Annotated in this window: 53 protein-coding genes (2 of these 53 cut by a window edge); 22 read left to right on the plus strand and 31 right to left on the minus strand. The window is 60.4% G+C overall.

Annotation, left to right across the window (positions count from 1 at the left end; genetic code table 11):
* On the plus strand, nt 1-631 hold the final stretch of the coding sequence (locus ACWR1S_RS08170) for an Nramp family divalent metal transporter (protein ID WP_454563117.1). The gene continues 689 nt to the left of window position 1, outside the view; 631 of the gene's 1,320 nt are visible here — the last part of the coding sequence; its start codon lies off the left edge, out of view; it ends in the stop codon at nt 629-631.
* Between the two features lie 130 nt (nt 632-761).
* Here the strand turns inward: ACWR1S_RS08170 and ACWR1S_RS08175 are convergent, their stop codons facing one another.
* Complete coding sequence (locus tag ACWR1S_RS08175) at nt 762-1,865, minus strand: cytochrome P450 (RefSeq protein WP_454563118.1); 1,104 nt, start codon at nt 1,863-1,865, stop codon at nt 762-764.
* A gap of 79 nt (nt 1,866-1,944) precedes the next feature.
* Between ACWR1S_RS08175 and ACWR1S_RS08180 the strand changes: the two genes are divergently transcribed.
* The 3 genes from ACWR1S_RS08180 to ACWR1S_RS08190 all read left to right on the plus strand — a co-directional run bounded on the left by ACWR1S_RS08180 (nt 1,945) and on the right by ACWR1S_RS08190 (nt 4,890).
* The gene (locus ACWR1S_RS08180) at nt 1,945-2,718 is read left to right on the plus strand and encodes an ArsR/SmtB family transcription factor (protein ID WP_454563119.1); all 774 of its coding nucleotides are present in this window, start codon (nt 1,945-1,947) and stop codon (nt 2,716-2,718) included.
* Between the two features lie 121 nt (nt 2,719-2,839).
* Entirely contained in the window at nt 2,840-4,060 is a 1,221-nt protein-coding gene (locus ACWR1S_RS08185) for a putative DNA modification/repair radical SAM protein (protein ID WP_160040869.1), read from the plus strand.
* The gene (locus ACWR1S_RS08190) at nt 4,057-4,890 is read left to right on the plus strand and encodes a TIGR03915 family putative DNA repair protein (protein ID WP_454563120.1); all 834 of its coding nucleotides are present in this window, start codon (nt 4,057-4,059) and stop codon (nt 4,888-4,890) included. Before ACWR1S_RS08185 ends, ACWR1S_RS08190 begins: the two co-directional genes overlap by 4 nt.
* Nucleotides 4,891-5,142: 252 nt before the next feature.
* Here ACWR1S_RS08190 and ACWR1S_RS08195 read toward each other — a convergent pair whose 3' ends face one another.
* From ACWR1S_RS08195 to ACWR1S_RS08215, 5 genes are all read right to left on the minus strand, one after another.
* Entirely contained in the window at nt 5,143-6,162 is a 1,020-nt protein-coding gene (locus tag ACWR1S_RS08195; protein WP_008086978.1) for a branched-chain amino acid aminotransferase, read from the minus strand.
* A gap of 245 nt (nt 6,163-6,407) precedes the next feature.
* Nucleotides 6,408-7,781 (minus strand): dihydrolipoyl dehydrogenase, encoded by a 1,374-nt coding sequence (gene lpdA / locus ACWR1S_RS08200; protein WP_454563121.1) that lies wholly within the window; start codon nt 7,779-7,781, stop codon nt 6,408-6,410.
* A 7-nt stretch (nt 7,782-7,788) separates the two neighbouring features.
* On the minus strand, nt 7,789-9,060 hold the full coding sequence (locus ACWR1S_RS08205; RefSeq protein WP_454563122.1) for a dihydrolipoamide acetyltransferase family protein: 1,272 nt from the start codon (nt 9,058-9,060) through the stop codon (nt 7,789-7,791).
* On the minus strand, nt 9,061-10,119 hold the full coding sequence (locus ACWR1S_RS08210) for an alpha-ketoacid dehydrogenase subunit beta (RefSeq protein ID WP_454563123.1): 1,059 nt from the start codon (nt 10,117-10,119) through the stop codon (nt 9,061-9,063).
* Between the two features lies 1 nt (nt 10,120).
* Nucleotides 10,121-11,356, minus strand: coding sequence for a 3-methyl-2-oxobutanoate dehydrogenase (2-methylpropanoyl-transferring) subunit alpha (locus ACWR1S_RS08215; RefSeq protein WP_221733612.1), 1,236 nt, complete (start codon nt 11,354-11,356; stop codon nt 10,121-10,123).
* Nucleotides 11,357-11,541: 185 nt separating this feature from the next.
* Between ACWR1S_RS08215 and bkdR the strand changes: the two genes are divergently transcribed.
* Nucleotides 11,542-12,030 carry a Bkd operon transcriptional regulator BkdR gene (bkdR, locus tag ACWR1S_RS08220; protein WP_016985245.1) on the plus strand — a complete coding sequence of 163 codons (489 nt, stop codon included), beginning with the start codon at nt 11,542-11,544 and terminating at the stop codon, nt 12,028-12,030.
* A gap of 3 nt (nt 12,031-12,033) precedes the next feature.
* Here the strand turns inward: bkdR and ACWR1S_RS08225 are convergent, their stop codons facing one another.
* Nucleotides 12,034-12,891 (minus strand): tyrosinase family protein, encoded by an 858-nt coding sequence (locus tag ACWR1S_RS08225; RefSeq protein WP_454563124.1) that lies wholly within the window; start codon nt 12,889-12,891, stop codon nt 12,034-12,036.
* 125 nt (nt 12,892-13,016) lie between these two features.
* Nucleotides 13,017-13,880, minus strand: coding sequence for an MBL fold metallo-hydrolase (locus ACWR1S_RS08230; protein ID WP_454563125.1), 864 nt, complete (start codon nt 13,878-13,880; stop codon nt 13,017-13,019).
* Between the two features lie 91 nt (nt 13,881-13,971).
* Here ACWR1S_RS08230 and ACWR1S_RS08235 point away from each other — a divergent pair, with 91 nt between their 5' ends.
* The 3 genes from ACWR1S_RS08235 (at nt 13,972) to ACWR1S_RS08245 (ending at nt 16,537) form a co-directional block, all read left to right on the plus strand.
* Entirely contained in the window at nt 13,972-14,313 is a 342-nt protein-coding gene (locus ACWR1S_RS08235) for an ArsR/SmtB family transcription factor (RefSeq protein ID WP_454563126.1), read from the plus strand.
* 169 nt (nt 14,314-14,482) lie between these two features.
* Nucleotides 14,483-15,727, plus strand: coding sequence for an FAD-dependent oxidoreductase (locus ACWR1S_RS08240; protein WP_454563127.1), 1,245 nt, complete (start codon nt 14,483-14,485; stop codon nt 15,725-15,727).
* 9 nt (nt 15,728-15,736) lie between these two features.
* Nucleotides 15,737-16,537, plus strand: coding sequence for a sulfite exporter TauE/SafE family protein (locus ACWR1S_RS08245; RefSeq protein ID WP_454563128.1), 801 nt, complete (start codon nt 15,737-15,739; stop codon nt 16,535-16,537).
* Between the two features lie 44 nt (nt 16,538-16,581).
* Here the strand turns inward: ACWR1S_RS08245 and ACWR1S_RS08250 are convergent, their stop codons facing one another.
* The 6 genes from ACWR1S_RS08250 to ACWR1S_RS08275 form a co-directional block, all read right to left on the minus strand.
* Complete coding sequence (locus ACWR1S_RS08250) at nt 16,582-17,862, minus strand: TRAP transporter large permease (RefSeq protein ID WP_454563129.1); 1,281 nt, start codon at nt 17,860-17,862, stop codon at nt 16,582-16,584.
* On the minus strand, nt 17,862-18,389 hold the full coding sequence (locus tag ACWR1S_RS08255; RefSeq protein ID WP_116030074.1) for a TRAP transporter small permease: 528 nt from the start codon (nt 18,387-18,389) through the stop codon (nt 17,862-17,864). Before ACWR1S_RS08255 ends, ACWR1S_RS08250 begins: the two co-directional genes overlap by 1 nt.
* A gap of 76 nt (nt 18,390-18,465) precedes the next feature.
* Nucleotides 18,466-19,437: a TRAP transporter substrate-binding protein gene (locus tag ACWR1S_RS08260; protein ID WP_454563130.1), complete on the minus strand. Its 972-nt coding sequence runs from the start codon at nt 19,435-19,437 to the stop codon at nt 18,466-18,468.
* A gap of 62 nt (nt 19,438-19,499) precedes the next feature.
* The gene (locus ACWR1S_RS08265; RefSeq protein ID WP_454563131.1) at nt 19,500-20,393 is read right to left on the minus strand and encodes an SMP-30/gluconolactonase/LRE family protein; all 894 of its coding nucleotides are present in this window, start codon (nt 20,391-20,393) and stop codon (nt 19,500-19,502) included.
* Nucleotides 20,394-20,423: 30 nt separating this feature from the next.
* Nucleotides 20,424-21,248 carry an NAD-dependent epimerase/dehydratase family protein gene (locus tag ACWR1S_RS08270; protein WP_454563132.1) on the minus strand — a complete coding sequence of 275 codons (825 nt, stop codon included), beginning with the start codon at nt 21,246-21,248 and terminating at the stop codon, nt 20,424-20,426.
* A gap of 276 nt (nt 21,249-21,524) precedes the next feature.
* The gene (locus ACWR1S_RS08275; RefSeq protein WP_454563133.1) at nt 21,525-22,811 is read right to left on the minus strand and encodes an OprD family porin; all 1,287 of its coding nucleotides are present in this window, start codon (nt 22,809-22,811) and stop codon (nt 21,525-21,527) included.
* Nucleotides 22,812-23,119: 308 nt separating this feature from the next.
* Here ACWR1S_RS08275 and ACWR1S_RS08280 point away from each other — a divergent pair, with 308 nt between their 5' ends.
* Together ACWR1S_RS08280 and ACWR1S_RS08285 are read left to right on the plus strand one after the other, a co-directional pair.
* A complete protein-coding gene (locus tag ACWR1S_RS08280; RefSeq protein ID WP_454563134.1) occupies nt 23,120-24,769 on the plus strand; it encodes an MFS transporter in 1,650 nt (549 codons plus the stop codon).
* The gene (locus ACWR1S_RS08285) at nt 24,766-25,908 is read left to right on the plus strand and encodes an HlyD family secretion protein (RefSeq protein ID WP_454563135.1); all 1,143 of its coding nucleotides are present in this window, start codon (nt 24,766-24,768) and stop codon (nt 25,906-25,908) included. The genes ACWR1S_RS08280 and ACWR1S_RS08285 overlap by 4 nt, the downstream gene beginning before the upstream one ends.
* Before the next feature lie 120 nt (nt 25,909-26,028).
* On the opposite strand, the gene copD is transcribed toward ACWR1S_RS08285, so the two are convergent.
* Nucleotides 26,029-26,886, minus strand: coding sequence for a copper homeostasis membrane protein CopD (gene copD, locus ACWR1S_RS08290; RefSeq protein WP_454563136.1), 858 nt, complete (start codon nt 26,884-26,886; stop codon nt 26,029-26,031).
* A 3-nt stretch (nt 26,887-26,889) separates the two neighbouring features.
* Entirely contained in the window at nt 26,890-27,252 is a 363-nt protein-coding gene (gene copC / locus ACWR1S_RS08295; protein WP_064120874.1) for a copper homeostasis periplasmic binding protein CopC, read from the minus strand.
* 139 nt (nt 27,253-27,391) lie between these two features.
* On the opposite strand from copC, the gene ACWR1S_RS08300 reads away from it, so the two are divergent.
* Nucleotides 27,392-28,012, plus strand: a complete 621-nt coding sequence (locus ACWR1S_RS08300) for a TetR/AcrR family transcriptional regulator (protein ID WP_007919317.1) — start codon at nt 27,392-27,394, stop codon at nt 28,010-28,012.
* A gap of 141 nt (nt 28,013-28,153) precedes the next feature.
* Here the strand turns inward: ACWR1S_RS08300 and preA are convergent, their stop codons facing one another.
* From preA to hydA, 3 genes are all read right to left on the minus strand, one after another.
* A complete protein-coding gene (gene preA / locus ACWR1S_RS08305) occupies nt 28,154-29,428 on the minus strand; it encodes an NAD-dependent dihydropyrimidine dehydrogenase subunit PreA (RefSeq protein ID WP_454563137.1) in 1,275 nt (424 codons plus the stop codon).
* Entirely contained in the window at nt 29,429-30,796 is a 1,368-nt protein-coding gene (locus ACWR1S_RS08310; protein ID WP_454563138.1) for an NAD(P)-dependent oxidoreductase, read from the minus strand.
* Nucleotides 30,797-30,975: 179 nt separating this feature from the next.
* Nucleotides 30,976-32,415 (minus strand): dihydropyrimidinase, encoded by a 1,440-nt coding sequence (gene hydA / locus ACWR1S_RS08315; protein WP_454563139.1) that lies wholly within the window; start codon nt 32,413-32,415, stop codon nt 30,976-30,978.
* 625 nt (nt 32,416-33,040) lie between these two features.
* On the opposite strand from hydA, the gene ACWR1S_RS08320 reads away from it, so the two are divergent.
* The 3 genes from ACWR1S_RS08320 (at nt 33,041) to ACWR1S_RS08330 (ending at nt 37,014) form a co-directional block, all read left to right on the plus strand.
* A complete protein-coding gene (locus tag ACWR1S_RS08320; protein WP_454563140.1) occupies nt 33,041-34,525 on the plus strand; it encodes an NCS1 family nucleobase:cation symporter-1 in 1,485 nt (494 codons plus the stop codon).
* Between the two features lie 136 nt (nt 34,526-34,661).
* Nucleotides 34,662-35,945, plus strand: coding sequence for a Zn-dependent hydrolase (locus ACWR1S_RS08325; protein WP_454563141.1), 1,284 nt, complete (start codon nt 34,662-34,664; stop codon nt 35,943-35,945).
* Between the two features lie 127 nt (nt 35,946-36,072).
* Nucleotides 36,073-37,014 (plus strand): DHH family phosphoesterase, encoded by a 942-nt coding sequence (locus ACWR1S_RS08330; RefSeq protein ID WP_454563142.1) that lies wholly within the window; start codon nt 36,073-36,075, stop codon nt 37,012-37,014.
* On the opposite strand, the gene ACWR1S_RS08335 is transcribed toward ACWR1S_RS08330, so the two are convergent.
* Together ACWR1S_RS08335 and ACWR1S_RS08340 are read right to left on the minus strand one after the other, a co-directional pair.
* A complete protein-coding gene (locus ACWR1S_RS08335; protein WP_454563143.1) occupies nt 36,984-37,850 on the minus strand; it encodes a CAP domain-containing protein in 867 nt (288 codons plus the stop codon). The genes ACWR1S_RS08330 and ACWR1S_RS08335 overlap by 31 nt on opposite strands.
* 275 nt (nt 37,851-38,125) lie before the next feature.
* On the minus strand, nt 38,126-38,896 hold the full coding sequence (locus tag ACWR1S_RS08340; RefSeq protein WP_454563144.1) for an alpha/beta hydrolase: 771 nt from the start codon (nt 38,894-38,896) through the stop codon (nt 38,126-38,128).
* A gap of 109 nt (nt 38,897-39,005) precedes the next feature.
* On the opposite strand from ACWR1S_RS08340, the gene ACWR1S_RS08345 reads away from it, so the two are divergent.
* Complete coding sequence (locus tag ACWR1S_RS08345; RefSeq protein ID WP_454563145.1) at nt 39,006-39,950, plus strand: aldo/keto reductase; 945 nt, start codon at nt 39,006-39,008, stop codon at nt 39,948-39,950.
* On the opposite strand, the gene ACWR1S_RS08350 is transcribed toward ACWR1S_RS08345, so the two are convergent.
* A complete protein-coding gene (locus ACWR1S_RS08350; RefSeq protein WP_077573430.1) occupies nt 39,947-40,861 on the minus strand; it encodes a LysR family transcriptional regulator in 915 nt (304 codons plus the stop codon). The two genes, ACWR1S_RS08345 and ACWR1S_RS08350, sit on opposite strands and share 4 nt — an antisense overlap.
* A gap of 137 nt (nt 40,862-40,998) precedes the next feature.
* On the opposite strand from ACWR1S_RS08350, the gene ACWR1S_RS08355 reads away from it, so the two are divergent.
* Nucleotides 40,999-42,054, plus strand: a complete 1,056-nt coding sequence (locus ACWR1S_RS08355) for a tartrate dehydrogenase (RefSeq protein WP_016987671.1) — start codon at nt 40,999-41,001, stop codon at nt 42,052-42,054.
* 89 nt (nt 42,055-42,143) lie between these two features.
* A complete protein-coding gene (locus ACWR1S_RS08360) occupies nt 42,144-43,487 on the plus strand; it encodes a dicarboxylate/amino acid:cation symporter (protein ID WP_454563146.1) in 1,344 nt (447 codons plus the stop codon).
* A 57-nt stretch (nt 43,488-43,544) separates the two neighbouring features.
* Here ACWR1S_RS08360 and ACWR1S_RS08365 read toward each other — a convergent pair whose 3' ends face one another.
* On the minus strand, nt 43,545-44,438 hold the full coding sequence (locus tag ACWR1S_RS08365; RefSeq protein WP_454563147.1) for a LysR family transcriptional regulator: 894 nt from the start codon (nt 44,436-44,438) through the stop codon (nt 43,545-43,547).
* Nucleotides 44,439-44,535: 97 nt separating this feature from the next.
* On the opposite strand from ACWR1S_RS08365, the gene ACWR1S_RS08370 reads away from it, so the two are divergent.
* The gene (locus ACWR1S_RS08370; protein WP_454563148.1) at nt 44,536-45,012 is read left to right on the plus strand and encodes a (R)-mandelonitrile lyase; all 477 of its coding nucleotides are present in this window, start codon (nt 44,536-44,538) and stop codon (nt 45,010-45,012) included.
* 239 nt (nt 45,013-45,251) lie between these two features.
* Here ACWR1S_RS08370 and paoC read toward each other — a convergent pair whose 3' ends face one another.
* The 4 genes from paoC to ACWR1S_RS08390 all read right to left on the minus strand — a co-directional run bounded on the left by paoC (nt 45,252) and on the right by ACWR1S_RS08390 (nt 51,067).
* Complete coding sequence (paoC, locus tag ACWR1S_RS08375) at nt 45,252-47,450, minus strand: aldehyde oxidoreductase molybdenum-binding subunit PaoC (RefSeq protein ID WP_454563149.1); 2,199 nt, start codon at nt 47,448-47,450, stop codon at nt 45,252-45,254.
* The gene (locus ACWR1S_RS08380) at nt 47,447-48,403 is read right to left on the minus strand and encodes an FAD binding domain-containing protein (protein ID WP_454563150.1); all 957 of its coding nucleotides are present in this window, start codon (nt 48,401-48,403) and stop codon (nt 47,447-47,449) included. Before ACWR1S_RS08380 ends, paoC begins: the two co-directional genes overlap by 4 nt.
* Nucleotides 48,400-49,095, minus strand: a complete 696-nt coding sequence (gene paoA, locus ACWR1S_RS08385; protein ID WP_454563151.1) for an aldehyde dehydrogenase iron-sulfur subunit PaoA — start codon at nt 49,093-49,095, stop codon at nt 48,400-48,402. Before paoA ends, ACWR1S_RS08380 begins: the two co-directional genes overlap by 4 nt.
* Before the next feature lie 217 nt (nt 49,096-49,312).
* The gene (locus tag ACWR1S_RS08390; RefSeq protein WP_454563152.1) at nt 49,313-51,067 is read right to left on the minus strand and encodes an L-lactate permease; all 1,755 of its coding nucleotides are present in this window, start codon (nt 51,065-51,067) and stop codon (nt 49,313-49,315) included.
* Between the two features lie 243 nt (nt 51,068-51,310).
* Between ACWR1S_RS08390 and ACWR1S_RS08395 the strand changes: the two genes are divergently transcribed.
* Nucleotides 51,311-51,514: a hypothetical protein gene (locus ACWR1S_RS08395; RefSeq protein WP_007918829.1), complete on the plus strand. Its 204-nt coding sequence runs from the start codon at nt 51,311-51,313 to the stop codon at nt 51,512-51,514.
* Nucleotides 51,515-51,569: 55 nt separating this feature from the next.
* Here the strand turns inward: ACWR1S_RS08395 and ACWR1S_RS08400 are convergent, their stop codons facing one another.
* Nucleotides 51,570-51,848, minus strand: coding sequence for a hypothetical protein (locus ACWR1S_RS08400; protein WP_454563153.1), 279 nt, complete (start codon nt 51,846-51,848; stop codon nt 51,570-51,572).
* Nucleotides 51,849-52,148: 300 nt separating this feature from the next.
* Between ACWR1S_RS08400 and ACWR1S_RS08405 the strand changes: the two genes are divergently transcribed.
* Together ACWR1S_RS08405 and ACWR1S_RS08410 are read left to right on the plus strand one after the other, a co-directional pair.
* The gene (locus ACWR1S_RS08405) at nt 52,149-53,231 is read left to right on the plus strand and encodes a hypothetical protein (RefSeq protein ID WP_454563154.1); all 1,083 of its coding nucleotides are present in this window, start codon (nt 52,149-52,151) and stop codon (nt 53,229-53,231) included.
* Nucleotides 53,232-53,233: 2 nt separating this feature from the next.
* Nucleotides 53,234-53,587 (plus strand): DUF1428 domain-containing protein, encoded by a 354-nt coding sequence (locus ACWR1S_RS08410; protein WP_454563155.1) that lies wholly within the window; start codon nt 53,234-53,236, stop codon nt 53,585-53,587.
* A 116-nt stretch (nt 53,588-53,703) separates the two neighbouring features.
* Here the strand turns inward: ACWR1S_RS08410 and ACWR1S_RS08415 are convergent, their stop codons facing one another.
* Nucleotides 53,704-53,895 (minus strand): hypothetical protein, encoded by a 192-nt coding sequence (locus tag ACWR1S_RS08415; RefSeq protein WP_454563156.1) that lies wholly within the window; start codon nt 53,893-53,895, stop codon nt 53,704-53,706.
* 107 nt (nt 53,896-54,002) lie between these two features.
* Between ACWR1S_RS08415 and thpR the strand changes: the two genes are divergently transcribed.
* Nucleotides 54,003-54,524 carry an RNA 2',3'-cyclic phosphodiesterase gene (gene thpR, locus ACWR1S_RS08420; RefSeq protein WP_454563157.1) on the plus strand — a complete coding sequence of 174 codons (522 nt, stop codon included), beginning with the start codon at nt 54,003-54,005 and terminating at the stop codon, nt 54,522-54,524.
* Between the two features lie 236 nt (nt 54,525-54,760).
* Here the strand turns inward: thpR and ACWR1S_RS08425 are convergent, their stop codons facing one another.
* On the minus strand, nt 54,761-55,858 hold the full coding sequence (locus ACWR1S_RS08425; RefSeq protein WP_122594386.1) for a polyamine ABC transporter substrate-binding protein: 1,098 nt from the start codon (nt 55,856-55,858) through the stop codon (nt 54,761-54,763).
* Nucleotides 55,859-56,047: 189 nt separating this feature from the next.
* Nucleotides 56,048-56,122, minus strand: partial view of an ABC transporter permease subunit gene (locus ACWR1S_RS08430; RefSeq protein WP_034155531.1) — the 3' end only. It continues 801 nt past the right edge of the window; only the last 75 of its 876 coding nucleotides appear in the window; its start codon lies off the right edge, out of view — the gene reads right to left on this strand; the stop codon is at nt 56,048-56,050.

The following is a 56,122-nucleotide window of genomic DNA, read 5'->3' on the forward strand; positions in this document are numbered from 1 at the left end:
CCTCTACCTGCACACCTCGATCGTGCAGACGCGGATGATCGGCAAGGACCTCGCCAGCAAGCAGGACGCGGTGAAACTGGCGCGCATCGACACCATCGGTTCGCTGGCCCTGGCGTTGCTGGTCAACGCGGCGATCCTGATCCTGGCTGCGGCGGCGTTTCACCAGTCCGGGCACACCGACGTGGTGGACATTCAGGACGCCTACCACTTGCTCGACCCACTGGTCGGCGGCGCGCTGGCCAGCGTGTTGTTTGGCGTCGCGCTGCTGGCGTCGGGGCAGAGTTCGACCTTCACCGGCACCATCGCTGGCCAGGTGATCATGGAGGGTTACCTGAACCTGCGGATTCCGTGCTGGCAGCGACGCTTGATTACTCGCGGACTGGCGTTGATTCCGGCGTTTATCGGCGTGTGGCTGATGGGCGATAACGCGATTGGCAAGTTGCTGGTGTTGAGCCAAGTGGTGTTGAGTCTGCAATTGCCGTTTGCCTTGTATCCATTGATCCGCATGACTAATGACAAGCTACTCATGGGGCCGTTTGTGAACCGCTGGCCAACCCGGGTGTTGGCGTGGGGCTTGTTTGTGGTGATCAGCGGCGCTAACAGCTGGTTGATTTTGCAGTGGGCGGTTTGAGCCAGCCTTTGCAGTGACTGGGCTGGCCTCTTCGCGAGCAAGCTCGCTCCCACAGGGGTATTGGGTGTGCACAATGTTGTGACCACCCGATAACTCATGTGGGAGCGAGCTTGCTCGCGAAGACGGACTGTCAGGCGCCCGAGTCGCTGAACACAGGAATGCGCCCGTTGAGCGAAGGTCTGTAGTGCCAGTTCAGGCAATTCAGATCGATGCCCTTTGCGAGTATTTCCCGCACCGTCGCCCCGGCAATACTCATCGCCAACGCTTGCCCCGGACACTGATGTCGACCACTGCCAAAACTGAAACTGCGGCGGTTCTCGCGCTTCGGCAGAAACTCCTCCGGCCGTTCGTTGAGTGCCGGATCACGATTGGCCGAGGCCAGCAGCACCAGAATGACATCGCCCATTTCGACACGTACTCCAGCAATCTCACAGGACGCGGCGACAAAGCGCCGGGTGTTCTGCACCGGCGGATCGAAGCGCTGCACTTCGCTAAGCAGTGCTTCGATGGATTCGCCGCGCAACGCTGGCTGACGACGTAGTGCCAACAGGGTATTGCCGATCAGCCCGGCGCAGGCTTCGAACGTCTGCGAACAGAGGCCGATCAGGTTGGCGATCAGGATTTCCTCATCGCCGGCAAAGCGCTGCTGGATCGCGCTGAGGAAGTCGCTGGCAGGTTCAGCGAGCAACTCGATGAAGTAGCCGCGCAGGTGTTCGGCCGCTGAATCTGCCGCGGCCAATTGCAGGTCATTGCTCAACGGCGACAGGCAGGCGACGAAATCCGCCGTCAGCTCGCTGACTGCCCGGGCTTGCGCTGGCGTGAATCCCAGCAGCGCCGCGACCACAGACACCGGGCCACGAAACATGGCCTTGTACACTCCGTCGGCGTCCGCTGAGATCAGTCGTGCGGAGACCAACGTGTTGATGGCTTCAAGGTCGAGTGAGGCCAGCTCAGGCTCGATCGCAGAGCGCGGGCAGCGCTGGCGTTCACCGTCATTCATGCGCATCAGTTGGCCAAAGACTTTGCCGGCCATGCTTCCGGCAATCGCCTTGGGCACTGGCTCTTGCGCCGGACGCACGCAGCAATCAGCGTGGGCCAACACCGCACACACCGCACGGGCGCTGCTGGCGACCCACAGTTTCAGCTCCGGATGAAACGTCAGTCCACCGTCTGCGCGCAGTTCGGCGTAGTAGGGATAAGGATCGACATGCGTTGCGGCGCTGATCGGGTTCATGGTGTGCATCCTTGTCGGCGGGGAAAGTGTTGCTACTATCTCCACTGCGCAACGACGATGATTCGTCCGGGAGCGAACTATGCACGCAGAACATCAAGACATCGGCGTTTCCCAAGTGGCCGCCGCCATCGCCGAGCCGGCGCGGACGAAAATCCTCTGTTCGCTGATGGACGGCCACGCCCGCACCAGCACGGAGCTAGCGACGATCGCCGAAGTCAGCGCCTCCACCGCCAGTGCGCACCTGGCGAAACTCAAGGACCTGGCCTTGGTGCGCCTGCACGTGCAGGGCCGTCATCGCTATTACAGCCTCGCCGATCAGCGCGTGGCGCAGGCGCTGGAAGCGCTGATGGTGATTGGCCAGAACGCCGCGCCGACGTTCAAGGCGCATACGCCGGATCGCCTGCAATTTGCGCGCACCTGCTATGACCACATGGCCGGGACGCTGGCGGTGTTGCTGCATGACCGTTTGATCGAGGGCGGTTGGTTGGTGGTAACCGACGAGCAGGCGTATCGCTTGAGTGAGACGGGCGAGGCGTTGTTTCTTGGGCTGGGCATCGAAGTGCAGGATTTGACGACGCTGCGCCGTAAATTTGCCTGCCCGTGTCTGGACTGGAGCATGCGCCGGCCGCATCTCGGGGGTTCACTGGGCGCGGCGCTGTTGCAGACCGCGTTGAAGCGCAAGTGGGTGACGCAGGATCTGGACAGTCGGGCGCTGGCGTTGACGGCGGCGGGGCGCAAGGAGATCGGTGCGCGGTTTGGTGTTGAATTGCCGGTAGACGGGCAGATCAAAAGATCGCAGCCTGCGGCAAAGCGTGCACACCCGATCAATACCGACCGTACCGAATCCCTGTAGGAGCTGCCGAAGGCTGCGATCTTTTGATTTTGCGCACCTGACCGACGAGGGGCGCATTTGCCTCCTTGTGTCACCGCAGTCGACTCTATACTGTATATGCAAACAGTATAGAGCCCGCGCCATGCAAATCATCGACAAGCTGAGCATTCTCGCCGACGCCGCCAAGTACGACGCCTCCTGTGCGAGCAGCGGCGCGCCCAAGCGCAGCTCCGAGGGCAAGAGCGGGCTGGGCTCGACCGATGGCATGGGCATCTGCCACAGCTACACGCCGGACGGGCGCTGCGTGTCGTTGTTGAAGATTCTGCTGACCAATTTCTGCCTTTACGATTGCCAATATTGTGTCAACCGCCGCTCCAGCGATGTTCCGCGCGCTCGTTTCACCCCCGAGGAAGTCGTGGCGCTGACCATGGATTTCTACCGGCGTAACTGCGTCAGCGGGCTGTTTCTCAGTTCCGGCATCATTCGCTCGGCGGACTACACCATGGAGCAACTGGTGCGGGTGGCGAAGCTGCTGCGTGAAGAGCATGAGTTTCGCGGGTACATCCATCTCAAGACCATTCCCGAAGCCGATCCGGCATTGATCGAAGAAGCAGGGCGCTACGCCGATCGCCTGAGCGTCAACATCGAGCTGCCGACCGATGCCAGCCTGCAAGTGCTGGCGCCGGAGAAGGACATCACTTCGATCAAGCAGGCGATGAACACCATCTACACCGGCGTGCAGACCGTGTTGAACGAACCGCGCTCCGCCAAGTTCGCCCCGGCCGGGCAGAGCACACAGTTGATTGTCGGCGCCGACGACACCGATGACAGCACCATCCTCCACAGCGCCCAGGCCTTGTACGGCAATTTCCGTCTGCGCCGGGTCTACTATTCGGCTTTCAGCCCGATTCCCGACAGCCCGAAAAGCGTGCCACTGGCCGCGCCGCCACTGATGCGCGAACACCGTTTATATCAGGCCGATTTTCTCCTGCGCAGCTACGGCTACAGTGCTGATGAATTGCTCAAGGGACCGGGTAATCTGGCGCTGGACATCGACCCGAAACTGGCCTGGGCGTTGCAGAATCGCGAGGTATTCCCGCTCGATCTGAACCGTGCCGAAGCCTCCCTGATTGCGCGTATTCCCGGTATCGGCCTGCGTACCACCGAACGTCTGGTCGAGCTGCGCCGCCAGCGGCGCATTCGTTACGAAGACGTCGCGCGTATGCGTTGTGTGCTGGCCAAGGCCAAGCCGTTCATCATTACCAGCGACTACCACCCGCAGCAGGCCGAGGTCACCAGCCATCTGCTCTATCAGCAATTGCGCGACCGGCCGATGCCGCAGCAGATGGGGCTGTGGGGATGATCAATCTCGATTGCGATGATCTGTTCGACACCTGGCGCCAACAGGCGCGCTGGTTGCTGAGCCACGAAGTCGATCCGAGTCTGGTGAGCTGGGCCTCGCAAGGTGTGGGTGATCTGTTTGCCAGTGATGAGCCGGTGCCTGAAGGGCAGGGGCCGTTCCAGGCGCGCATTCCGCGAGCGTTGCTCGACACGCTGGAGCAAGCGTCGCGCTATCGTGGTGATCAACGCTGGAGCCTGTTGTATGAAGTGTTGTGGCGCGTCAGCCATGGCGACCGCACGGCGATGATGGCCGGGGACAAGCTCGGTAGCGAGTTGCAGCGACGGATCAAACAAGTCAATCGCGAAGCCCATCACCTGCATGCGTTTGTGCGTTTCATCGAGCGCCCGTCATCCAGCGCGGGCCCGCAATATGTGGCGTGGCATGAGCCGGCCCACGACATTCTGCACAGCGCCAGTGAGCATTTCATCGGGCGCATGGGCCGCCACCGCTGGTTGATCGCCACGCCGCGTGACGGGGTTTATTACGATGGCGAGCAACTGATTCATCAGCGGCAATGCCCGGTGGAATGGCAGCAGTTGGCGCAGAATGTCGACGATCCTCATGGAGATCTGTGGCTGACGTATTACAGCCACATCTTTAATCCAGCGCGGTTGAACGAAAAGGTCATGCAGGGGCATTTACCGGCGCGGTTCTGGAAGAATTTGCCGGAGGGGGAGTTGATTCCCGGGTTGATTACGCAGGCGCGGATGGGTAAGCAGCAGAATGGGCAGGCGAGTGGGATTGCTGATCGGCTTGGTAAACGGATAACGCTGAAAAGCCCCTCACCCTAACCCTCTCCCGGAGGGAGAGGGGACTGACCGAGGTGTTCTCGCGTACTACATCGACCTGAACGATCACGTCGAACTCAGGTTTTGAACGGCACAACAATCGGCTCCCTTTCCCCCTCGCCCCCCTGGGGGAGAGGGCTGGGGTGAGGGGGAAAAGATCTGCAGCCTTACCCAAAAAAAACCAACAACCACAAATAAAAAAAGCCCCCCACCAATCACTCGGTGGAGGGCTTTTCTACATCAGCACCCGTCAAATCAAACCTTGACGATCCAACCCGCTGGCGCTTCGATGTCGCCGGTTTGCACGCCAGTCAGCTCTTTGTAGAGCTTCTGGGTCACAGGACCCACTTCGGTCTCGCTATGGAACACATGCAGATGGTCGTTGTAGCTGATACCACCGATCGGGGTGATCACCGCAGCCGTACCGCAAGCGCCGGCTTCTTTGAAGTCCGACAGTTTGTCGATCAGCACGTCGCCTTCAACCACTTCCAGGCCCAGACGCGATTTCGCCAGTTCGATCAGCGACAGGCGGGTGATGCCTGGCAGAACCGACGGCGAGTTCGGGGTGATGAACTTGTTGTCGTGGGTGATCCCGAAGAAGTTGGCCGAGCCGACTTCTTCGATCTTGGTGTGGGTCATCGGGTCCAGGTAGATCGCGTCAGCGAAGTTGGCTTTCTTGGCTTTCGAGCCCGGCATCAGGCTGGCTGCGTAGTTGCCGCCGACCTTGGCTGCGCCGGTGCCTTGTGGGGCGGCGCGGTCGTAGCTGGAAATCTGGAAGTTGTGCGGGGTCAGGCCGCCCTTGAAGTAGGCGCCAACCGGGATGCAGAAGATCGAAAAGATGAACTCGGGTGCAGTGCGCACGCCGATGTTGTCACCCACGCCTATCACGAACGGACGCAGGTACAGCGCGCCGCCAGTGCCGTATGGCGGAATGAAGCGCTCGTTGGCACGAACCACGGCTTTGCACGCTTCGATGAACTGCTCGGTGTCGACTGTCGGCATCAGCAGACGCGCGCAACTGCGTTGCATACGCAGGGCGTTCTGGTCCGGGCGGAACAGATTGATCGAGCCGTCCTTGCAACGATAGGCCTTCATGCCTTCGAAGCACTGCTGGCCATAGTGAAGGGCCGTCGAGCCTTCGCTGATGTGCAGCACGTTATCTTCGGTCAGGGTGCCTTTGTCCCACTCGCCATCGCGAAAGTACGACAGATAGCGTTTGTCGGTCTTGATGTAATCAAAACCCAGCTTGTCCCAATTGATGCTTTCGTTACCCATGACACCCTCTATCACTGAACAACCGTCGAAACGGTTCAAGGCTTCTGACGTTTTTTGGATGGGCACAACAATACTTCATTCTTGAGCGGTTTCGCAGCCGGAATTCGCTCCACTGATCGTTCCCACGCTTGATCGTTCCTACGCTCTGCGTGGGAATGCCTCATCGGACGCTCCGCGTTCGGCTTTTGGGACGCAGAGCGTCCCCGGCTGCATTCCCACGCAGAGCGTGGGAACGATCAACGCAGCTACAGGTGCAACGCATGCCCGAGGGCACGCAACGCCGCTTCCTGCACCGCTTCACCCAGGGTCGGATGCGCATGAATGGTGCCGCCGATGTCTTCCAGTCGCGCGCCCATTTCCAGGCTTTGCGCAAACGCCGTCGACAACTCCGACACGCCAACGCCCACCGCTTGCCAGCCAACAATCACATGGTTATCCCGACGAGCGACCACGCGTACAAAGCCGCTTTTCGACTCCAGCGTCATCGCCCGGCCATTGGCGGCGAACGGGAAACTGGAAACGATGCAGTCCAGCCCCGCAGCTTTAGCCTCCTCCGGGGTCTTGCCGACCACCACCAGTTCCGGATCGGTAAAGCACACCGCAGCAATCGCCGTCGGGCTGAATTCGCGGGTTTTGCCGCTGATCAACTCGGCAACCATTTCGCCCTGCGCCATCGCGCGGTGGGCCAGCATCGGCTCGCCGCTCAAATCGCCAATCGCGTAGACGTTGCGCATACTGGTCTGGCAGCGGCTGTCGATCTTGATCGCCGCGCCGTTCATGTCCAGATTCAGTGCTTCAAGGTTCCAGCCCTGAGTGTTCGGTTTGCGACCGACGGCGACCAGCACCTGATCGGTTTCCAGGTTCAGGGTTTCGCCCTCAGGGTCGCGCACCTGCAAGGTGCCGTCGAAACCCAGCACGCTGTGTTTCAGATACAGCTTCACGCCCAGTTGCTTCAACGCGTCATGCACCGGTTGCGTCAGTTCAGCGTCATACGCCGGCAGGATGCGGTCCTGCGCCTCGACCACACTGACGTCGGCGCCGAGCTTGCGATACGCGATACCCAGCTCCAGACCGATGTAACCCCCACCCACCACGACCAGACGTTTCGGCACGGATTTCGGTGCCAGCGCTTCGGTGGACGAGATGATCGGCCCGCCAATCGGCAGCATCGGCAGATTGACGCTGGTCGAACCGGTGGCCAGCACCAAGTGCTCGCACTGGATGCGCGTGTCGCCGACATCCACAGTTTTACCGTCGATGACCTTGGCCCAGCCATGGATGACTTGAACCTTGTTCTTCTTCAGCAGTGCAGCCACTCCGGTGGTCAGACGATCAACAATGCCGTCCTTCCACTCGACGCTTTTGCTGATGTCGAGGCTCGGCGCGGAAACGCTGATGCCCAACGCCGAATGCTGGCTGTGATGTTGCGTCTGGTGAAACTGCTCAGCCACATGGATCAGCGCTTTCGACGGGATGCAGCCGATGTTCAGGCAGGTGCCGCCCAGCGATTGGCCTTCGACCAGAATGGTCGGAATGCCCAGTTGTCCGGCGCGGATTGCCGTTACATAACCGCCGGGGCCGCCGCCGATGATCAGCAGCGTCGTGTTCAGAGATTGCATGCGCGCCTTACTCCACAAACAAAGTGGCAGGTTGTTCGATCAAGCCACGAATGGCCTGGATGAAGAGGGCCGCGTCCATGCCGTCCACCACGCGGTGATCGAACGAGCTGGAGAGGTTCATCATCTTGCGGATCACCACCTGGCCTTTGACGACCATCGGCCGTTCGACGATTTTGTTCACGCCGACGATGGCCACTTCCGGCAGGTTCAGAACTGGCGTACTGACGATGCCGCCCAGCGCGCCGAGGCTGGTCAGGGTGATGGTCGAGCCGGACAACTCATCGCGGCTGGCCTTGCCGTTACGCGCGGCGTTGGCCAAACGCGAGATTTCCGCGGCGCTGTCCCACAGGCTGCGCGCCTCGGCGTGACGCACCACGGGCACCATCAAGCCGACATCGCTTTGCGTGGCTACGCCGACATGTACCGCGCCGAGGCGAGTGATGACCTGGGCTTCGTCATCGTAACGTGCGTTCATCTGCGGGAAGTCGCGCAGGGCAACGACCAGAGCGCGAACGAGGAACGGCAACAAGGTCAACTTGCCACGGCTGGCACCGTGTTTTTCGTTCAAATGCGCGCGCAGTTCTTCAATCGCGGTGACGTCGATTTCTTCGACGTAGCTGAAGTGTGCGGCACGCTGGGTAGCATCCTGCATGCGCTGGGCGATCTTGCGGCGCATGCCGATGACTTGAATCTGTTCTTCGTCGTTACGCTGGGCGTAAGCGGCGGCAACTGGTGCCGAAGCATTTGACTGACCTTGTGCCAGATACGCTTCAAGGTCTTCGTGCAGCACACGACCGGCCGGGCCGGAACCTCGCACCAAGCGCAATTGAATACCCAGGTCCAGCGCGTGTTTGCGCACGGCGGGGGAGGCGAGCGGGCGTTCGTCTGCTTCACGGGCAACCATCGGGCCTTGGCAAACGGCAGCCGGACGCGGGGCGGCTGGAGCAGGTTTGCTCTCAACAACGGCTTCAACTTTCGGCGCAACCGGTGCTTCTTTAACAGGCGCAGGTGCGGCGGACTCTTTCAAGTTACCGGCACCCTCGACTTCAATGCTGATCAACACACTGCCTACCGCCATCACTTCACCCGGCTGACCGCCGAGGGCAATCACTTTCCCGTGCACTGGCGACGGAATATCGACCATCGCCTTATCAGTCATCACGTCCGCCAGCACCTGATCTTCAACCACCAGATCGCCAACCTTGACGTGCCACTGCGACAGTTCTACTTCTGCGATGCCTTCGCCGATGTCCGGCATCTTGATAACGTGCGTGCCCATTCAGACCTCCATGACCCGTTTCAACGCCGCACCCACTCGGGACGGCCCTGGGAAATACGCCCACTCTTGCGCGTGCGGGTAAGGGGTGTCCCAACCGGTGACGCGTTCGATCGGCGCTTCCAGGTGATGGAAGCAATGCTCTTGCACCAGCGACACCAGTTCGGCGCCGAAACCGCAGGTGCGGGTGGCCTCGTGAACCACCACGCATCGACCGGTTTTCTTCACCGATTTGACGATGGTTTCCAGGTCCAGCGGCCACAGGCTGCGCAGGTCGATGACTTCGGCATCGACGCCGGACTCTTCAGCCGCAACTTGCGACACGTAAACGGTGGTGCCGTAAGTCAGCACGGTCACGTCCTTGCCCGGACGCGTGATCGCGGCAACGTCCAGCGGCACGGTGTAGTAGCCGTCCGGCACCTGGGCTTGCGGGTGTTTCGACCACGGGGTTACCGGGCGGTCGTGATGGCCGTCGAACGGGCCGTTGTAGAGGCGTTTCGGCTCAAGGAAAATCACCGGGTCATCGTTTTCGATGGAGGCGATCAGCAGGCCTTTGGCGTCATACGGGTTGGACGGCATGACCGTGCGCAGACCGCAAACCTGAGTGAACATCGCCTCGATGCTCTGGCTGTGGGTCTGACCGCCGTAGATGCCGCCGCCGCATGGCATGCGCAGGGTCATCGGCGCAGTGAACTCGCCGGCCGAGCGATAACGCAGGCGTGCCGCTTCGGAAATGATCTGGTCGGAGGCCGGGTAGACGTAGTCAGCGAACTGAATTTCGGCGACCGGGCGAAAACCATAAGCACCCATGCCCACGGCAACACCGACGATGCCGCTTTCCGAGATCGGTGCGTCGAACACGCGCGAGGTGCCGTACTTGGTCTGCAGGCCTTCGGTGCAACGGAACACGCCGCCGAAGTAGCCGACGTCCTGACCGAACACGACGACATTGTCATCACGCTCAAGCATCACATCCATGGCCGAGCGCAGGGCCTGGATCATGGTCATGGTGGTCGTGGTCATGGCGGTTTCCAACTGAATATTGTTGTTGTGGTCGTTCATGTCAGATCCCCAACTGCTGACGCTGGCGCTTCAAGTGCTCCGGCATCTCTTTGTAGACGTCTTCGAACATGGTCGCGGCGCTTGGAATCTGGCCGCCGGCGAGGGTGCCGTACTGTTCGGCCTGCTTCTGCGCGGCAATCACTTCGGCTTCGAGCTCGGCGCTGACGGCGGCGTGCTCTTCGTCTGACCAGTGACCGACCTTGATCAGGTGCTGTTTGAGACGGGCGATCGGGTCGCCGAGCGGGAAGTGGCTCCAGTCATCGGCCGGGCGGTATTTGGATGGATCGTCGGAGGTCGAGTGCGGGCCGGCGCGGTAGGTGACCCACTCGATCATGGTGGGGCCGAGGTTGCGGCGGGCGCGTTCGGCAGCCCAGGCAGAGGCCGCATACACCGCGTAGAAGTCGTTGCCATCGACGCGCAGCGAGGCGATGCCGCAACCGACGCCGCGTCCGGCGAAGGTGGTGGCTTCACCACCGGCAATCGCCTGGAAGGTCGAAATCGCCCATTGGTTATTCACGACGTTGAGGATCACCGGCGCACGATAAACGTGAGCGAAGGTGAGGGCGGTGTGGAAGTCCGATTCGGCGGTGGCGCCGTCACCGATCCACGCCGAGGCGATTTTGGTGTCGCCCTTGATAGCTGAAGCCATGCCCCAGCCGACCGCCTGAATGAACTGGGTGGCGAGGTTGCCGGAGATGGTGAAGAAACCGGCGTCCTTGACCGAGTACATGATCGGCAACTGGCGGCCCTTGAGCGGATCGCGCTCGTTGGACAGCAGTTGGCAGATCAGGTCGACCAGTGGCACTTCGCGGGCCATCAGGATGCTTTGCTGACGGTAGGTGGGGAAGCACATGTCGTCGATGTTCAGCGCGAGGGCCTGAGCACTGCCGATGGCTTCTTCGCCGAGGCTCTGCATGTAGAACGACATCTTTTTCTGACGCTGGGCGACCACCATGCGGTTGTCGTAGATGCGCGTCTTGAGCATGGCGCGCATGCCCTTGCGCAGGATCTCGACCGGCACGTTCTCGGCCCATGGGCCGAGGGCGTTGCCTTGATCGTCGAGCACGCGAATCAGCCCACGCGCCAGGTCGGCAGTGTCGGCAGGTTCAACGTCGATGGGCGGTTTGCGCACCGTACCGGCATCGGTCAGATGCAGGTAGGAAAAGTCGGTTTTGCAGCCGGGACGGCCCGAGGGTTCAGGGACGTGCAGGCGCAGCGGTTCATACGCTTGGGTCATGGCTTCTACGCTCGATCTTGTGAATTTCTTGTAGTGAGCTGGCAGTCATTCTTCGGTAGAAGAAATCTTGTCCTACAACAATCATAGGCGCGGGCAAGAAGAATATTTATCTCTGTTTCGTTGCGCTGGAGATGATTTGCAGATAGAAATTCTGCATAAACATAAAAAACAGGTGGTTTTGTCTCATGCGCAAACTGGACCGTACCGACATCGGCATTCTCAACAGCCTTCAGGAGAACGCGCGCATCACCAACGCCGATCTTGCACGCTCGGTGAACCTGTCGCCGACACCGTGCTTTAATCGGGTCAAGGCGATGGAAGAATTAGGCCTGATTCGCGAGCAGGTCACGCTGCTGGATGCCGACCTGCTGGGGCTGCACGTGAACGTGTTCATCCACGTCAGCCTGGAAAAGCAGGTGGAGGAAGCGCTGCAGCATTTCGAGGAAGCCATTTCCGATCGCCCGGAGGTGATGGAGTGCTACCTCATGGCCGGAGACCCGGATTACCTCATCCGGGTCCTGGTGCCGACCATTCAGTCGCTCGAACGCTTCATGATGGACTTCCTGACCAAAGTACCGGGTGTGGCGAATATCCGGTCAAGCTTTGCGCTGAAGCAGGTGCGCTACAAGACCGCGCTGCCGTTACCCGCTAACGGTTTGACGCTGGGCAGTTGAGCGTCAGATGTACTCATACTGGTAATCAAGCTCTGCGGTGAAGAGCGTTTGTTGGGCGGTAAAGGTTTGCGGCCAGGGCGCCAGTTCGTTGGCCGGATGAAAGATCAGCACGGTTTCGTTCATGTCCGCCGAGCCGGACTCGTTGGTTAAGCCTGGAGTGCCAGAATGCTGATGTTTCCAGCGCTCCCACAATAAGTCGAGGTAGCAGTGGTGCAGGAAGAAGATCGGGTCATTGGGTGAGGAGGCTTGCGCCATGCTGCCACCTATCCATGCATGTACCGGATTGTGCAGTTCGGTTTCCGAGACGTTTTCCCAGCCGCTTGCGTCCATCCAGTATTGCGTTCTGTTGAGTGTCGAGATGACTGTCTCTGCCGTGGGCAGTGCGCCGTTTGCCCCAAGATCTCGACGAATGCCGGTGTTACCGATGCCCTCATCCCAGACTCTGACTTCGAACTGCGATTGCTCTGTGGAAAACGGGCCGGCGGTGACGCGCTGGTCCTGCAGGCTGTCACCGTTTGGGCCCATGAAATCCGAGGTGAAAGGGTTGTCGGCGCCGGTCAGTTGCCAGTTCCAGTAGGGCAGGGTGATGGTCGGGTCATTGGCGGCGGCCTGCAAGGCCAGTTCGAACTGTCGGATCAGAATGCGATGCCACGGATAGAACAAGGGACTTCGATGCGGATTGGGTATCAGCGGATTGCTCCCGCCCATCGAATTTTTGTGGATCTGGACAAAATCATCGTAGCGGGACTGCTGCCCGGGTCGCAGCACGCTGTCGACGTTGTTCTTCAGCCTCAGGATGGCATCGATGAAGGCGGATTTCTGTTGTGGTGTCATGTCACGGTGATTACGACGAATATCCATATTGCGAAAACTCCATTGAATGTTTGCCCAATGGAGTCTGATCGCTGAGAGGATTTTCACCAGTTCATCACCATCGACAGCGTTCGTAGGAAAAATAATCCACAAACGGGTCGAGTGATTTTTTCCTATAGGGAATTGAGCGGAATCTTCAGGTAAACCACGCCGTTTTCCTCGGCCGGTGGCAAATTCCCCGCCCGCACATTGACCTGAATCGCCGGCAGCAGCAGCGTCGGCATGCCCAGCCCGGCATCACGCTGGGTGCGCATTTCGACGAACGCTGCCTCATCAATCCCGTCGTGCACATGAATATTGCTTTTGCGCTGCTCACCGACGGTGGTCTGGCACTGCGAGGCGCGGCCCTCGGGCGGGTAATCGTGGCAAACGTAGAGTTTCACGCTGGCGGGGAAGGCCAGCAGTTTGTGGATCGAGGCAAACAACTGATTGGCGTTACCGCCAGGGAAGTCGCAGCGTGCCGTACCCACATCGGGCATAAACAGCGTGTCGCCCACCAGAATCTGCTCACCATCGATCAAATAAGCCATGTCCGCCGGCGTATGCCCGGGTACATGCAGCGCAGTGGCTTTGAGATTGCCGATACGGAACGATTCGTTCGGGGCAAACAGATGATCGAACTGCGAGCCATCGACGCAGAACTCCGGCTCCAGATTGAACAGCGCCTTGAACACGTTCTGCACTTTGCTGATCGATTCGCCAATCGCGATCTTGCCGCCCAGTTCCCGGCGCAGATACGGTGCGGCAGACAGGTGGTCGGCGTGGGCGTGGGTTTCCAGCAGCCACTGCACCTGCAGATTATGTGCGCGAACGAAGGCGATGATTTGGTCGGCTTGCGCGGTGCAGGTGCGTCCGGCGGCGCCGTCGTAATCGAGGACTGGATCGACGATCGCGCATTGCCCGCCATCGGTTTCATAGACCACATAGCTGTAGGTCGAGGAGGCGGGGTCGAGGAAAGCTTCAATCTGCGCGGGCATGGACACCAACCTGAACGAGGAAAATGGGTTGCAACACTTTATCTAAAAACATAATGTTCGCAGCTTAAGTGACCTTGAAGGCATCGTGCAAATGCAATCCAGTCTGACCGAATGTGAAGTCGCCCAGCTGCGCGCCTCGGCCTCCAAGGCCTGCGCGTTGCTCAAGGCCCTGGCCAATGAGGATCGCCTGTTGATCCTGTGTCAACTGACCCAGGGCGAACGCAATGTCGGCGAACTGGAAAAGATGACCGGTGTGCGCCAGCCGACGCTGTCGCAGCAACTGGGCATCCTGCGTGATGAAGGCCTGGTCGCGACCCGTCGTGAAGGCAAGTACATTTTCTACGGCCTCGCCAGTCCGCAAGTCATTCAGGTGATGAAGACCCTCTCCGGGCTCTATTGCGGCGCCGTGCTGAAAAGTCTGGGCCATCAATAAATGCCAGCCATGACACTGGTTCAATGTGGGAGCGAGCCTGCTCGCGAAAGCGCTAGTCCAGTCAATACTTGCATCGACTGATACGCCGCCTTCGCGAGCAGGCTCGCTCCCACATTGGGATTTGTGGTTTGGCTCGAACAATCCTTGCGTGCAGCAAAAGGAACAAGCAATGAACGATCAACACTGGGGCCCATCCATCAGTGCAGACATCGTGGTCATCGGCGGCGGTACGGCCGGTATCGGTTTTGTCGCCAGCCTGCTCAAGCGTGACCCTGCGCTGAAAATTACCGTGATCGAACCGAGCGCCCAGCATTACTACCAACCGGCGTGGACGCTGGTCGGCGGTGGTGCCTATGACGTAAAAGACACGGCCAGGCCCATGCACAAGGTCATGCCCAGGCAAGCGAACTGGCTGCAAGCGGCAGTCACCGCAATCGACCCGGACAATCGCCAACTCACCCTCAATGATCAACGTACCGTCAGCTATCAAAACCTGATCGTCTGCCCCGGCCTGCGCCTGGCCTGGGAGAAAATCGAAGGCTTGCAGGAAAGCCTCGGTCAGCACGGCGTGACCTCTAACTACAGCTACCAGCACGCGCAGTACACCTGGGATCAGGTGCAGAAACTGCGCGGCGGCAAGGCGCTGTTCACTCAACCGGCGATGCCGATCAAGTGCGCCGGCGCACCGCAAAAAGCGCTGTACCTGTCTTGCGATCACTGGCGCAAAAGCGGCGTACTGAACACCATCAATGTTGAATTCAATCTGGCCGGCGCCGCGTTGTTCGGCGTGGCGACGTTCGTCCCGCCACTGATGAAGTACATCGAAAAGTACAACGCCCGACTGGCCTTCAATTCGAATCTGGTCAAGGTCGACGGCCCGGCGAAAACCGCGTGGTTCGAGATCAAGGACGCCGACGGCAACGTCACCCGTGTGGCGAAAAGCTTCGATCTGCTGCACGTGGTGCCGCCGCAGGTGTCGCCGGACTTCATCGCGCAAAGTCCTTTGGCCGATGCGGCCGGCTGGTGTGAAGTCAATCCGCACAGCCTGCAGCACCCGCGTTATCCCGAGGTGTTCGCGCTGGGTGATATCTGCGGCACCAGCAATGCGAAAACCGCCGCGGCGGTGCGCAAGCAAGTGGTGGTGGTCGCGGAAAACCTGCTCGCCCAGCGCAAGCAACAACCGCTGCCGCTGAAGTACGACGGTTACGGTTCCTGCCCGCTGACGGTGGAGAAGGGCAAAGTGATCCTTGCCGAGTTCGGTTATGCCGGCAAGTTGCTGCCGACTTTTCCACTGGACCCGACTGTGGCGCGACGTTCGGCGTGGTTTCTCAAGGCGACGCTGCTGCCGTGGTTCTACTGGAACGGCATGCTCAAGGGCCGCGAGTGGCTGACGCGTCTGTCCAGGGTCGACTGAGAAAACCTTATGTTGCTGGCAAGTCTGTTTGGCGTGGTGATGGGGTTGGTCCTCGGCTTGACCGGGGCCGGCGGCGGTATTCTCGCGGTGCCGGCGCTGGTCCTCGGCCTCGGCTGGACGATGACCCAGGCAGCGCCGGTGGCGTTATTTGCGGTCGGCAGTGCGGCGGCGGTCGGTGCCATCGACGGTTTGCGTCATGGCCTGGTGCGTTATCGCGCGGCGTTGTTGATTGCCGCGTTGGGTGCGGTGTTTTCGCCGTTGGGCATCTACTTCGCGCACCAGTTGCCGGAGAAAATCCTGATGATCCTGTTCAGTCTGCTGATGGTCATGGTGGCTTGGCGCATGCTGCGACGCGAGCGTCAGCAGGAAGGGCCGAGCGATCACGGTCATGCCAGTTGGGGTCAGAAGAATTGCATGCTCAATGAACAAACCGGTCGCTTCGACTGGACCGCCAAATGCACCGCTACATTGGCGGCGCTGGGCGCAATTACCGGGGTGGTGTCGGGTTTGCTCGGGGTCGGCGGCGGCTTCCTGATCGTGCCGGCGTTCAAGCAACTGACCGATGTGCAAATGCGCGGGATTGTCGCGACGTCGTTGATGGTGATCAGTCTGATTTCGGCAATCGGGGTGATCGGATCGTTTCACGCCGGTGTGCGGATTGACGGGCAGGGCGCGGCGTTTATCGTCGCCAGCATTGTCGGCATGATCATCGGACGCAAGCTCTGCGCACGGGTGCCGGCGCGGACGTTGCAGGTGGGGTTTGCCAGTGTTTGTCTAGTGGTGGCGGGGTATATGTTGTTGCGGGCGTAAAGCAAAAACCGCAGCCCATCAAGGGCTGCGAATTTTTTAACGGCTTACAACACCAAATGCGGCAACCACAACGAAATCGCTGGAATGTAGGTCACCAGCATCAGCACCAGAAACAGCACCGCGTAAAACGGCAGCAGCGCCTTCACCGTGCTCTCGATACTGACCTTGCCCACCGCCGAACCGACAAACAGCACCGCCCCCACCGGCGGTGTTATCAGCCCGATCCCCAGATTCACCAGCATGATCATGCCGAACTGCACCGGGTCAACGCCGATGCCGAGAATCACCGGCATCAGGATCGGCGTCAGGATCAGGATCAGCGGCGCCATGTCCATCACCGTGCCGAGCAACAGCAGCATGACGTTGATGCACATCAGGATCACGTAGCGGTTGTCCGACAGTGTCAGAAACGCCGTGGTGATCTTCGCCGGAATTTGCATCAGGGTCATGATGTAGCCGAAGCTCGCCGCGAAACCGATCAGGATCATCACGATCGAAATCGTCCGCACCGTGCGGTGCATCAGCTTCGGCAACTCACGCCATTTGTAGTCGCGGTAGATGAACATGGTGACGAAGAACGCCCAGAGCACGGCGATGGCCGCCGATTCTGTAGCCGTGAAGATTCCCGAGAGGATGCCGCCGAGGATGATCACCATCGCCATCATGCCCCAGAGGGCTTCGCCGACGATTTTCAACGCCTGGCGCATCGGGATCACTTCACCCTTGGGGTAGTTGCGTTTTTTCGCGAAGATCAGGCACAGCACCATCAGGCACGCGCTCATCATCAAGCCCGGGACGATGCCGGCCATGAACAGCGAGGCAATCGAAACCGTGCCACCGGCGGCCAGGGAGTAGAGCACCGAGTTATGGCTTGGCGGGGTCAGCAGGGCTTGCACCGAACCGCTGACAGTCACGGCGGTGGAGAAGTCCCGTGGATAGCCCTTGCGTTCCATTTCCGGAATCAGCACCGAACCCACCGACGCGGTGTCGGCCACCGACGAACCGGAGATCGCGCCGAAAAAGGTCGAGGCGACAATGTTGACCAGTGACAGGCCACCGCGCACAAACCCCACCAACACCCCGGCACACGCCACCAATCGACGGGACATGCCGCCCTCGGCCATGATCGCACCGGCCAGCACGAAGAACGGAATGGCCAGCAGCGAGAATTTGTTCACCCCCGAAGCGACCTGAATCATCACCGCCTGGAACGGAATGTCGATCCACCATGCCCCGATCAGCGCGGCCGCGCCGAGCGCGTAGGCGACCGGCATGCCGATCAGGATCAATACGATAAAACTGCCCAGCAGTATCAGAGCGTCCATTAAGCGGCACCTTCACTTTCTTCAACCAGGTCGAACTGCACGACGCGTCGTTTGCTCTGGTCACCGAGCAAGAGTTTTTCCAGCACGAAAATCAGCGTCAGCAAGCCGCCCACGGGAATGGGCAAGTAGGTCACGCCAACGCGCAGATCGGGCAGGGCTGCCATGAACTGATTCCAGGTGGACATGCACAGTTTGGCGCCCCAGATCGTCATGAAGATGCAGATCGCCGCCATGAGCAGCTGGGAAAAAATCGCCGCCGCGGTTCTCAGCTGTGGAGGCATGCGGTCGGTGAGCATGGCCACGGCCATGTGCGCACCGGCGCGGTAACTGGCGGCAGCGCCGATGAAGGTAAACACCATCATCAGCAGGATCGCCGTGGGCTCGGGCCAGCTCGAACCGGTGCCCAGCACGTAACGGGCGAACACGCCCCAGGGAATCATCAGGGAAATCGCCAGGACGGCAAGGCCGGCGACCCAGATGCACGTCATGTAGATCTTGTCGTTGATACGCAGCAGTAGATTCTTCATCGGGTTCCACCGTAACCGGGCGCGCCGCAGTCATCGGGCGCACCGGGCCTTGTTCATGGGGACGGAGCGGGAGGCGTTACTGAACGGCTTCGATCTTTTTGATCAGATCGGCATACGGCGCGCCGTATTTCTCACGAACCGAGGCGGTGGCGTCGTAGAAGGGTTTCTTGTCAACGGTGATGAACTCGACGCCGGCAGCCTTGAGTTTTTCTTCACTGGCGGTGGACTTCTTGTCCCACAGCACGCGCTCTTCGGCCTGGGCAGCCTTGGCGGCTGTCTTGACCTGCGCCTGTTGATCCGGGGTGAGTTTCTCCCAGGTGATTTTCGACATCACGATCGGCTCTGGCAGGATCAGGTGACCTGTGAGGCTGTAGTACTTCGCATTCTGGAAGTGGTTGTGTTCGAGCAGGGTTGGCGGGTTGTTTTCCGCGCCGTCGATCACGCCGGTCTGCAAGGCGCTGAAGATCTCGCCGGTGTCCATGGCGATACCGTTACCGCCCATGGCGTTCATCATGTCGATGAACATCGGGTTGCCTTGCACGCGGATTTTCATGCCTTTGAGGTCTTCGAGCTTGCGCACCGGTTTCTTGGTGTAGATGTTACGCGTGCCGCCGTCCATCCAGGCCAGGGCCACCAGGCCGAATTCGGAATTGGTGATTTTGTCGAGGATTTCGTCGCCCACCGGGCCATCAATGACCTTACGCATGTGCGCCTGGTCGCGGAAGATGAACGGCATGTTGAACACGTTCACATCCGGCACCACGGGGCCGACGATACCTAGACTGACGCGCGACATCTGCACCGCGCCGACTTGCATCTGCTCGATGACTTCCTTTTCCGAACCGAGTACACCGCCCGGGAAGTACTTGAAGGTCAGCTCGCCGTTGGTTTCCTTGGTCAGGGTCTTGCCCATGCTCTCTTCGGCTACGACAGTCGGGTAACCGGCGGGGTGAATGTCAGCGAATTTGAGTTCCAGCGCCTGAGTGGCACCGGCAAAGGTGAACATCAGTGGAAGTGCAGCGGCCAGCAAGGTGCGTTTGAAGTCCATGGGGGTGTCTCCAGTCTTGTTATTGTTGTGTTCAAGGCGCAGCGGTGCAGCAGAGGTGGGTGTTACAGCAAAGCGTCGAACATCGGCTCCGGCAGGCCTTTGACGTTGGGGTTGAGGGCGAACACGCCACCGGCCAGGGATTGCGGATCGTGGTCGTCGCCGGGGCGAATCGAGGTCACGAACAAGGTGTCCATCCGGCTGCCGCCGAAGGCGCACATGGTCGGTTTTTTCACCGGTACCGCCAGCGAAAAGTCGAGTCGGCCGTCCGGCGCGAAGCGGTGAATGAGGCCTGCATCGTTGGCACAGATCCAGTAGAAACCTTCGGCGTCCACGGCCGCGCCATCGGGCCGGCCGGGGAAGTGGTTCATGTCGACGAAAACGCGGCGGTTCGATGGCGTGCCGGTATCGGTGTCGTAATCGAATGCCCAGATCAATTGCACGTCGGGGTGCGAGTCGGACAGGTACATCGTCTTGCCGTCGGGGCTGAAACCGAGGCCGTTGGGCACGATGAAACCGTCGAGTTGCGCTTCAATCACGCCGGACTGCCCGGCGCCATAGCGATAGAGCCGGCCTTCGGGCGCACTCAGGCCCATGTTCAGCACCATGCTGCCGGCCCAGAAACGGCCCTGTCGGTCGCAACGACCATCGTTGAGGCGCATGTCTTCGCGGCTGTGCTCGACGCTGGCGAGCCGTTCGCTGTCGAGGCTGCCGTCGCTGTGTGGGTGCAGATGAAAGAAGCCGCTTTCCATGCCTGCGACCCAGCCGCCACGGCTGTTGCGGGCGATGCAGGCGAGCATTTCCGGGGTTTTCCAGGCATGCACATGGCCGGTCTCGGCGCTCCAGCGTTGCAGGCCGCCGTTGGGAATATCCACCCAGTACAGCGCGTTTTCCTCTGCCACCCAGACCGGGCTTTCGCCCACGGCGTTGCGGGCATCGACGATCAATTCGGCTTGCATACTCATTCCTTTGCGTCGTTGTCAGAGTGATCAGTCGCCGAACGGACCGGCCGCGACAAACGCGCCGCCCTGATAGATCCGCGCCGGGTCATCGGCTGCGGGCATCGGCTGCGCTTCGACTTTTTCGCGGAACACTTCGGAGCTGTCCTTCGCTTCGAACCCGAGGTGGCTGGCGAAGCGGTTATCCCACCAGACGTCTTTGTTGTCGGACATGCCGTAGACCACGGTGTGGCCGACGTTCGGCGTGTACAGCGCGCGTTCGAGCAATTGCGTGAGGTCGTCGAAGCTCAGCCAGGTGTGCATCATTCGGCGGTTTTGCGGCTCGGGGAACGAGGAGCCGATGCGGATGCTGACGGTCTCGATGCCGTAGCGATCGAAGTAGAAACTGGCCATGTCTTCGCCGTAGGACTTGGACAAGCCGTAGTAACCGTCGGGGCGGCGCGCGGAGCTGGCGTCGAGCTGTTCGTCTTGTTTGTAGAAGCCGATGACGTGGTTGGAACTGGCGAAGATCACTCGCTTGACGCCATGGCGGCGCGCGGCTTCGTAGATGTGAAACACGCCGCAGATGTTGGCACCGAGGATTTCTTCGAATGGCCGCTCCACGGAAACACCGCCGAAATGCAGGATCGCGTCGACGCCTTCGACCAGTTGGTGTACGGCGTGTTTGTCGGCCAGATCGCAAGGGACGACTTCTTCGCGATCATCGACGGCCGGGGCGAGGGCAGCGATGTCCGATAAACGCAGGACATTGGCATAAGGGCGCATCCGTTCGCGCAGGACTTTGCCCAGGCCACCGGCGGCGCCGGTCAGCAGCAGGCGGTTGAACGGGGCGCGGGGAGTGGAGGTAGATGTCATGGCAATCCCTTACACGATTGTTATTAGGTTTGTTGTAGGTTGTCGTATGACTGCGCCGAAGTATCGGTAGGGTTTCCGGAACTTGTCAACGCGACTTTTGGTGTAGATGACGGAAGGGCCAGTTCTCTTTTCGATCCACCGTTCCGTATTTGCAATGCAATCCCTTGTAGGAGTGAGCCTGCTCGCGATAGCGGTGTGTCAGTTGAGGAAGAGGCGGCCGACACACCGCTATCGCGAGCAGGCTCACTCCTACAGGGGTTTTGCGGCGCCTGGTGGTTACAACAACGAAATCGGATAACTGATAAAGATCCGGTTCTCGTCAAACTCGTTGGTGCTGAAGTCCCGGCGAATCGTCGCGTTACGCCATTTCACGTTGAGATTCTTCAGCGGTCCGCTCTGCACCGTGTAGGCCAGTTCCGATTCGCGGCCCCATTCCTTGCCGTCAGTGATGGTGCCGGTGTGCACGTTATCGCCGCTGATGTAGCGGTTCATCATCGTCAGGCCGGGGATGCCAAGGGCGACGAAGTTGTAGTCGTGACGCAATTGCCAGGAGCGTTCCTTGGCGTTGTCATAACTGGCGTTGTAACTGTCGTTGGCCAGCGTGCCGCCGCTGGTGCCGTTGACCCGCATCCACGCGTCGTCACCGCTGAGTTTCTGCAGGCCGACGTAGAAGGTGTTGCCACCGTATTTGGCCGACAGCAGGGCGAACGCGGTCTTGTTGTCGAGGTCACCGGCCTGGGCGCTGCCGTCTTCCTTGCCGGTGAAAAAGCCGAGGTTGGCGCCGAGCGTCCAGTCGCCCAACGGCTGGCTGTGGCTGAGGTTGAAATACTGCTGCTGGTAGATGTCGCTGAGTTCGGCGTACCACACGCCGACCAGCGTGCGTTTGTCGTTGAAAGTGTATTCGCCGCCGCCGAAGTTGAAGCGGTCGGAAGTGAACGCGCCACGGCCGTTCATCGACATGTCTTCCATGCTCGCGTCGTTGCGCGGGCTGTTGCCACGGAACTGCCCGCCGTAGACGGTCAGGCCATTGATCTCGGTGGAAGTGATCTGGCCGCCACGAAAGGTCTGCGGCAGCGAGCGGCCATCGTCGGAGCGCAGGATCGGCAGCACCGGCATCCATTCGCCGACCTTCAGTTCAGTCTTCGAGACCTTGGCCTTCAGCGCTACACCGAGGCGCCCGAAGTTGTCGGCCGGACGTCCGTCATCGTGGATCGGCAGCAGTTGCGTACCGCCCGTGCCTTTACCGCCATCAAGCTTTTGCGAATACAGCCCCAACACATCGATACCAAAACCGACGGTGCCTTGGGTGAAGCCGGATTTGGCATCAAGGATAAAGCTCTGCGTCCACTCTTCAGCCTTGCCCTGCGGATAGGCGGGGTTGACGAAGTTGCGGTTGAAGTAGGCGTTGCGCAGGTTCAGCGTGGCTTTGCTGTCTTCGAGAAAGCCTTCGGCATCGGCGCTCATCGGCAGGGCGAGGGCGAGGCTGCTGCAGCCGATCAGGCCAAGTGTGGAACGGCTGGAAAAGCGGGAAGGGCGGACGGAATTGCAGACGAGTGTGCTCACTGTGACGCTCCCTGTTTCGTTTGTTGTTTTTATTATTTGTCATACGTCGTCGTACAACGATGGTGCGGATATTTCCTAGGTTTTCCGGGAATGTCAACAGCAAGTTGTGCGATGACTTCGGTCATCACACAGAACCCTTGTAGGAGTGAGCCTGCTCGCGATAGCGGTGTATCAGTCGACATTTCCATCATTGATACAACGCGATCGCGAGCAGGCTCACTCCTACAAGGGATCTGTGTTGTCTATGGGATGTGTGTTGCCGGCGAATTTGCGGCAAACTTCACTCACCCTCCGCACAAGGCCTTTCAATGGATCAATACGCCCCGCGTAACTGGCAGCCGCACGAAAAGCCCAGTCTGCCCGGTTCCCCGTCGACGCCGTTGCACTCCAACCCCAAGCGCCTGGCCTATGCGCTGGTCGGCGTACTGGTGGCGGTGACCGGTGGCTTGGGCAACTCGCTGGTGGTCGCCAACCTGCCTTACCTGCAAGGTGCACTTGGCGCGACCACCGCAGAAATGGCCTGGCTGCCGGCGGCGTATGTGATGACCAACGTGTCGATGAACCTGCTGCTGGTGAAGTTTCGCCAGCAGTTCGGTTTGCGTGCATTCACCGAGGTGTTTCTGGTGCTTTACGCGCTGGTGACTTTCGGCCACCTGTTCGTCAACGACCTGAATTCGGCGGTGGCGGTGCGCGCGGCCCACGGCATGGTCGGCGCGGCGCTGAGTTCGCTGGGCCTGTATTACATGGTCCAGGCGTTCCCGGCGAAGTGGCGGCTGAAGGCGCTGGTGCTCGGCCTCGGCACTTCCCAACTGGCGCTGCCGTTGGCGCGATTATTTTCCGAAGACTTGCTGCAGATTGCCGAATGGCGCGGCTTGTACCTGTTCGAACTGGGCATGGCACTGCTCTCGCTAGGCTGCGTATTGATGCTCAAGTTGCCGCCGGGCGACCGCTTCAAAACCTTCGAAAAACTCGATTTTCTCACCTTCGCCATTCTCGCCACCGGCGTGGCGCTGCTGTGTGCGGTGTTGTCGCTGGGGCGGATTGACTGGTGGCTGGAGGCCAACTGGATCGGCTACGCGCTGGCCGCCTCGATTGCCTTGATCCTCGCCGGTCTGGCGATCGAACATAACCGCAGCAACCCGCTGCTGATGACCCGTTGGCTGGGCAGCGGGACGATGATCCGGCTGGCGCTGGCGGTGACCCTGATTCGCATGGTCACCTCGGAGCAGTCCACCGGTGCGGTCGGTTTCATGCAGAACCTGAACATGGGCTATGAGCAGTTGCACAGCCTGTACGTGGTGATGCTGATTGGCAGCGTCGCGGGGTTGTTGACCAGCGCACTGACGATCGACCCCAAGCACTTGCTGATGCCGCTTATTATCTCGCTGGGTCTGATGGCCACCGGGTCGGTGATGGACAGTTTTTCCAATAATCTGACTCGCCCGGAAAATCTCTATTTCAGTCAGTTCCTGCTGGCCTTCGGCAGCACATTTTTCCTTGGCCCGACCATGGTCTTCGGCACCCGTAACGTGCTGACCAATCCGCGCAATCTGGTGAGCTTTTCCGTTTTGTTCGGGATCTGCAACAACCTCGGTGGCCTGCTCGGTGCCGCACTGCTGGGCACCTTTCAGATCGTCCGGGAAAAATTTCATTCCAGTCACATCGTTGAGCACCTGACGCTGTCTGACCCTTTGGTGGCGGCACGCGTGCAGAGCGGCGGCTCGGCGTACGGCTCGCTGTTGGCTGACCCGAGTCTGCGCAACCTGGCGGGGATTCGCAGCCTGGCCAACGCCGCCACCCGTGAGGCCAACGTGCTGGCCTACAACGATGTGTTCATGCTGATCGCCGTGATTGCGGTGTTGACCATGATCTGGCTGTCCATTCGTGCGCTGTGGCTGATCAGCACCACCCAAGCCGTCGCCCCATCCCCACCTTCCAGCGGTGCCACTTCTTCATGACCGAACCGACCACCACAACCACCAATGCCATTGCCGCCACGCCCGAAGGTGTGGCGCCGCCGTCATCGCCGAACACCGAGCCACGCTCGTTGCGCGTGCGGATTATTTCTTCCATGGGCTTCGCGGCGATTGCCATCGTTGGCGTGTTGATTGTGCTTTATGCCTGGCAATTGCCGCCGTTCAGCAGCGCGGTCGAGACCACTGAAAACGCCTTGATTCGCGGGCAGGTGACGATCATCGGCCCGCAACTCGCCGGTTATGTCTACGAAGTGCCGGTGCAGGATTTCCAGTACGTGAAGGCCGGGGATCTGCTGGTGCGTCTGGACGATCGCATCTATCAGCAGCGTCTCGATCAGTCGCTGGCGCAACTGGCGGTGCAGAAGGCTGCATTGGCCAATGTGGTGCAGCAACGCAACAGCGCCGAGGCGACGATCAAATTGCGTCAGGCCGTGCAGGCCGACAGCGAAGCGCAGTTGCGCAAGAGCGAGGCGGATCTGCGGCGGAATCAGGAACTGGTGCGCGACGGTTCGGTGTCCAAGCGTGAGATGGATGTAGCGTTGGCGGCGAATGCGCAAAGTGTTGCGGGGGTGGCGCAGGCCAAGGCCAATCTGGAAATCGCCCGTCAGGATCTGCAAACGGTGATCGTCAATCGCGGCTCGCTGGAAGCCGCAGTGGCCAGCGCGGAAGCAGCGGTGCAACTGGCGCGGATCGACCTTTCGAACACGCGCATCGTTGCCCCGCGTGACGGCCAGCTCGGGCAGATCGGCGTGCGCCTCGGCGCCTACGTCAACTCCGGCGCGCAGTTGATGGCGCTGGTGCCGAACCAGAAATGGGTAATCGCCAACATGAAGGAAACCCAGATGGACAATGTGCGCGTCGGGCAACCGGTGCGCTTCACTGTCGATGCGTTGAACCACCGCCGATTCACCGGGCATGTGCAGCATATTTCGCCGGGGACGGGGTCTGAATTTGCCCTGTTGCAGGCGGACAATGCCACTGGCAACTTTGTGAAAATCGCCCAGCGCGTGCCGGTACGAATCACTATTGATGCGGATCAGCAGGAAGAGGAACGGTTGCGGCCGGGGATGTCGGTGGTGGTCAGCATCGACACCGCCGCCGGCGACACCCAACCCCACTGATTCACACAATTCCCCTGTAGGAGTGAGCCTGCTCGCGATAGCGGTGTGTCAGTTAGGGATATTTGACTGACACACCGCTATCGCGAGCAGGCTCACTCCTACATTGGATCTCCATGATCTTTAGATTGTGATCATCGGGGGCAGGGTGCCGAGCAGCGAGACGGCCGCCACCGCGCCGATGCCGAGCAACCACTCCAGCATCACACTGCGCCTGATTGCGCCCATCCGCTGTTCGCAATCATCCATGCGCAAGCGGTTGAACAGCGCCAGCCCAAGCATGCCCAGCACGATCAGCGCCTTGATCAACAGAATCAACGCAAACCCGCTGAACAACGGCGTCGGCCACCACTGACCGGTCAGCACGCGCATGTTGATCAAACCGGTGATCAGCAGCCCCGCGACCAGCGCATAACCGACGCTGCTGAAACGCCGCAAAACCTCGCGCATCGGTTCACTCGGCTGACGCAAAATCATCACCAGCAGTAACAACCCGCCGAGCCACGCCGCCACGCAGGTCAGATGCACGATCTGGTTGAGAATCAGCAACTGCCCGCTCACACCATCGAGCATGGCGCCATGCCCGACCGGTGCCAGGGTCGCCAGCAACACCGCGCCCAAGCCCAAACGCAACGGCATGCTCAAACGCCAAGGTGTGAACAGCAACGCCAGCAGCACCGCGTTGATCAGCAGATGCCAGCGCCACACCTGACCAAAAAACGTATGGCCCAGCACCAGCGCAACCGTGTCCGGATCAAATGCCGCCGCTGCCGAACCGGCCATGCTCGCGGTGATCAACAGCGCCCAGACAACCCCGCTGACCAGCGCAACAGCAGCCAGCCAACGCGCCAGTCGCGCCAGGTGCAGATCCACTTGCGGCGCTTCATCCTTGAGCAGCAACGGCCTGAACAGCCAGGCCCCGAACAGCATCAACACCACGATGAAATGCACAAAGCGGCACAGCACCAGCGCTTCACTCATGAATTACTGGCCCACCTTGAACTGATAAGCACCTTCGCTTTTGTGCGTATCGACTGAAACGGCGTGCCATTCGACTTTGTACTCGCCGGCCGTCAGCGGAGCGGCGGGGGTGACGATCAGAGTTTTCTTGTCGTTTTCAGTGGTCAGGGCTTTGACCGCGACCGGTGCGCCATCCTTGGTCACGGTGACTTTGGTGAAACTGGCCTCGACGCCCTCGGAAAAGGTCAGGCGCAAATCGGCGGGAGCAGCGACGGTGCTGTCGGCGGCCGGGGTCTGGCTTTTCAGGTGGGCGTGGGCAAATACGGAAGATGCGGCGAACAGCGAAGCGAGCAGGGCAGTGGTGGTCAGGACGTTCTTGAACAGCATCGCAAATACCTCTGAGGCAGGATCGAAGAACCGTCAGTTTAGCCATCCGCTCACGCCAGTACGAAGTTTTGTTTGCAGCGGTCGCCCGCGCACCAGAGCGGATGCTAGTCTTGGGCAACGCTGTTGTCAGGGAGCCCTCATGGGCAATCACAAGATCGAGATTCGTCGCAATAACGTCGAGAAAATCCTCCTGGCGGCGGAAAAAGTCTTCGCCGAAAAAGGCTTCGGCGGCACCGCCATGGCCGACATCGCGGCTGAAGTGCAACTGCCGCGTTCCAACCTGCATTACTACTTCTCAACCAAGAGCGAGCTGTACAGCGCGGTGCTGTTCGACCTGCTGGAAGTGTGGAAACAGGATGCGCTGTGTTTCGAGATGTTCGACGATCCACGGGTGGTATTGAGCAGCTACATCCGCGCCAAGATGAATCATTCGCGCAGTCGTCCGTACGGTTCGAAAGTCTGGGCCAACGAAATCATCCACGGCGCGCCGACCTTGGGCGAGGCGCTGGATGTGAGTCTGTATGACTGGGCGAAGATGAAGGAAGCGAAGATTCGCCAGTGGGTCGAGGACAAGCGGATTTTGCCGGTGGAACCGTCGAGTCTGCTGTACATGATCTGGGCGTCGACGCAGCACTATGCCGACTTTGATCATCAGGTGAATATTCTCAATGAGCATCAGCCGTTGTCGGACATGCAGTTTGAGCGGGCGGTGCAGACGGTGACGAGTGTGATCTTGCGTGGGATCGGGTTGGAGCCCTAAGTCAAAAGATCGCGGCCTGCGGCAGCTCCTACATGATCGTTCCCACGCTCTGCGTGGGAATGCCTCCAGGGACGCTCCGCGTTCCAATGGGACGCAGAGCGTCCCGGGCTGCATTCCCACGCAGAGCGTGGGAACGATCAGTCAAACCGCAACATGATAGGGATTGCGCGGATCATGATTCCAGTCCAGAAACGGCTTCCCAGTCTCCATCGGTACCATCTCGATACAATCCGCCACCGGGCAGGTGATCTGGCACAGATTGCAACCCACACACTCCTCATCGATCACTTCATATTTATGCGTACCGTCCGCCTGTTTCAGACTGCTGATCGCCTGGTGTGAAGTGTCCTCACATGCAATATGGCAACGCCCGCAACCAATGCACGCCTCCTGATCTATCTTCGCAATGACCTGATAGTTGATATCGAGGTACTTCCAGTCCGTGGTATTGCCCACCGCACGCCCGGAAAACTCACTGATGTTGGCGTAACCCTGACTGTCCATCCACCGCGACAGCCCATCCTTCATCTCCTCGACAATCCGAAAGCCATGCAGCATCGCCGCCGTGCACACCTGCACCGCGCCGCTGCCCAGCGCCATGAACTCCGCCGCATCACGCCAACTGCCGATGCCGCCAATGCCGCAGATCGGCAAGCCCTGGGTCTGCGGGTCGCGGGCGATTTCGGCGACCATGTTCAGCGCAATCGGCTTCACCGCTGAACCGCAATAACCGCCATGGGTGCTTTTGCTGCCGACGGTGGGCAGGGCGACCATGTGCTCCAGATCGACACTGGTGATCGAGTTGATCGTATTGATCAGCGACACCGCATCGGCGCCCCCACGATAGGCCGCGCGGGCAGCGACGCGGATGTCGGTGATGTTCGGCGTCAGTTTGACGATCACCGGCAGCGAGCAATAAGTCTTGCACCAGCGCGTGACTTGCTCGACGTACTCCGGCACCTGACCGACCGCCGCGCCCATGCCCCGTTCGGGCATGCCGTGTGGGCAACCAAAGTTCAGCTCGATACCGTCAGCGCCGGTGGCTTCCACCAGCGGCAGAATGTGTTTCCACGATTCCTCCACGCACGGCACCATCAGCGAGACGATCAGCGCGCGATCCGGCCAGTCCTTCTTCACCTGAGTGATTTCGCGCAGGTTGATTTCCAGCGAGCGGTCGGTGATCAGCTCGATATTGTTGATGCCGAGCACTTCACGGTTGTTGCCGTAATGCGCCGAATAACGCGACGACACGTTGACCGCTGCCGGGTCCTCCCCAAGGGTTTTCCAGACCACGCCACCCCAGCCCGCTTCAAAGGCACGGACGACGTTGTAGGCCTTGTCGGTGGGTGGCGCGGAGGCCAGCCAGAACGGATTCGGCGCTTTGATGCCAGCGAAGACAATCGACAGATCGGCCATTTACGCAGCCTCCACGTTAAGCATCAGTTGAGCGTTGATCGCCTCGGCGGCGCGTTTGCCGTGCTGCACGGCTTGCACGGTGAGGTCCTGATCGAGGCTGGTGCAGTCGCCGCCGGCATACACACCGGGGATGCTGGTGCGCAGGTTTTCATCGACCTGAATGCGTTCGCCCTGGCGCTTGAGTTCGCGGGCTAGCGGGTCGGCGAGGGCGCTGCCGTCGAACGCCTGGCCGATGGCTTTGAAGATCGCATCGGCGGCCAGTTCGAAGGTTTCGCCAGTGGTTTGCAGGCGACCGTCGACCAGATCGGTGCGAGCGAAACGCATGCCGCGCACCTGGCCCTGATCGTCGAGTAATACTTCTTCCGGTTGTGCCCAGGTCAACAGGCGCACCTGATTGGCTTTGGCGATGTCCTGTTCATGACCGGTGGCGCCCATGTCCGCCGCGCCACGCCGATACACCAGATTGACGTCGCGGGCACCGAGGCGGGCCATCTGCACGGCCATGTCGATCGCCGTGTTGCCGGCACCGAGGACAATGCAGCGCTCGGCCAGCGGCAGTTGCGTGAGGTCATCGGCCTGGCGCAGTTCGCGGATGTAATCGGTGGCGGCGAGCAGGCCCGGGGCATCTTCGTGAGGCAGGCCGAGTTGCTTGCTGGCATTGAGGCCAAGGCCGAGGAACACCGCGTCGAACTGTTGATGCAGCTCGCTCAGCGTCAGATTCTCGCCAAGCTTTTGCCCATGACGGATTTCAATGCCGCCAATTTGCAGGAGGAAATCCAGTTCCTTCTGCGCGTAGTCGTCGACCAGTTTGTACTTGGCGATCCCATATTCATTGAGGCCGCCAGCCTTCTCCCGAGCTTCGAAAATCACCACGTCATGGCCGTGCATGGCACTGCGATGCGCACAGGACAAACCGGCCGGCCCGGCACCGACCACGGCGATGCGTTTGCCAGTCGCTGCGGCGCGCTGAAACGGGTGTTCGCTGAAGTGTGCATTGTCGACGGCGTAGCGTTGCAGCAGGCCGATCAGCACCGGTGCGCATTCGTGAGCGTTGTTGCGCACGCAGGCTTGCTGGCAAAGGATCTCGGTTGGACAGACTCGGGCGCAACTGCCACCGAGGATGTTCGCCGAGAGGATTTTCTGCGCCGCACCGGGGACGTTGTCCTGGTGAATATTGCGGATGAACGAGGGGATATCGATCTCGCTCGGGCACGCATTGACGCACGGCGCGTCGTAGCAATACAGGCAGCGCGAGGCTTCCAGATGCGCTTGCCGATCGTTGAGCGGCGGCGCCAGATCGGTGAAATGCCCGGCGAGGGCGGCCGCGCTTTCGTGCGGGTGGGGGAGATGGTTCAGGGTCTCGATCACGGTTTTTTGCCTCACGGTTATTGAGGTTCTCTGCCTCTATCGGGCAGTGGTTGATCGTTCCCACGCTCTGCGTGGGAATGCCTCTAGGGACGCTCTGCGTCCAGTGACGCGGAGCGTCACGGGCTGCATTCCCACGCAGAGCGTGGGAACGATCATTTATGAGGCCGAAGGCCTGGATTTCAGCGTTTCACAGCAACTGGCTTATGTTGCTCAGCCCGCTTGCTCAGCAAATCAAACACCGCCGGATACGCCGGCCGTTCGATGTACCGCCCGGCGCCGCGCTCGGCGCGCAGGTCGCCATCGGCCCAGACCACCCGGCCCTGGCTGACGGTATGGCTCGGCACGCCGCGCACGGTCTTGCCTTCGAAGATGTTGAAGTCCACCTGCTGATGGTGGGTCTTGGCGGAAATGGTGCGGGTGCCTTGCGGATCCCACAGCACCAGGTCGGCGTCGGCACCGACGCGAATCGCACCTTTGCGCGGATAGAGATTGAAGATCTTCGCGGTGTTGGTGGAGGTGAGCGCGACGAAATCCTGCATCGATAAACGCCCGCTGTTGACGCCTTCGTCCCACAGCACCGCCATGCGATCTTCGATACCGGCCGTGCCGTTGGGAATCTTGCTGAAGTCATCGCGCCCGGCGGCTTTCTGCTCGGCGCAGAAGCAGCAATGGTCAGTCGCGGTGGTGTGCAGATTGCCGTTTTGCAGTCCGTGCCACAGTGCGTCTTGATGGCCGCGCGGACGGAACGGCGGGCTCATCACATAACCAGCGGCGGTCTGCCAGTCCGGGTGCTGATAGACGCTGTCGTCGAGCAGCAGATGCCCGGCCAGCACTTCGCCGTACACCGGTTGGCCCTTGCTGCGCGCATAGGTGATTTCGTCGAGGGCTTCTTTGGTCGAGACGTGCACCAGGTACAACGGCGTGCCAATGGTTTCGGCGATACGAATCGCCCGGCTCGCCGCTTCACCTTCAACCTGCGACGGCCGCGACAGCGGATGCGCCTCCGGCCCGGTGATGCCTTGGGCCATCAACTTGCGTTGCAGGTGATAAACCAGCTCGCCATTTTCCGCGTGTACGGTCGGCACCGCGCCGAGCTCCAGACAGCGCTCGAAACTCGCCACCAGCGTGTCGTCGGCAGCCATGATCGCGTTCTTGTAGGCCATGAAGTGCTTGAAGCTGTTGATGCCGTGATGGCTGACCAGCTCGGCCATTTCCTCACGCACCTGTTCGCTCCACCAGGTGATCGCAACGTGGAAGCCATAGTCGGACGCAGACTTTTCCGCCCAGCCGCGCCACTGATGAAACGCCTCCATCAACGACTGCTGCGGATTGGGAATCACGAAGTCGATGATCGACGTGGTGCCACCGGCCAGACCTGCAGCGGTGCCGCTGTAGAAGTCTTCACTGGCCACAGTGCCCATGAACGGAAGCTGCATGTGGGTGTGCGGGTCGATGCCGCCGGGCATCAGGTATTGGCCACTGCCGTCGAGCACTTCGGCGCCGGCGGGAATATCAAGGTTTTCACCAATGGCTTTGATCACGCCGTCGGCGCAATAGACGTCGGCGCGATAACTTTCATCATGGGTAACAACGGTGGCGCCACGGATCAACAGAGACATTCCGAGTTCCTCGCAGGCATTGACCGACTTGTGCCGGTTCTAGATGTTTTATTGATGTACAGCGTTGCAGGGTGTATTCCTGTCAGCGCTGTCAGGAATAGAAACTAGTCGCAGATTTGCAATAGATCAAGATTATTTTTTATAAGCTTATGACTGTTTTAACTGTATGAAAAATAAAGATAAAAACTATAAATCACCAAAATGGTGAGGCCGATCACCATTTTGACGCACTTGACAGGATGGAAATATGAGCAAGATTTCCTATGTGAAATCAGCCGCTTGAAGTTGAGCTGCGGTTACTCGCTCACGATGAAAATAAATGCAGTGCACCAGATTGAGTCCTGTCTGTTCGGACAACTTGCCAGACGTTTAGCCTGAGCGTTCAGACAAGTTTCCGCGGACTCACCGGGTGAATAATTAAAACTGATGAATATCAGAAAGTTGCAAAGCGTTTAACGCTCGGCCCGATGCGCAAGCGGGGCACCCGGCACGTTTATTGATGCCGCCGCTGACACCGTGGCCGGTGCACGAAAGTTGTCAGTTCCTCCGGCCATCGTCCGGCTGCACCTGCGTGTGCAAGCCGCCTGATGAGCAAAAAAATAATCAGAAGAACAGTGGAGCGGCCATGCAACAGATCAGATCGCAAGTGACCGAGCGCGACGGCTTGTTCGAGCTCGAAGCCGGCAGCGACGTCCTCGACAGTCCCCGTTACAACCACGACATGGCACCGACCAAGGTGCGCGAACGAACCTGGAACAAGTGGCACATCACCGCGCTGTGGGTCGGCATGTCGATCTGCGTGCCGACTTATACCCTCGGTGGCGTGCTGACGGCGTACTTCGGTTTGAGCGTTGGCGAAGCGCTGCTGGCGATTCTGTTCGCCAACGTCATTGTGCTGATTCCGCTCACGCTCAACGCCTTTCCGGGCACCAAGTACGGCATTCCGTTTCCGGTGTTGCTGCGCTCCTCGTTCGGCATTCTCGGCTCCAACGTGCCGTGTCTGATTCGCGCGTTGGTGGCGTGTGGCTGGTTCGGTATCCAGACGATGTTTGGCGGCCTGGCGATTCACTTGTTTCTCGGCTCGATTTTCGACGGTTGGAAATCCCTTGGCGGCACCGGGGAGGTGATCGGTTTCATGATCTTCTGGGCGCTGAACCTGTGGGTGGTGATTCGCGGTGCCGAGTCGATCAAGTGGCTGGAAACCTTGTCGGCGCCCTTGCTGGTGGCGGTCGGCATCGGACTGCTGGTGTGGGCGATGCCCAATGTGTCGATGACCGAACTGTTGGCGATCCCACCCAAACGTCCGGAAGGCGCGAGTGTGGTCAGTTACTTCGCCGCCGGGCTGACGGCGATGGTTGGCTTTTGGGCCACGTTGTCGCTGAACATTCCGGACTTCAGCCGTTATGCCAAGAGCCAGAAAGATCAAATCCTCGGGCAAATTTTCGGCCTGCCACTGACGATGTTTCTGTTCGCCTCCCTCGGTGTGATCATGACCGCCGCGTCTGTGAAGCTTGTCGGTGTGACCGTTTCTGATCCGGTCAGCCTGATCGGCCATATCCAGAGTCCGGTGTGGGTCGCGGTGGCCATGGCGCTGATCATCATTGCCACGCTGTCGACCAACACCGCCGCCAACATTGTTTCGCCGACCAACGACTTCCAGAACATTGCACCCAAAGTCATCAACCGCACCAAAGCGGTGTTGCTGACCGGGTTTGTCGGACTGTTGTTGATGGGCCATGAGTTGCTGAAAAAACTCGGTTTGATCGTTTCCGATGTCAGCCTGGAAACCGTGTACTCCAACTGGCTGCTGGGCTATTCGAGCCTGCTCGGGCCGATCGCCGGGATCATGGTGGTGGACTATTTCCTGATCAAGAAACAGCAACTGGATCTGGCCGGGTTGTACCGCGATGACGTGTATCCGGCGTGGAACTGGGCCGGGTTTCTCGCCTTTGGCGTGCCGGTGGTGCTGACCTTGTTGTCGCTGGGCAGCGATGCGTTCAGCTGGTTTTACAGCTATGGCTGGTTCACCGGCTCGGCGCTGGGCGGGATTATTTATTACGGGTTGTGCGTGATGCGTGCGCAGCCTTCAGTCGTTAAGTCGGCGGTGTAACACATGATCGTTCCCACGCTCTGCGTGGGAATGCAGCCCGGGACGCTCCGCGTCCCAACAGCGGACGCAGAGCGTCCATGGATGAGTTCCCACGCAGAGCGTGGGAACTATCGGTATCAGCACTGAGGAGATCCCCATGAACGCAGCCGTAGACGTTCTGCAATCGAGCCATCAGCACATCAACCGCGACCGCTTGTGGGCGTCGCTCATGGAGCTGGCCAAACTCGGCGCGACGGTCAAGGGCGGGGTCTGTCGCCTGGCCCTCACCGACCTCGACCGCCAGGCCCGCGACCTGTTCGTGCAGTGGTGCAAGGACGCCGGATGCAGCGTCACCGTCGATGCCGTCGGCAACATCTTCGCCCACCGCCCCGGGCGCAATCCCGATCTGCCACCGGTGATGACCGGCAGCCACATCGACACCCAACCCACCGGCGGCAAGTTCGACGGCTGCTTCGGCGTACTCGCCGGTGTCGAAGTCCTGCGCACGCTCAACGACCTTGGTGTGGAAACCGAAGCGCCGCTGGAAGTGGTGGTCTGGACCAACGAAGAAGGCTCGCGCTTCGCCCCGTGCATGATGGGCTCGGGCGTGTTCGCCGAGAAATTCACCCTCGAAGAAACCCTCGCCAAAGTCGATGCCGACGGCGTCACCGTCGGTGAAGCGCTCAACGCCATCGGTTACGCCGGCCCGCGTAAAGTCAGCGGGCATCAGGTCGGCGCCTATTTCGAGGCACACATCGAACAAGGCCCGATCCTCGAAGACGAGCAGAAAACCATCGGCGTCGTGCTCGGTGCACTGGGGCAGAAGTGGTTCGACCTCAAGCTGCGCGGCGTCGAAGCGCATGCCGGCCCGACACCGATGCACCTGCGCAAAGATGCACTGGTCGGCGCCTCGGTGATCGTCGGTGCGGTCAACCGCGCCGCCCTCGGCCATCAACCCCACGCCTGCGGCACCGTCGGCTGCCTGCAAGCCTATCCCGGCTCGCGCAACGTCATCCCCGGCGAAGTACGCATGACCCTCGACTTCCGTCACCTGGAGCCGGCGCGTCTCGACTCGATGATTGCCGAGGTGAAGCAAGTCATCGAAGCCACCTGTGAAGAACACGGCCTATCCTATGAACTGACGCCGACGGCGGACTTCCCGCCGTTGTACTTCGAAAAAGGCTGCGTGGAAGCGGTGCGCGGCGCGGCGAAAGGGCTGGGTCTGTCGAATATGGACATCGTCAGCGGCGCCGGGCATGACGCGATTTTCCTCGCCGAACTCGGCCCGGCCGGGATGATCTTCGTGCCGTGCGAAGGCGGCATCAGCCACAACGAAATCGAGAACGCCGCGCCGGATGATCTGGCGGCCGGGTGCGCGGTGTTGTTGCGGGCGATGCTGGCGGCTTCGGCGATGGTCGCGGGAGGACAGCGGGCGGCTTGAAGATCAAAAGATCGTAGCCTTCGGCAACGCCTACAGGGAAACCATAAATCCTCTGTAGGAGTTGCCGGAGGCTGCGATCTTTTCGCTGTCACCACAACGTCATGAAAATGTGCGACGTTGCCGGCCCATGAAAATCATCACCTCCGGCGCGTCCTATCTGGACATCGACGCCTACGCCTGCTGCATCGCCTACGCTGAATTGCTCAACCTGCAAGGCATTCCCGCCCGCGCGGTCAGCAGCGCACCTGCCAACGCCAGCGTTTCGCCAAGCGTGCTCGGCTGGGGCGCGGCGTTTCACGACTACCAGCCGACATCGGACGATGAGTTCGTCTTGGTCGATGTCTCCGATTATCAGCATTTCGACCCGCTGGTGGTGCTCGAACGGGTAGTGGAGGTCATCGACCATCATCCCGGCCACGAAAACTATTGGCAGCAGAAGCTTGGATCTGCTGCCGATATCCGCCCGATCGGCGCCGCAGCGACTCAGGTTTTTCAGCGCTGGCAGACGGCCGGTGTGCTGCCGCAGATCAGCGTGCCAAGTGCCGCTTTGCTGGCGACGGCGATTCTCGACAACACGCTGAATTTTACCGGGCAGATGACCACGCCAGCGGACATCAAGGCCTACGCCGACCTCGCGTCACGCGCGAAACTCCCGGCAGACTGGCCCCGACAATACTTTCTCGAATGTCAGGCCAGCATCGAATCGGACCTGCCCGCTGCATTGGCAGCCGACTCGAAATGTATGAAGCCCGAAAGCAACCTGCCAGGCTTCTTCGCCCAAATGACGGTGTGGGATGCCGACACCTTGCTGCAAAAACACCTGCCGCTGATCAGGCGCTGGATGGCAGAGCAGGGCGATGACTGGCTGTTGAATGTGATCAGTATCCGCGACCGCAAAAGCTGCTTTCTGGCGCCAGCCGAGGTCAGCCAACAAAAGCTCAATCGCTTGTTGTCACTCGACTGGCAGGCCGGATTGGCCGTTCAGGCGCCGTCAATGCTACGCAAGGAACTGTTGAAATTGGCACTGGACGCTTCCCGTCACTGCGCGCCAAACACCATCGTCCAGTAAACCCCTTCAGCACTGCGCGCCTCACTGGCAAACCCGGCGCCGACCTGGGTGAACATCGGGTTCATCAGGTTGGCGCAGTGTCCGGGGCTGGCCAGCCATCCGGCCATGGCCTTGCCCGGCGAACTCTGCCCGGCGGCGATGTTTTCGCCGATTTGCCGACCACGATAGCCCGCCGCACGGGCGCGATCGGCGGGTAGATCGCCGTCCGGGTCGCGGTGGGCGAAGTAGTTGCCGTAAGCCATGGCTTTGCTGTGCCCCTGCGCGGCGGCGCCCAGTGCGGCGTTCCAGCTCAACGGCCGGGCGGCGGCGAATCGCTGGCGGCCGCACATCCGAGGCCGGGCACGTGCAGCGTTAACCTCGGCGAGCAAGGCTTTGCCGACGCTGCGGTTATCACCGACGCGACTGTCGAGTACCGGTTGCGCCAACACCACTTGCCACTCATTGCGCGACCGACTGACGCCGATGTCGGCGTAGCTCGCGTCCAGCAGCGCGGCGCAGTGCTCGTCTTGCAGCAGGTCGAAAGCCTCTTCGGCGTCCTCGGCCCCGATCACGCGAATACTGCGCACCGCCACGGCGGAATAGCCGGACGACTTCAACGCTTCCCGCATGCCACCGGCGTAGCGATAACCGATCGGCAAGGCCAGGTTCGACTTCAGCGATAGCGGTGCCAGGCGCTGCGCCGGGCGTCGATCGCAGCGTTGCGGATGGGCACGATAGTCGTTGATGGCGGCCACCAGTTGCCGCTCGGCACCGGCATGGGCGGTTTCGGCGAACAGTGGTGAAAGGATCAGCAGGCACAGCGAAACCAAGCGAGACGAGCGAACGGCGTGGCGCATGAGACGGGCAGCTCTGAAGGAGGACAGCGCAAAAAGTTGAGTCAACCGCAGAAAGCGGCGCGAGTAGGACTGGGCTTTTTCGACTTGGTTCAAGGGGCGGGGAGGGGTATTTTCGCGGCGTGACGAAGAGCGTGATCAAGCCGAGTGCTATGTTGCGCTGGATGACGTCATCGCGAGCAGGCTCACTCCTACAGGGGAATGCATTTCAAATGTAGGAGTGAGCCTGCTCGCGATGGGGCCAATAGCAACAGCACTACCATCACAGGCAAACAACATCAGCGATTCAACACATCTCCCATCCACTGCAAATACTGCGCACGATCCGAGATCGAGTTATGCCCCGAATCCGGCACTACCCTGAGCAGCGCCACGCCTTGCGGGAAATTTGCCAGCAAGCGCTGTGTGCTGGCGCGCGGAATCACCTCGTCGTCACTCGCCGCGAGCAGCAGCGTCGGCACACGGATATGCGCGGCGTACTTGCCCGATTCAAAGCGATCCTTGAGCAACCATTTCACCGGCACCCACGGGTATTGCCGTGCCGCGATTTCTTCGAGGCTGTTGTAGGGCGTCACCAGAATCAGGTTTTGCACTGGCCGTTGGCTGGCCAGACGCACGGCCACTCCGGAACCGAGACTGCGGCCGACCACGGCAATCTGCGGATGACTGGCATACACCTGATCGAACAGCGCCAGCGCATCCTCGGCAATCGCCGCCTCGGACGCTGAGCCGCCACTGCCACCAAAGCCGCGATAGTTGAGCAGATACACCGCGTATTCAGGAAACGCCTCGGCAAACTCCGGCAGATTGCGCGATACGTCCTCGGCATTGCCACCGAAATAGATCAGCGCCCGGGGCCCGGCGCGCTCGCGGGTGATCACTGAAACCTGCGCGTCCGGCATCGACAGGGTCAGTTGTGAATCGGCGCTGGTGACGGCATTGGGCTGCGGAAAATAGATCAGCGAGCGCTGAAAAAAGAACAGCGCCGCGCACAGCACCAGGTACACGGCAACGATCAATGCGACGAGTGACATCAGGGTTCGGGACATTCGGCTACTTTTAACGGTGTGTGAAGGGTCGCTGTCGCAGTGTAGTCCAGCCCTGCCTCGGGCCGCTCGCACACAACAGGCAACAGATCCACGCAGCAGGGGTGCCAGCATGAGCCACACTGAGGGTTACTCCCGTCGCCGATTGCTCACGCTGGCTGCCGGGGTTTCGGCGGTCTGCACCTTTGATCGGGCGTTGGCCACCGCGACGACGCCCGCGACCACCGGAGGCCACGCCATGCAGACCCGCGCCATCCCGTCCAGCTCCGAATTGCTACCCATCGTGGGCTTGGGCACCTATCGCGGTTTCGATGTCGCCCCCGGTGATCCGGCCTATCGGCAACTACCGGCGGTGCTCGATGAGCTGTTCACCAAGGGCGGCACGCTGATCGACAGTTCACCGATGTACGGCCGCGCCGAACAGACTGCCGGTGAACTGCTGTCGATCCACGAACCGCGTTCGCCGGCGTTTTTGGCGACCAAAGTGTGGACGCGCGGGCGCGAGGAGGGCATCGCGCAGATGGAGCAATCGTTCAGCCTGCTACGCACCGAACGCATCGACCTGATGCAGATCCACAACCTGCTCGACTGGCAAACCCACCTGCCGACCTTGCGCGAGTGGAAAGCGCAGGGACGGATCCGTTACATCGGCATCACCCATTACACGCCCTCGGCCTATGAGGAAGTCGAAGCGGTGCTGAAGGCCGAGCCCCTGGATTTTCTGCAAATCAATTACGCCCTTGATGATCGAGGGGTGGAGAAACGCATCCTGCCGTTGTGCCGAGAACGCGGGGTGGCGGTGATCTGTAATCGGCCATTCGGCGGCGGCGATTTGTTCGCCCGGCTAAAGGGTAAGCCGCTGCCTGGCTGGGTGTCGGATGTACAGGTCAACAGTTGGCCGCAACTGGCGCTGAAGTTTCTGCTCTCCCATTCGGCGGTGACGTGCGTGATACCCGGCACGGGCAATCCGCGTTACATGGCCGACAACGCCAAGGCCGGTTTCGGGCCGATGCTCACCGATGCGCAGCGGCATCAGTTGATTGCGCTGCTGGGCTAGTCGCCGGGAATATCCAGATTGTCGATGTGCTTGAAGCGCTCGACCAGAAAGTCGATCAGGCTGCGCACCCGTGCGGACAGGTGTAATTGCTGCGGGTAGACCGCGTAGACGTCGGCGCGGGTCGGCGTTTGATCTTCCAGCACCAGACGCAAGCGGCCGCTGCGCACATAACGGGCGATGTCCCACTCGGCGCGTAACAGAATGCCAAATCCCTCCAGTGCCCAGTTCAACGCCACCTCGCCGTCGTTGCAGCCCAGCGCCCCGCGCACCTTCACGTTCTGCGTGCGCCCGCCGTTAGTGAAACTCCACACCCCGTAAGGCGTTTCGTTCTGGCGCAGGAAGATGCAGTTGTGCTGCTGCAGATCTGCGAGTTTTTGCGGCGTGCCGTGCTTTTCCAGGTACAGCGGCGAGGCGCAGAGCAAGCGACGGTTTGAGGCGATCTTGCGCGCATGAAAAGCCGCGTCGGGCAGGGTGCCGAAACGGATGCCCAGATCAAAACCGTGGGTGGCCAGATCCAGTGGGTGGTCGCTGATTTCCAGCTGGATTTCCACCTCCGGGTATTGCGCAAAGAACGCCGCCAGTGCCGGGCCGATGTAGCGCCGACCAAAGCCCAATGATGCATTGACCCGAATCAGTCCCTTGGGCGTTGCACGGCTGGCGCCGATCAATTGTTCGACCTCATCGATCTGCGTGAGGATTCGCGCCGCGTGGGAGAAGTACAACTCGCCCTCGGCGGTCAGACTCATCGAGCGCGTGGTGCGATTGACCAGACGCACGCCCAGCCGCGCCTCCAGTGCTGTCAGGCGTTTGCTCACCGCCGGCGGCGTCACGCCCAGTTCGCGGGCGGTGGCGGCGAGGCTGCCTTTATTGGCCAGCAAGTGGAAAAACGACAAATCGAGGGTCTGGCTCATTCGTAACTCAAAGTTATGGATGTAGTGATTTACGGTAACTCACAGCTTTCAGGTCACTACATATACTCCGATCACACCCCGCCGGACAGCCTTGTGCGGCAGGCAAAACAAAAACGTGAAAAAGAGTGGAGTGGACCATGAGCGCATACAACATTGCAGCGGTACCCGGCGACGGTATTGGCGTGGAAGTCATCGCCGCTGGCGTCGAAGTACTGCAGGCCCTGTCGAAGAGATCCGGCTTTGAACTGAAGTTCAAACACTTTGACTGGAACTCAGACAACTACCTGAAAAACGGTCACTACATTCCTGAAGGCGGTCTTGAAGAATTGAAGACCTTTGACGCGATCTTCTTCGGCGCGGTCGGTGCGCTCAACGTGCCGGATCACATTTCCCTGTGGGGCCTGCGTTTGCCGATCTGCCAAGGCTTCGACCAGTACGCCAATGTGCGTCCGGCGCGGGTGTTGCCGGGGGTGAAAAGTCCGTTGCACAACGGCGAGCAGATCGACTGGGTGGTGGTGCGGGAAAACTCCGAAGGCGAATATTCGGGCAACGGTGGCCGCGTGCATCGAGGCCTGCCGGAAGAGGTCGCCACCGAGGTCTCGGTGTTCACCCGCGCTGGCGTCGAGCGCATCCATCGCTTCGCCTTCCAGTTGGCGCAAAGCCGTCCGCGCAAACACCTGACCATGGTCACCAAGTCCAACGCCCAGCGCCACGGCATGGTGCTGTGGGACGAGATTTTCTACGAAGTCGCCAAGGACTTCCCCGACGTCAAAATCGACAAGGAATTGGTCGACGCAGTGACCACGCGCATGGTGCTCAAGCCGTCGACGCTGGACGTGATCGTCGCGACCAACCTGCACGCGGACATCCTTTCTGACCTGGCCGCCGCGCTGTCGGGCAGCCTCGGCATTGCGCCGACCGCCAACCTCAACCCGTCGCGCAACTTTCCATCGATGTTCGAACCGATCCACGGTTCGGCCTTCGACATCACTGGCAAAGGCGTAGCCAACCCGATTGCGACCTTCTGGACCGCCGCAATGATGCTTGAGCACCTCGGCGAAAAAGCCGCTGCCAAGCAATTGATGTCGGCCATCGAAGCAGTCACCGAAAGCGGCCTGCACACGCCCGATCTGGGCGGCACGGCCACCACGCGGCAAGTCACCGACGCGGTGATTGCGCTGATCAATCGCTGATTCATCCCGATTCAAGCTGCGGCACAACGCCAAGGGGTTCTGCGGCCCCTTGGCTCTTCCTGACAACAATAAAAAATCAGGGCCCTGTCATGAAAAGAATATTCGGCAAGCTGTACGTGCAAGTCCTCGTCGCCGTGATCCTCGGCGCACTTATCGGCGTGCTGGTGCCCGAGACCGGCACCGCGCTCAAACCCTTGGGCGATGCCTTTATCAAACTGATCAAAATGCTACTGGCACCGGTGATTTTCCTGACGGTGGTTACCGGCATTGCGCGCATGGAAAACATGAAGGAGCTGGGCCGCGTCGGGTTTCGCGCCTTGATCTACTTCGAAGTGGTCTCGACATTGGCCCTGGTGATCGGTCTGATCGTGGTGGACGTGTTCAAGCCCGGTGCCGGGATGAACGTCGATGTTACCAGCCTCGATACCAGCAGCCTGGCGACGTACACCACGGCGGCCAAACATGCCTCGTTCATGGATTTTGTGATGGGCATCATTCCCGACACGATTGTCGATGCATTCGCCAAGGGCAACGTCCTGCAAATCCTGCTGTTCTCGATCCTGCTGGGTATTGCGCTGGCACATGTCGGACCGCGTGGCAAAGTGTTCGTCGATACGCTGGAGAGCTTGATGCAAGGCATGTTCCGCATCGTCAACATGGTTATGCGTCTGGCGCCCATCGGTGCCTTTGGTGCCATTGCATTCACCATCGGCAAATACGGTTTCGGCTCGCTGTTCTCGCTCGGCAAACTGATGGCTTGCGTCTATCTGACCTGCGCGGTGTTCGTGGTCTTCGTGCTTGGGCCGATCTGCCGTTACAGCGGTTTCAGCCTGTGGAAGCTCCTCAAGTTCATCAAGGAAGAGTTGTTCACCGTGCTCGGCACCAGCTCATCCGAGTCGGTACTGCCGCAAATGATCTCGAAGATGGAAAAGGCCGGCGTCTCGAAGCCGGTGGCCGGGATGATCATTCCGTCGGGCCTGACCTTCAACCCGGATGGCCAGGCGATCTACTACACCATCGCCGCGATCTTTATTGCTCAGGCCACCAACACGCCGTTGACCTTGGCCGATCAACTGATCGTGTTGGCGGTGCTGATGTTCACCTCCAAGGGGTCGGCGGGGGTGACCGGTTCCGGGTTCATCATTCTTGCGGCGACGCTGGCCTCACTCGGCACGATTCCGGTGGCGGGCATGGTGCTGTTGTTGGGTGTTGACCGATTCATGTCAGAGGCGCGGGCGATCACCAACACTATCGGCAACGGCGTCGGCACCATGGCCATCGCCAAGTGGGTGGGCGCGCTGGATACCGAGAAGATGCACAAGGCGTTGAATGGCGAAGTGCAAGAGCCTGACGTGCACGTCTCGCCGTCTGAAAAACCCACCAGTCACACCGCACCGCTGGTCCCGAGCCTCAAGCGCGCCGTCCAGAACTGACGCTGATCTCCTGTGGGAGCAAACTCCGCTCCCACAGAGAGAAGGCGCAGGTCGCAATCAACTGCGATAGCGCAACGCCTCCAGCAACAACGCAAACGCCGGCGCAGCCTGACGCCGGCTCGGGTAATACAGGTGATAACCGGCAAATGTCGGGCACCAATCCTCCAGCACTTGTCGCAAACGGCCGTCAGCCAGATACGGCGCAACGATGTTTTCCGGGATGTAGCTCAGGCCGAAACCGTCCAATGCAGCATCGAGCAGCGGGTAGACGCCGTTCAGGGTGATCTGCCCGGACACCCGCACTTTCAGGCTTTCGCCATCCTTCTCGAATTCCCAGCTGTACAACCCGCCATTAGTGGGCAGGCGCAGATTGTTGCAGGCGTGATCGGTCAGATTCCGTGGCGTTTGCGGCGCGGTGCGTTTGGCGAAATAGGCCGGTGAGCCCACCACCGCCATGCGCATGTCGGGGCCGATGCGGGTGGCGATCATGCCTTGCGCGACGTCTTCGCCCAGGCGCACACCGGCGTCGAAACCCTGGCCGGCGATGTCGACGAAACCATAGTCGCAGCTCACCTCGACGCTGATGTCCGGGTACTGCGGCAGAAAGGATTTGAGCACCGGGCGCAGCAGCCAGTCCAGCGAATGGTCGGTGGCGTTGAGGCGGATCTTGCCCGCCGGGGTGTCGCGCAGGTTGCTCAGCGCCGCGAGTTCCAGTTCGATTTCTTCGAAGCGCGGGCCGATGGTTTGCAGCAGGTGTTCGCCGGCCTCGGTCGGCGAAACGCTGCGGGTGGTACGGGTTAATAGGCGCAGGCCCAAGCGCGCTTCGAGGGCGCGGATGGTATGGCTCAGTGCCGATTGCGAAACGCCGAGTTTGGCTGCGGCTTTGGTGAAGCTGCGCTCGCGGGCGACGGCGAGGAAGGCGAGCAGGTCGGTGGCGTTTTCCCGAAGCATTGATGAGTGTCCTGCATAAGTTTTTTCGAATTCTAGTCGATTATCGGAAGAGTGCGGCTGGGTAAAGTAGTGGCATTGATTATCTGGAGGAATTGCCATGAACCCGATTGCCGCTTCTGCGTTGACCCTTTCCCTGTTGGCGGGTGAGGTGCAGGCCAATGACAATCCCCGTGTGACCGTGACACCCAATGGCTCACAAGCTTCGGCCAGAGGCCCGGCGGATTGGTTCACTGGCACTGTCCGTGTCGATGCGCCGTTCAAAGGCACAGACGAGGCGCGGGTCAGTGGTGCGACGGTGACGTTTGAGCCGGGCGCGCGTACCGCTTGGCATACGCATCCGTTGGGGCAGACATTGATCGTCACGGCGGGTTTCGGTTTCGTGCAGGAGTGGGGGCAGCCGGTTCGTGAGATTCGTCCAGGGGATACGGTGTGGATTGCGCCGGGGGTCAAGCATTGGCATGGGGCGGCGCCCACCACGGCGATGACGCATATTGCAATTGCCGAAGTGCTGGATGGCAAAGTTGTGGATTGGATGGAGCAGGTGAGTGCTGAGCAGTATCCGCGATCCGAGTGAAGCGCTTCCCTCACCCCAGCCCTCTCCCGGAGGGAGAGGGGGCCGACCGAGGTGTCTTTTGTCATACATCGACCTGAGAGACCGAGTCGATTATGGGTTCACAGCACTTCGACCTGAAAGTGCTGTGTCGATTATGGATTCACAGCAAGACGTTCACGTCGGTGCAGCCCTCAAATATCCCCGGATCAGTCCCCTCTCCCTCTGAGAGAGGGCTAGGGTGAGGGGCTCTTTTCAGGCGTTCAGATCATCTCCGGCAGTGAAGAGAGGATTTTATCGAGGGTAACCGGATACTCCCGCACCCGCGCCCCGGTGGCGTTGTAAATCGCATTCGCGACCGCCGCACTGACCCCGCAAATCCCCAACTCACCAACACCCTTGGCCTTCATCGGCGAAGAGATCGGGTCGGTCTCATCAAGAAAAATCACCTCCTGATGCGGTATGTCGGCATGCACCGGCACCTCATACCCGGCCAGATCATGATTGACGAAAAACCCCTGCGTCTTGTCCACCGCCAACTCTTCCATCAACGCCGCACCAACGCCCATGGTCATCGCGCCGATGACCTGACTGCGCGCCGCTTTCGGGTTGAGAATCCGCCCGGCCGCGCACACCGCCAACATGCGGCGCACCCGCACTTCACCGGTCGCCGCATCCACCGCGACCTCAACGAAATGCGCACCAAAGGTCGACTGCTGATACTGCTTGGCCAGGTCGGCAAATTCGATGCTGTCCTCAGCCACCACAACGCCGTCCTGCGCAGCGTTGCGCAACGGCACGCTCTTGTCGCCGAGCCGCACCTGACCGTCGACAAACTCCGCCTGATCCGCCGCCATGCCCAGTTTGCCAGCCACCGCCTCACGCAGCTTCATGCACGCGGCATACACCCCGGCGGTCGAGCAGTTGGCGCCGAATTGCCCACCGGAGCCTGCCGACACCGGAAAGCTCGAATCACCCAGATGTACAGTGACATCCTTCAACCCGACGCCCATCATCTCGGCCGCCGTCTGCGCAATGATCGTGTAACTGCCGGTGCCGATGTCGGTCATGTCGGTTTCCACCGTGACCTTGCCGTCGCGCTCCAGCCGTACCCGCGCGCCGGACTTGATCAGCAGGTTGTTGCGGATCGCCGCCGCGACACCCATGCCGATCAGCCAGCGGCCTTCACGCCGGGAGCCGGGTTGCGCATTGCGCTTGTCCCAGCCGAATTTCTCCGCGCCGGTTTGCAGGCATTCGATCAGGCGCCGCTGCGAGAATGGCCGCTCGGTTTTCACCGGGTCGACCTGGGTGTCGTTGAGGATGCGGAACTGGACCGGATCAAGCTTGAGCTGTTCGGCCATCTCGTCCATGGCAATTTCCAGGACCATCAGCCCCGGGGTTTCACCAGGCGCGCGCATGGCGTTGCCTTCGGGCAGATCCAGCGGCGCGAGGCGCATGCTGACCAAGCGATTTTCAGCGGCGTACAGCAACTGACTCGGTTGCGCAGCGACTTCGACTTTGCCTTCCGCCAGATTGCCCGACCAGCCTTCGTGAGCGATCGCGGTGAGTTTGCCGTCCGCCGTCGCGCCCAGGCGAATGCGCTGAATCGTCGCCGGGCGGTGAGTGGTGTTGTTGGCGATCTGCGGGCGGGCGAGGGCGACCTTCACCGGCCTGCCGGCCATGCGCGACCCGAGAGCAGCGAGGATCGCATCGGCGCGCACGAACAGTTTGCCGCCGAAACCGCCGCCAATGTACGGCGAAATCAGCCGGACTTTTTCCTTGGGGAGACCGAGGGTCGTGGCGATGTCGTCGACGCTCCAGGCGATCATTTGATTCGAGGTCCACAGAGTCAGTTGATCACCTTTCCACGCCGCCAATGTGGCGTGCGGCTCCATCATCGCGTGGGACTGATCCGGCGTGGTGTAGGTCTGATCGAACTGCACCGGCGCGGCGGCGAACGCCTTGGCGAAATCACCGTGGCTGACGTCGGGCAACTCCTCTTTCGGCTCGACACCTTGATCGCGCACGCTGGCCAGATTGAACTCGCCCTTGGCTGAGACGTAATCAATTTTGACCCTCTGCGCAGCCGCACGGGCCTGCTCGAACGTCTCGGCAACCACCAGCGCGACGGCCTGGTGGTAGTGCTGAATCTCTGGCCCGGCCAATAAATGCGCGGCGTTGTATTTGCCCTTGCCGAGTTTGCCGGCGTTGGCAGCGGTGACGATGGCCAGTACACCGGGCGCGGCTTTCGCTGCTTCGAGATCGATGTTGTTGATGCGGCCCTTGGCGATGGCTGAACCGACCATAAAGCCGTAAGCCTGATTGGCCACCGCTTCATGCTGTTCATAGGCGTAAGGCGCCTGACCGCTGGTTTTCAGCGGACCCTCAATGCGGTCCGTAGGTTGGCCGATGACCTTCAATTGGTCGATCGGGTTGGTGGTGGCGGGCGTGTCGAATTTCATGCTTCATCCCTCGCTTGCGCCAACACCGAACCGAGCGTGCGCTCGACCAGCGTCAGTTTGAACTGGTTGTCATGGGTCGGCGTGGCGCCGTCGAGCAGGCGTTCGCTGACAGCTTTGGCGCCCTTTGGCAGCAGCGCTTCGGCAGCTTCAACCCGCCACGGTTTCGGCGCGATACCGCCGACGGCGATGCGGCCGCTGCCGTCCTTTTGCAGGATCAGACCGACCGATACCAACGCAAACGCGTAAGAGGAGCGATCACGTACCTTGTGATAGATGTGGGTGCCGCCGAGCGGTGCGGGCAGTGTCACCGAGGTGATGAACTCGCCGGGCGTGAGGCAGGTTTCGATGTTTGGCGTGGTGCCGGGCAACTGATGGAAATCGGCCATGGCGATGCTGCGCGTCGTGCCGTCGGGTTTCACCGTTTCAATCTGCGCATCGAGGGCGCGCATGGCGATGGCCATGTCACTCGGGTGGGTGGCGATGCACGCGTCGCTGACGCCGATGATGCCCAGTTGCCGACTGACCCCGGCAATGGCTGCACAACCACTGCCGGGTTGGCGTTTGTTGCACGCCTGATTGGTGTCGTAAAAGTACGGGCAGCGCGTACGTTGCAGCAGGTTGCCGGCGGTGCTCGCCATGTTGCGCAATTGCCCGGAAGCCCCGGCGAGCAAGGCGCGGGAGAGCAGGGCGTAATCTTTTCTGACACGCGCGTCGGCGGCCAGATCGGTGTTGCGCACCAGCGCGCCGATGCGCAAGCCGCCTTCGGGCGTGGCTTCGATCTGATCCAGGCCGAGATGGTTGACGTCAATCAAATGCAGCGGGGTTTCGATGTCGAGTTTCATCAGATCGAGCAGGTTGGTACCGCCGGCAATGAATCGCGCACCTTCGACTTGCGCAGCTTGTGCGGCGGCTGCGGCGGGGGAGTCGGCGCGGCTGTAATTGAACGGTCTCATGCCGGTACCTCCGCGACTTCAGTGATCGCTTCGATGATGTTCGAGTAGGCACCGCATCGGCAGATATTGCCGCTCATGCGCTCCTGAAATTCGCTGGCGATCAACTGCGGCGCCTCGGTGAGGCTTTCACTGACGTGACTTGGAATGCCATCGCGGATTTCCTTGAGCACCGCCACCGCCGAACAGATCTGCCCCGGTGTGCAATAGCCGCACTGATAGCCGTCATGCTTGATAAACGCGGCTTGCATCGGGTGCAGCTTGTCAGGCAGGCCGAGGCCTTCGATGGTGGTGACTTCGCTGCCTTCGTGCATCACCGCCAACGTCAGGCAGGAGTTGATCCGCCGGCCATCGACGATCACCGTGCAGGCGCCGCACTGGCCGTGGTCGCAACCTTTTTTAGTGCCGGTCAGTTGCAGGTGTTCGCGCAGGGCATCAAGCAGGGTGGTGCGGGTGTCGACATCCAGCTCACGCGGCTTGCCGTTGACGTTGATTGTCACTGTGCTCATGGCCGGTTGCTCCAGAGTGGCCGCGTAGGCCTTGAGGCTGATAAACGGCGGCATCGCGAAAGCGGTAGCGGTCACGGCGCCGAGGATCAGAAATCCGCGTCGGGAAATCGTCATGGTTCGATTCCTTTTTCTCTCTTCATCAGGGCAGCAGGGTCGTATAGGGCCCAAGCGGGCAGCCAGCGTCATCGCCGGTCTCGTTAAGGAGTGACTGCCGGAAAGAGGAAAAGGTTTTTGCGGATTTACGCTATAGAGTTATGCGTGTGGCTCATTAATCGACGGTACGACACAACCCCCCTGTAGGAGTGAGCCTGCTCGCGATAGCGGTGTGCCGGTCGCTATATCGTTCACAGGTCTACCGCTATCGCGAGCAAGCTCGCTCCCACAGGGAATGGGGTGTACCTGGCTAATGCGAGCCAACCACCATATGCGTAAACGGTGCCACATACGCCTGCAACGTCACCAGCCCGCCGACCAGGATCGCCAGCACGATCGAGTGGAAGAACACATAGCGCAGAATCTCGCCCTCATGCCCATACCAACGCGTCGCGGTGGAGGCGACCACGATCGATTGTGCATCGACCATTTTGCCCATCACCCCGCCGGAGCTGTTCGCCGCCGCCATCAGTATCGGACTGATCCCGAGCTGTTCCGAGGTGACCCGCTGCAACCCGCCAAACAACACGTTCGACGCGGTATCGGAACCGGTCAACGCGACACCCAGCCAACCGAGCAACGTGCCGAACATCGGATAAAAAATCCCCGTCGCCGCAAACGCCAGGCCCATGGTCGCGTCGAGTCCTGAGTAGCGCGTGAGAAATCCCAACGCCAACATCGCCGCAATGGTGATCAGCGAAAACCGCGCCACCCACAACGTGCGCAGGTATTGCTTGATCAGTTGCGGAATCGAGTAGCCCATCAGCAAACCACCGACAATCGCCGCCAGCAGAATCCCGCTGCCGGTGGCGGTGAACCAGGTGAATTTGTACACCGCTTCCTCGGCTTTCGGTGCGGCCACCACCGGCGGCACTTTTTCGATCTGCAGGTGCAAGGTGGTGAAGGTCACCGCCGGCGCGAAGATCGGATTGGCCTCGTTCAGCGGTTTACCCGTGGGGTCGAGTTTGGCCGAGTGCGTGACGGGATCAATCGCTGGCCGCACATCGAAGATGTTCTTGAAGCCCTGCGTGCCCCAGGCGAACACGAACACGGTGAGGATGATCCACGGCATCCACGCGCGCATCACCGCCGGGCGCGCCTGATCGCTGAACGCGGCGCTGGCGGTGACTTTCTCTTCTTCGACTTTGGAATTGTCGACTCGCCCCGAAAGAGCTGCCGAGGTGTGAATGGTCGCCGGTTTCCACACCTTCAGGAACAACGTCAGACAGGCCATGGAAATCAGCGCGGCGATCACGTCCACCAGCATCGGCCCGTGATAGTTCGACACCAGAAACTGCGGCACGGCGAAACTCACCCCGGCCACCAGAATCGCCGGCCAGATCTCGAGCATCTTGCGCCACCCGGCGAAGGCCCAGATCAACCAGAACGGCACCAGCACCGAGAAGAACGGTAACTGCCGACCGACCATCATCGACAGCTCCATTTCATCCAGCCCGGTGACTTTGGCCAGGGTGATGATCGGCGTACCGAGTGCGCCGAATGCCACCGGCGCGGTGTTGGCGATCAGCGCCAGACCGGACGCGGCCAGCGGCGAAAAACCGAGACCGATCAGAATCGCTCCGGTCACCGCTACCGGCGTGCCAAACCCCGCTGCACCTTCGAAAAACGCACCGAAGCAGAACGCAATCAGCAGCAACTGCAAGCGGCGGTCATCGGTGATCCGCGCGAGGGAATCCTGCAGCACTTTGAACGAGCCGTTCTCGGTGGTCAGGCGATGCAGAAAAATAATGTTGAGGACGATCCAGCCGATCGGCAACAAGCCATTCGCCGCGCCAAACAACGCCGCAGAGCCAGCCATGCTCGCCGGCATGCCGAAGGCAAAAATCGAAATCAGCAGGGCTGACGCCAGCGCCAATAGCGCCGCGAGATGCGCCTTGACGTGGAAGAACGCCAATGCCGCCAGCATCACCACTACCGGCACGGCGGCCATGAGCGTGGAGATCACCGGGTTGCCGAATGGGTCGTAAATTTGCTGCCAGACCATGGTCCACCTCTGCTTGTTGTTATTGAGGGCGCAGATCCATTGCGTGGGGCTTGGTTGCAAGGAGTATAGGTGGCATTTCGCCGCCGCTCGGGCAGTGCGGGCGGGGCGACAAACGGTCGCTAGTGGCCACTGAATCAACGGCGTTTTGCCCGGTCGTATCTGCGGCTGCGCGCACCGCGTCCTGAAGGCGCGGGCAGCGTCGCCGATTCCGTCGTCAAGACCTTGGTTTTAGGGAAGTGTTGAATGAAGCGCGCTACAACGATGCTGCTGACCGTGACCGCCGCCGTATTGCTCGGCGGCTGTGTCGCGGATTTTGATGATGACCACCGCCATGGCCGGCATTACGACCGCGATCATGGTCGCAATTACGACCATGACCGGCGCTGGGATGACCGCGATGATCGCCGCGACGGGCGTCGTTACTACCGTGATCGGGATGATGACTGATTGAACGCAAGAGGGCGTCCCGCGATGGGACGCCCTCTTTGTTTAGCGCTGTTGCTTAAGAAAAATGAGCGCTCGCCCGGACGCTGGATCGCGCAGGCACGGAGGCCTCGATGTCCAGCAAATGGGTGGCGAGAATGTCGCTCAGAAAACGGAATTGATCGTTGATGCCGACCACTTCATTGCTGAAATGATTAGTCGCGGCGGGCATCAGCAGATCTTCGAAATCTTCGTTGAACACCAGTGCCTGCGCTTTGTGCGACACGACGTGCTGGTCGTAATAGTTGCTGCCGAATACCGGGAAACTCACGGAGAGTGTGACGTGGGTGTGAATCATGCTGTGAACTCCTCGTTGTGTTTCGGATGAGCCAATCGTGCCTTTGATGGGCGGTGGGCGGAAGGCAATCGTGGCGATGGTGAATATCGATGGCAGTGATGGTTGTCGCAGACCACTGTGGGAGCGAGCTTGCTCGCGAAGGCGTCGAGCCAGTCGATTCATATGTGTCTGATACACCGCATTCGCGAGCAAGCTCGCTCCCACAGGGGATCTGCGGAGTTTTCGCGACAGCGGACAAATGGTCCGACGCACACACCTATACTCAAATCTGCTTCCGCCCTTTAAAAGGAAATCTCAACCGTGAACCCGCGTGCGTTGCTCGTCGCCGCACTGTTGTTGCTGGCCGGCTGCGCCACCTCGGCGCGGGCGCCGGTGTCAGCCCCGCAAGCCGTGTTCGTCTCGCCGCAGACCTGGCAGCAGATCGACCGCGAAATCGTCAGCGCTTCGCAGCAGTCCACCGAGCAAGTCAAAGTCTTTGCCCGCGGTTCGATGGAACATTGGCGCACTCGGGTCTATCAGCAAACTGAAGAAAATTTCATCCCGTGGTTCAGCAGCTACTGGACCCAGGAATGGCTGTCGATGAAGGTCAGTTGGTACACGATCAATGCTGGTGGCGAGCAGGACGCGTCGGCCAAGCGCCTGGCGGCGTATCTGCTTGAGCAATATCAGGAAAGGGTGTTGGCGCCGGTGGCGGTGGAGATCGACCCCGACGCGATCCTCGGGCAGGCCACGGCGTTCTACGCGCAGCTGATGGCGCAGCAGATGCCGCTCATCGCCCAACGCCATGGCGTGCCCGTTGCGCAGCTTAATGGACGTTTACAGAAGATTCCGGCCATCGCCCTCGGCCCGCCACCGGCACGGGATGCTTCGTTGTATAAGGTCATCAGCACCGAGCCGCTGAACACGCTACCAGCCTACGCCGCGCTGATCGACAAGATCCACACCGAGGGTGGCGCCAAGGGTATTGCCTCGACCGATGCCGGCATGGCGCCGGTGGCCAAACGTGCCAGCCAACGGATGGAAGCGGAAATGGCCCCGCGCGGCGCCGCCAGTGCGGTCGCTGCCGCCGCCGGGAAACTCGCCGGTGGACTGATTTCGGTGGGTGTGGCGGGTATTCGCGCGATTATCCAGGCCAATGACCGGCCCGACAGTGAAGCGTTGATCCGCAGCAGCCTGGGCAGCACCTTCGACAAGGCCTGGCTGAAACTGGTGCAGAACCCGACAACCGGGGTGATGGCCGGCACGCTGCACATGGCCGCACAGGTCGAGCGCAATCTGGGTGCGGGCGATGAACCGTCGGTCGGGTTGGGTGTGAATCCTGTCGAATGGCAGCCGCCGCAATCGACTAACCAGCAGATCGAACCCAATGAGCAAGGAGAGTGATCATGGCTTACATCGATATTTTCGTAGCGCCGGTGCCGACTGCCAATCTTGAGCAGTACAAAAAGCACTGCGCAATCGCGGCGAAACTGTTCAAGGAATACGGTGCTCAGGATGTGATTCAGTGCTGGGGTGATGACGTGCCGGATGGCAAGGTCACCTCATTTCCGATGGCGGTAAAGCTCAAGGAAGGCGAAACGGTTTCGGCCGGCTGGCTGATCTGGCCCGACAAAGCCACCCGTGATGCCGGCATGGGCAAAATGATGGAAGACCCGCGCATGCAACCGGACGTCAACCCGATGGGGTTTGATGGCCAGCGGATGATCTTTGGTGGCTTCAAGAACATCCTTAAATCCTGAAGCCAGCGCAAATCTCTTGTAGGAGTGAGCCTGCTCGCGATCGCGGTGGGTCTGTCAATGAAGCATTGAATGTGCGAACGCCATCGCGAGCAGGCTCACTCCTACAGGTATTGTGTTCACTCTGAGGGAGTGATTCGGCAGCTTTTGCGGTTGCGGATCTGCTCGTCAGTCGGGCGCTCGCGGACAAATTCGAAGCGCGGCTCCCCCTCGCTGTAATGCACCAGCCAGCCCCATTCCAGTTCCTTCTCATCCTGCCCGGGATTGGGCGGGCGGGCCCACCACGGTTCTTTGCTGAGGATCTCGCGCATGGCGGCCTCCGGTTGATGGCAATCCTTGAACTATAGCTGCCTGTCACGAGTCGTCTGATCAGGCTGTGTAGAATCCGGCGGATCAAGATGAACAGGGGAGCAGGGCCATGACCGATGAAGCGAAGCGACTGTTTTTCGCCCTCGATTGCCCGGCGGTGCAACGCAAGGCAATTGCTCAGTGGCGTGCTGATTTGGGCTTGCGCACCGGTAAACCGGTGCCGGCGGATAACTTTCATCTGACGCTGCTGTTCCTTGGCGCGGTGCCATTGGCGCAGATCAATGAAGTCTGCGAGGCGGCCGGGCAAGTGCGCACGCCGGGTGAGCCATTGAAGATTGCGCTGGATCGCTTGCAGGTCTGGCATCGCGCCGGGGTGTTGTCACTGGCGCCGGAGCAGGCGCCGCAGGCGTTGTTGCGCTTGGTCTACGCGCTGGAACAGGCGATGTTGCCGTTCGGCTTTGAAGAGACACCGCGCGAGTTTCGTCCGCACCTGACCCTGGCCCGTGACTACCGGGCGCCTGAGCCTGAGTCGGCCACGCCGCCGGAGTTCTTGCTGCGCGCCGAACGCTTCGCCTTGTTCGAATCACACAAGGGCCGCTATCGGCTTCTGCAAGATTGGTCGCTGATTTGAGCGCACAAAAAAAGGCGCCCGAGGGCGCCTGAGAATTCACCTGAGCCGAGGGAGCCAGGTGAGGCCGTTCATAGCAGGGTGCAGCGGTGGTAAGGCGCTGCGTGAACGGGAAATTTTTACACTGATCGTTCCCACGCTCTGCGTGGGAATGCCTCTTGTGACGCTCCGCGTCACGCTTTGGGACGCAGAGCGTCCCGGACTGCATTCCCACGCGGAGCGTGGGAACGATCATCGGCTTACTTACCGAGTTTCACCCGCGTCCAGCCACGGGTCATGATTCGCTGCGTGGCAATCGGCTGATCCGGCACCGCATACAACGTCGCCATCACCGCTTGCGACGGGTACGAACCCGGGTCGTTGCGGATCGCTTCATCCACCAATGGCGTGGCCGCCGCGTTGGCGTTGCTGTAGCCGTTGCTGTTGGTGATCTCGGCGATGATGTCCGGACGCATCAGGAAGTCCATGAACAGGTACGCGTTCTCGACGTTGGCGGCATCGCGCGGGATGGCGACCATGTCGTAAAAGCTGCCGGCGCCTTCCTTGGGAATGCTGTAGTCGATCACTACGTTGTTGCCGGATTCCACCGCGCGGGCCTTGGCCTGCAGCACGTCACCGGAGTAACCGACTGCCACACAGATGTTGCCGTTGGCCAGATCCGAGATGTATTTCGAGGAATGGAAGTACGCCACGTTCGGGCGGATCTTCATGAACAGCGCCTCGGCTTCCTTGATGTGCGCGGTGTCCTTGTCGTTCACCGGGTAACCCAGATAGTGCAGGGCAGCGGGGATCATTTCGGTCGGCGAATCGAGGAAGCTGATGCCGCAGGCTTTGAGTTTTTCAGCGTTTTCCGGCTTGAACAGCAAGTCCCAGGAGTTGGTCGGGGCGTTGGCGCCGAGCACTTCCTTGACCTTGGCCGGGTTGAAGCCGATGCCGATCGAGCCCCACATGTACGGGAACGCGTGGGCGTTGTCCGGATCACTGGCGGCGGCGTTTTTCAGCAGCACCGGGTTGAGATTCTTCCAGTTCGGCAGCTTGGATTTGTCCAGCGTCTGATAGACCCCGGCCTTGATTTGCTTGGCCAGGAAACTGTTCGACGGCACGACCAGGTCGTAACCGGATTTGCCCGCCAGCAAGCGTGCCTCAAGGGTCTCGTTGCTGTCGAAGACATCGTAGGTCACACGGATGCCGGTCTCGTCTTCGAACTTCTTGACGGTGTCTGGCGCGATGTAATCGGACCAGTTGTAAACACGCAGCACCTTGTCGTTGGCCTGGGCGCCCATGACGATTGCGCCCATTAAGGACAGTGTCAGCAGAGTCCTGCCAAACATTTTCATCGGTACAACTCCATTCTTTTTATTCACATTACGCGAAGCCCCCTCACCCTAACCCTCTCCCGGAGGGAGAGGGGACTGACCGAGGGGCTGACTACATTTGTGTAGGAGCTGTCGAGTGAAACGAGGCTGCGATCTTTTGATCTTTCACATCAAGATCAAAAGATCGCAGCGTGCCGCAGCTCCTACCGGTCAAGCGGTGGCGGCTTGTTGCGGTTGCTGCCACGACTCGTTTGCGGTCTGATCCATCGCTTCCTGAATCGCCCG

The sequence above is a fragment of the Pseudomonas sp. AIG genome, assembly GCF_977020205.1.

Bases quoted from the DNA above. Each gene is read 5' to 3' on its own strand.
- ACWR1S_RS08380 (WP_454563150.1), bottom strand. From the start codon at position 48,403: ATGAGACCGTTCAATTACAGCCGCGCCGACTCCCCCGCCGCAGCCGCC.
- ACWR1S_RS08410 (WP_454563155.1), top strand. From the start codon at position 53,234: ATGGCTTACATCGATATTTTCGTAGCGCCGGTGCCGACTGCCAATCTT.
- ACWR1S_RS08205 (WP_454563122.1), bottom strand. From the start codon at position 9,060: ATGGGCACGCACGTTATCAAGATGCCGGACATCGGCGAAGGCATCGCA.
- ACWR1S_RS08395 (WP_007918829.1), top strand. From the start codon at position 51,311: ATGAAGCGCGCTACAACGATGCTGCTGACCGTGACCGCCGCCGTATTG.
- thpR (WP_454563157.1), top strand. From the start codon at position 54,003: ATGACCGATGAAGCGAAGCGACTGTTTTTCGCCCTCGATTGCCCGGCG.
- ACWR1S_RS08340 (WP_454563144.1), bottom strand. From the start codon at position 38,896: ATGTCCCGAACCCTGATGTCACTCGTCGCATTGATCGTTGCCGTGTAC.
- ACWR1S_RS08390 (WP_454563152.1), bottom strand. From the start codon at position 51,067: ATGGTCTGGCAGCAAATTTACGACCCATTCGGCAACCCGGTGATCTCC.
- ACWR1S_RS08300 (WP_007919317.1), top strand. From the start codon at position 27,392: ATGGGCAATCACAAGATCGAGATTCGTCGCAATAACGTCGAGAAAATC.
- ACWR1S_RS08250 (WP_454563129.1), bottom strand. From the start codon at position 17,862: ATGGACGCTCTGATACTGCTGGGCAGTTTTATCGTATTGATCCTGATC.
- ACWR1S_RS08355 (WP_016987671.1), top strand. From the start codon at position 40,999: ATGAGCGCATACAACATTGCAGCGGTACCCGGCGACGGTATTGGCGTG.
- ACWR1S_RS08240 (WP_454563127.1), top strand. From the start codon at position 14,483: ATGAACGATCAACACTGGGGCCCATCCATCAGTGCAGACATCGTGGTC.
- ACWR1S_RS08325 (WP_454563141.1), top strand. From the start codon at position 34,662: ATGAACGCAGCCGTAGACGTTCTGCAATCGAGCCATCAGCACATCAAC.
- ACWR1S_RS08360 (WP_454563146.1), top strand. From the start codon at position 42,144: ATGAAAAGAATATTCGGCAAGCTGTACGTGCAAGTCCTCGTCGCCGTG.
- ACWR1S_RS08365 (WP_454563147.1), bottom strand. From the start codon at position 44,438: ATGCTTCGGGAAAACGCCACCGACCTGCTCGCCTTCCTCGCCGTCGCC.
- copD (WP_454563136.1), bottom strand. From the start codon at position 26,886: ATGAGTGAAGCGCTGGTGCTGTGCCGCTTTGTGCATTTCATCGTGGTG.
- bkdR (WP_016985245.1), top strand. From the start codon at position 11,542: ATGCGCAAACTGGACCGTACCGACATCGGCATTCTCAACAGCCTTCAG.
- ACWR1S_RS08190 (WP_454563120.1), top strand. From the start codon at position 4,057: ATGATCAATCTCGATTGCGATGATCTGTTCGACACCTGGCGCCAACAG.
- ACWR1S_RS08425 (WP_122594386.1), bottom strand. From the start codon at position 55,858: ATGAAAATGTTTGGCAGGACTCTGCTGACACTGTCCTTAATGGGCGCA.
- ACWR1S_RS08285 (WP_454563135.1), top strand. From the start codon at position 24,766: ATGACCGAACCGACCACCACAACCACCAATGCCATTGCCGCCACGCCC.
- paoA (WP_454563151.1), bottom strand. From the start codon at position 49,095: ATGACGCTGGCTGCCCGCTTGGGCCCTATACGACCCTGCTGCCCTGAT.
- ACWR1S_RS08335 (WP_454563143.1), bottom strand. From the start codon at position 37,850: ATGCGCCACGCCGTTCGCTCGTCTCGCTTGGTTTCGCTGTGCCTGCTG.
- ACWR1S_RS08260 (WP_454563130.1), bottom strand. From the start codon at position 19,437: ATGGACTTCAAACGCACCTTGCTGGCCGCTGCACTTCCACTGATGTTC.
- ACWR1S_RS08245 (WP_454563128.1), top strand. From the start codon at position 15,737: ATGTTGCTGGCAAGTCTGTTTGGCGTGGTGATGGGGTTGGTCCTCGGC.
- hydA (WP_454563139.1), bottom strand. From the start codon at position 32,415: ATGTCTCTGTTGATCCGTGGCGCCACCGTTGTTACCCATGATGAAAGT.
- ACWR1S_RS08400 (WP_454563153.1), bottom strand. From the start codon at position 51,848: ATGATTCACACCCACGTCACACTCTCCGTGAGTTTCCCGGTATTCGGC.
- ACWR1S_RS08270 (WP_454563132.1), bottom strand. From the start codon at position 21,248: ATGACATCTACCTCCACTCCCCGCGCCCCGTTCAACCGCCTGCTGCTG.
- ACWR1S_RS08225 (WP_454563124.1), bottom strand. From the start codon at position 12,891: ATGGATATTCGTCGTAATCACCGTGACATGACACCACAACAGAAATCC.
- ACWR1S_RS08215 (WP_221733612.1), bottom strand. From the start codon at position 11,356: ATGACCCAAGCGTATGAACCGCTGCGCCTGCACGTCCCTGAACCCTCG.
- ACWR1S_RS08330 (WP_454563142.1), top strand. From the start codon at position 36,073: ATGAAAATCATCACCTCCGGCGCGTCCTATCTGGACATCGACGCCTAC.
- ACWR1S_RS08180 (WP_454563119.1), top strand. From the start codon at position 1,945: ATGCACGCAGAACATCAAGACATCGGCGTTTCCCAAGTGGCCGCCGCC.
- ACWR1S_RS08345 (WP_454563145.1), top strand. From the start codon at position 39,006: ATGAGCCACACTGAGGGTTACTCCCGTCGCCGATTGCTCACGCTGGCT.
- ACWR1S_RS08350 (WP_077573430.1), bottom strand. From the start codon at position 40,861: ATGAGCCAGACCCTCGATTTGTCGTTTTTCCACTTGCTGGCCAATAAA.
- ACWR1S_RS08320 (WP_454563140.1), top strand. From the start codon at position 33,041: ATGCAACAGATCAGATCGCAAGTGACCGAGCGCGACGGCTTGTTCGAG.
- ACWR1S_RS08175 (WP_454563118.1), bottom strand. From the start codon at position 1,865: ATGAACCCGATCAGCGCCGCAACGCATGTCGATCCTTATCCCTACTAC.
- ACWR1S_RS08415 (WP_454563156.1), bottom strand. From the start codon at position 53,895: ATGCGCGAGATCCTCAGCAAAGAACCGTGGTGGGCCCGCCCGCCCAAT.
- ACWR1S_RS08185 (WP_160040869.1), top strand. From the start codon at position 2,840: ATGCAAATCATCGACAAGCTGAGCATTCTCGCCGACGCCGCCAAGTAC.
- lpdA (WP_454563121.1), bottom strand. From the start codon at position 7,781: ATGCAATCTCTGAACACGACGCTGCTGATCATCGGCGGCGGCCCCGGC.
- ACWR1S_RS08280 (WP_454563134.1), top strand. From the start codon at position 23,120: ATGGATCAATACGCCCCGCGTAACTGGCAGCCGCACGAAAAGCCCAGT.
- ACWR1S_RS08210 (WP_454563123.1), bottom strand. From the start codon at position 10,119: ATGAACGACCACAACAACAATATTCAGTTGGAAACCGCCATGACCACG.
- ACWR1S_RS08265 (WP_454563131.1), bottom strand. From the start codon at position 20,393: ATGCAAGCCGAATTGATCGTCGATGCCCGCAACGCCGTGGGCGAAAGC.
- ACWR1S_RS08235 (WP_454563126.1), top strand. From the start codon at position 13,972: ATGCAATCCAGTCTGACCGAATGTGAAGTCGCCCAGCTGCGCGCCTCG.
- paoC (WP_454563149.1), bottom strand. From the start codon at position 47,450: ATGAAATTCGACACGCCCGCCACCACCAACCCGATCGACCAATTGAAG.
- ACWR1S_RS08370 (WP_454563148.1), top strand. From the start codon at position 44,536: ATGAACCCGATTGCCGCTTCTGCGTTGACCCTTTCCCTGTTGGCGGGT.
- ACWR1S_RS08195 (WP_008086978.1), bottom strand. From the start codon at position 6,162: ATGGGTAACGAAAGCATCAATTGGGACAAGCTGGGTTTTGATTACATC.
- copC (WP_064120874.1), bottom strand. From the start codon at position 27,252: ATGCTGTTCAAGAACGTCCTGACCACCACTGCCCTGCTCGCTTCGCTG.
- preA (WP_454563137.1), bottom strand. From the start codon at position 29,428: ATGGCCGATCTGTCGATTGTCTTCGCTGGCATCAAAGCGCCGAATCCG.
- ACWR1S_RS08230 (WP_454563125.1), bottom strand. From the start codon at position 13,880: ATGCCCGCGCAGATTGAAGCTTTCCTCGACCCCGCCTCCTCGACCTAC.
- ACWR1S_RS08255 (WP_116030074.1), bottom strand. From the start codon at position 18,389: ATGAAGAATCTACTGCTGCGTATCAACGACAAGATCTACATGACGTGC.